Below are 57,671 nucleotides of genomic sequence, written 5' to 3' on the forward strand. Positions count from 1 at the left end.
CGCATTTAAAATCCTCTTGCACCAAGGTATACCTATGCAACGAGGAAGGCATTCAGCTGTCCGCGAATTTCAGCAGGGGGGAAGACGGAGTCTGGAAGCGGGAAGAAGAGTACCGGTATGCCAATTGGAGTTGGAGGCCGTATTTTGTCCCGAATCTGGTTCAACTGGGGGAGAGCCGGAGGGCGATCGTATCCCGCTCGTATACGGATCTGGATTCCAGAGCGTGGATTCGTTCGGTCTCGGTGCTCGTCCGTCCCGGTCTGATCCTGTTTGCCGACAGCAAGGATGAGGTTAGTCCGTGGGAAGCCTCTTCATGAGGTGGCCGTCAGATCTTGGATGCTGCAAACACGCGCCTAACGAGGCGCTTCGTACACCATGCAGTGGAACCACTCAGGCTCGCCGCCGCTGAAAGAAGGGCGAAGATAGGTGTCGGTAATGCTGAAGCCGGCTTTCTCATAGGCGCGGATGGCCCGGACATTCCACACAAGCACCTCGAGATCGATCTCGTTGCCCGGACATCGACGCAGAGCTTCTGCTGCCATGAGACCGACAACCGACGAGCCGAGCCCTTGGCCGCAAAGGTCGGGATACAGTCCGAGGCCTAGTCTGGTCACGCTGCCCATGGGAAAGAATTGGGCATAGCCAATCAACCTTTGCCGTTCGTCGAGAATGGCACCATATTGCTCTGCTCGCAGGACGGGATCACCGAATTCGATTCCGTCCTGTTTCATTTGATCCCAGGACGGCCAATTGAAGCGCTCGTATGGTTCTTCGTACCTCCACGTACATAGCTGTTCCGCATGGGAGACTTCCAGTGGTCCGATAGTCAGCGCCGATAGATTTGGTTTATAATAACTAAGGTTAGGTTCGTGCTCTGCAGAATTCATCATAATTTGATTATATCAGATAGGCGCCGCGGCGCGTGTATGTAGTAAGGAGAATCGGCAACGTGAAGAAGCTGCTATGGATCGGATGTTTATCTTATCTCGTTATTGGTATCGCCCACGTGGTGGGAGGCTCGGTATTAGAACAGTTGATTGCCTATTATGGCGTCTCTTACAAGGATGGCGGCCAGTGGATAATGAATCAATTTCTGGGGTTTATGGTCGGTGTTCTGCTAGCCCCTACTCTGACGGCGCGCATAGGGAAACGCGGCGCCGTATTGCTGGCCATGGGTTTGCTCACCCTTAGCGAAGCGGCGTACAGCTTGTTGCTGCCTTGGGGATGGATGCTCGCCATCGCTCCCATCGCGGGGGTCGGCTTCGGGATGACGGAGGCAATCGTAGGAGCGGTCATCATCGACCTGGTAAAGGGAAAGGCGTCGGCCATGAGCCGTCTCGAAACGTTCTTCGGAATCGGGGCGCTCATCATACCGGTGACTGTGGCCTTCCTTATTCAGGAGCATATCTGGCAGCTGTCATTCCCGATTCTGTCCGCCATGGCGGGGATTACCTTCGTTTTATGGTTGACGATGTCCTTCGGCGAGCTGGACAGTCGGCTTGGGCTGGCGGCAAGGCCGGCAACGTCGGGTGCAAGAGAGCGTGCAGGCTCGAGCCATGCTGATGCCAAGGCGGAAACAAGTGGGGGCGCCGACGGCGGGGGTTCGCCCGAAGACGCAACCATGTCCAAACCTTCGGGAGGCGTCTTGCTGGGTTATTCGGGTCGACTGTTGCCTTTCCTGATTCTCTGCGCGCTGTTCTTCCTGATGTACGTGGGGATGGAGATGAGTTTCTCCAACTACCTTCCGTCCATACTCATCACCCGTACGGAGATGGGGGAAGCCGGCGCGGCTGCTTCGCTTAGCTTATTCTGGGGAACGATCGTACTGGGCAGGCTGTTCGCGGGAGTGATTGCGGAGAAGGTCGGCTATGGAAGGTACCTGACGATTTCTACGCTGGGGGCCGCGATCGTATTCCTGCTAATGACGATTACGACCAGCTTGTACGGGATGCTGCTATTGATTGCGCTTGGCGGACTGTTTTTCTCCGGCGTGTTCGGCATCGCATTGGTGTACGCCAATAGCTTGCTGCCTGGTATGACGGAGCGGACGACAAGTCTAATGGTAGCGTTTGGAGGTATCGGCGGCGCCTTGTTTCCGAGAATGACGGGGTGGCTGATGGATCGCTTCGAAGTGGAATATACGATTGTTTATCTTGCCGTACTGGTTGTCATTATGCTAGTCCTGCTTGGAGTAATCCTTCATCAAGGGCGTAGATTGGCGGGTCACGTGGGGCGGCTGCGGTCGTAAGCGACGGATTGCACAATGAGAAAACCAAACGGCTGTCGAACAAAAAGAACAGCCTCCCCGTTGCCGGGGAGGCTGTTGCCTTGTCCATTATTTGGCTGCGACTGCGTAAGTCTCGAATTGCTCGGCATCCATGACGCTGCGCGCCGTTACAAAACGGGACTTATAATAGGAACTGTTAAGATCGTCAATGATAACTCCGCGGCTTGTAGAAGCATGGGCAAACTTGCCGCCGCCTACGTAGATGCCTGCGTGCGTGATTTCGCCGTTTACCTTGCCGCTTGTGTCGAAGAAGACAAGATCGCCTGGCTGCAGATCAGCTTTAGCGACTTTGGTTCCGACTGTTGCTTGGTCCACCGATCTACGGGGAAGATCAATACCCATCTTCTTGAATACGTAGCCGTTAAATCCGGAGCAGTCAAAACCTTTTGTGGTGGTCCCGCCGTAAGAATAAGGCGTGCCAATTACACCATCAATGATGCTGTCCATCTCTGAGCTTGCGAAAGCGCTTCCTGCTTGGAAAGCTAGCAGAAGCACAAGCCCTAGTAATACAGAGCTAATCTTCTTCTTCAACTTATGGTTCTCCTTCCGGTGCCGACGAGGTTAGCTGTGGGGTTCGGTTGAAGGTTCCCTATGACTTCTCAGGCGCTGTAGAACACCAGACGTCGAAGTCAATTCACCCAAAGTGGTTCCCCCGTTTCCCGATTGGGAATTAGGCAATGTCATCCAAAGTTATTTTCTAAGGATTATAATAATGGCAAAATGTAGATTCGTGTTGAATATGAGAAGATATTAATATTAGATTCATAAATAATCCGTTTCAAATTCAAAAACCATGGGTAGAAGGCGCTTCCAAAGCGTGTAATTTAGCTAAATTTTGTGTATCATAAGGAGATACAATGAATCGGCTGTCGTTATTGAAAGCGGCGAGGCGCGATAAGGCGAAGGGTGTTGTCCCGTGTCGGACAATCCTTTATAAAACAACGTTAGAATCGACGTGAAGGCCTGGGAAATGCCAGACATTCCCCGGATGGGCGCACGAGTGGAAAAGGGGTAGGTCGCAAGTGGAAAACACAGTGGAGAACAAGTCATCATCCTCCAATTTTATCAAAAATATTGTCATGGAAGATTTAAAGAGCGGCCGCGTGCAAGAAGTCGTTACGCGCTTCCCGCCGGAGCCGAACGGCTATCTGCATATCGGACATGCGAAGTCGATCTGTCTGAACTTCGAGCTCGCGGAAGAGTTCAAAGGAAAGACGAATCTGCGCTTCGATGATACGAATCCCGTCAAGGAGGACACGGAGTACGTTGAGGCCATCCAGGAGGACGTGCGCTGGCTGGGTTTCGATTGGGATGAGCTGCGGTTCGCCTCGGACTACTTCGAAGAGTTATATAATCGAGCGGTGCTTCTTATTAGGAAAGGAAAGGCCTACGTCTGCGACTTGACGGCGGACGAGATGCGCGAGATGAGAGGGACGCTTACGGAGCCGGGCAAGGAAAGTCCTGGCCGGAATCGCAGCGTGGAGGAAAATCTGGATCTGTTCGCGCGGATGCGCGCGGGAGAATTCAAGGATGGCGAGCGCGTTCTGCGGGCGAAGATCGACATGGGTTCGCCAAACATCACGATGCGCGATCCCGTTCTCTATCGGATCTCCCATTCGCATCATCACCGGACAGGCGACGCTTGGTGCATCTATCCCATGTACGATTACGCCCACCCGCTCAGCGACGCGATCGAAGGGATCTCCCATTCCGTTTGTACGCTGGAGTTCGAGGACCATCGTCCTCTTTACGACTGGGCGATCGCGGAATGCGAGATGGAGAGCACTCCTCGCCAGTACGAATTCGCGCGGCTCAACATCACCAACACGGTGATGAGTAAACGTTATTTGAAGCAACTCGTAGACGAGGGCGTTGTAGACGGCTGGGACGACCCGAGGATGCCGACGATCAGCGGCATGCGCCGGCGCGGCTACACGCCGGAGGCGATTCGCGCATTCTGCCGCGAGATCGGCGTTGCCAAAAGCAACAGCGTCGTGGACGAGCGGAATCTGGAGCACTTCATCCGCGAGGACCTGAAGCTGAAGGCGCTTCGGACGATGGCGGTCCTGCGGCCGCTTAAGGTCGTCATCACCAACTATCCGGAAGGACAGACGGAGCTGCTGGAAGCGGAGAACAATGCGGAGAACGAAGAAATGGGCATCCGCCAAATTCCGTTCTCGCGCGAAATTTATATCGAACGCGACGACTTTATGGAGAATCCGCCGAGCAAGTATTTCCGCTTGTTCCCTGGCAACGAGGTGAGGTTGAAGCATGCTTACTTCATTACTTGCCAAGAGGCCGTGAAGGACGAGAACGGCGAAGTCGTAGAGCTTCGCTGCACGTACGATCCGAAGACGAAAAGCGGGAGCGGATTTAGCGAGCGCAAGGTGAAGGGGACGATCCATTGGGTTGAAGCGTCGCAGGCGGTACCGGCGGACTTCCGTTTATACGAGCCGCTTATTTTGGACGAGGCGTCGCAAGGGTCCGATAAGTCGTTCCTGGAACGCATCAATCCGAATTCGCTGCAAGTCGAGCAAGGTTACGTAGAGCCGAACATGAAGGACGCTGTCGGAGGCGACAAGTTCCAGTTTTTCCGCCACGGCTACTTCAGCGTCGACTCCAAGGATTCGGGCGGCGGCAAGCTGGCCTTTAACCGAATCGTGTCGCTCAAGAGCTCGTTCGACCCGACCAAGGCTTAGGGAGCGGGAGGGCCTGAGATCGGCGAGAGCTGTAGGCCTAGAGATCAGCGGGAGCGCGTCGACCTCGTCAGATGCGCGACTGACGGGCGCGGACTCGTCCAGACTGATGAGTTCGCTCGATCTGGGGGATTAGCTCGATCTTACGATCTTACGGATGTGTTTGGCTCCGTGGAGCGCCGAGCCGGTCCAGCCTTACGGCTTGGCCGGCTTTTTTGGAATGGCGGCAGCATGCAGGTAGCGGGCTAAATGAATGGAGCAAGTGGGCAGGAGGTAGGGATTTAGCAGACAAGTGTGGGCTAACGGACATGCGAGACGTTATTCGAGCAAAAACGGGTATGGAGCGATTCTAAGGGACATAGAAGACGCTATATGGCCCCGAACGAGCCAGTTGGTTGTTATTGACCAGTTATAGCGTCGCTGGTGTCCGATAAAATTCGGAAATGCGCCGAAATGGGCAAATAGCGTCGCTGGTGTCTGTTAGAATTGGAGTAACCGTGGGTTATGTGTGAGAGTGTAACGGTTGGTGAAGGAGCGCAAAGAGGAACGCCGACAAAATGGGCAAAAAGCGTCGTAGATGTTCGTAAGATATTGAGTAACTAGGCGCGAGGGGGCGGGACAATGAAGGTAACCGAATTTGGGACTAACCCGCCAAACCCACCGGGCATACCGAACCTGTCGAACCCACCGGCCCCGCCGGACCTACTGAACCCACCAAACTCACCAGTCCTACCGGACCTGCCGAACCTTTCGAACCCACCGGACCTACTGAACCCACCAAACTCACCAGTCCTACCGGACCTGTCGAATCCGCTAAAAGCGCGGCTCATTCCGATCTGCCACGGGGTGATCTTGGCTGGAGGGCGAAGCTCGCGCATGGGGCGGGACAAGGCATTGCTGCCCGTGGGAGGACGACCGCTGCTGGCGCGACTCATTGGCGAGCTGCGAGAGGCGGTGACGGGCGAGATCGTTGTGGCGGTTAGCTCGCCGGAGCGGGAAGCCGCCTATCGGAGCTTGCTCGGCCCGTTGCCCGGCGGAGTCGCATTCGTCCTCGACCGGCAGCAGGACGCGGGGCCGGTTGCAGGTCTCGCGGCGGGACTGGCTGCGCTGCCGGATGGCTATGCGTATGCGACCGCCTGCGATACGCCGGAGCTGTCGCGACAATGGCTCGTGCGACTGCTGCACGAAGCGATGGCGAACGGCGCCCCGGCAGTCGCAGCCCAAGGCGAGCCGCTGCACGCGCTGTACCACACGGGGCTTGCGCAGCTCGCAGAGCGGGCGTTAGCCGACGGTGATTACCGTCTGATGTCTTTGCTGCGCCGCGCCGGAGCCGTCGAGCTGACACTGACCGAGCAGGAGAAGGCGGCATACGGACTCTATAATCTGAATACGCCGGAGCAATACGAGACGTATTTGGCGAACAAGCCTCATAAGATAGAAGGATGAGTGAGTACAATAAATAAGATAAGCGGGACGACGATGGCCGCAAACAAACAACAAGAGCAGCTGGAGCAATCGGCAGAGGATGACGGAAGGCAGGGACATCGGAGATGACTGACATCAATCAGACGTATGAAATAAGGGACGCAGCCGAGCAGGATTTGGATCGCATCGTGGAGATATACAATTCTACTATTGCGGGTCGGGTCGTGACCGCGGATCTCGAGCCGGTATCGGTAGAGAGCAAACGGGCCTGGTTCAATGCCCATTCGCCGGAGGAAAGACCCATCTGGGTTGTTCGCAGGCGGGAAGACGGCGAAATCGCGGCTTGGCTGAGCTTCCAATCGTTCTATGGCAGAGCCGCTTACCAGGCGACGGCGGAGATCAGCATCTATATTGCGGAGGAATATCGTTCGCAGGGACTGGGCTCCTTCCTGATCGAAAAGGCGATAGAGGCATGTCCGCGGCTGGGTCTGACGACGCTTGTCGGCTTCATCTTCGGTCATAATGGGCCGAGTCTGGCGTTGCTCGAGAAGTTTGGATTCCAGCGTTGGGGCTTGCTGCCGAGAGTGGCTGTGTTGGACGGCGTGGAGCGGGATTTGGTCATTGCGGGTCTTCGAGTAGAGTAACGTAACTTCACGCAATACTCAGCCCCCTTCCAGCAAGGGGCGGTTAGGGGGTGACGGTGGTCAAGCTGTTTCGGAACGCCTACAGTAAGAACATCTTTTTTAACGGCTTCTTGTTGATTTGCGCATTAGTCTATACCGCTATTATGTTATACTTGCTATTTTATCGGAATCGCTATTTCTACACCGGTTATGCGTACAATTTGGTGCCGTTCGATACGATAGAGCGATATATCGTGCACCGGGACCACTTCAACTTCGACACCTGGTTCAAAAATTTATTCGGAAACGTCGTCCTCTTCATCCCAATCGGTATGTTCCTGCCGTTGTTTAACAAGCGGTTCAGGTCCGGTTTCCGGATGGTGACGGCTTGCGTGACGATAATTACATGCGTGGAGCTGGCGCAGATGTTGCTTCGCGTTGGCAGCTTCGATATTGACGACATACTGCTGAACACGGCGGGCGCCTGGATCGGACTGATGCTGGCGCGGCCGTTCATGACAGAAGGGAGATTGAACAAGTGAGCAAGTTCTGGAGTCCGCTTGCAGCTTCGCTCGTGCCATACGTGCCCGGTGAGCAGCCCAAGGACAAGACCTATGTAAAGCTGAATACCAACGAAAATCCGTACCCGCCTTCCCCTGCCGCGCTGAAAGCGATGGAAGACGCGGTTAATGACGACCTGCGTTTATACCCCGATCCTACCTGCGACGAGCTCGTTCGGGCAGCAGCGAATTATTACGGTTTGTCGCCTGAGCAGACCTTCGTCGGCAATGGCTCGGACGAAGTGCTGGCGTTTGCGTTCGCGGCGTTCTTCGATCCCGCGAAGCCTCTGCTGTTCCCGGATATTACATACAGCTTCTACAAGGTGTACGCCAAGCTGTACGGACTGTCGCCCAAGCTGATTCCACTGGACGAGGAGTTCAACATCCCCATGGAGCAGTTCCAGGGCGAACACGGCGGCATCATCATGCCGAATCCCAACGCGCCGACGGCACAACTCATTCCGCTGTCCGAGATTCGCTCCTTGCTGGAGCGCAATCCTGACAACGTCGTCATCATCGACGAAGCATATATCGACTTCGGCGGAGTATCAGCGGTAACCCTGGTGCCGCAATTCCCGAATCTGCTCGTCGTGCAGACGTTGTCGAAGTCTCGTTCGCTAGCGGGACTTCGCGTCGGCTTTGCATTCGGCTCGGAGGAGTTGATCGACGGTCTTAATCGGATTAAAAACTCGTTCAACTCCTACACAATGGATCGAGTCGCTCTTCGCGGCGCGGTAGCCTCGCTTACGGACGAAGCTTACTTCCGCGAAACGACGGATAAGGTGGTTGCGACCCGTGAGCGCGTAGCTCGGCAAGTGAAGGAGCTTGGTTTCCGTTCGACGGACTCCAAGGCGAACTTCCTGTTCATCGAGCATCCTGCTATTCCGGCAAGCGAGCTGTTCGCGGAACTTCGGGAGCGGGGCGTGCTGGTGCGCTACTTCAATTCCCCGCGCATCGACAACTACTTGCGGGTCAGTATCGGCACCGACGAGGAGATGAATACGTTCGTCGGGGCTCTGAAGGAGATCGTGGAGTAGCGGAAAAACGGTCCGCGGCGATGGCGCGGTAGACTGTGCTGACTACCCATACCGAACCGAGCTGAGCTGCCATACCGAGTGGGCTGCCCATACCGAGTTGCGTTGCTCAGGTTGAGTTGTGCTGCCCATACCGAGTTGCGTTGCTCAGGTTGAGTTGTGCTGCCCATACCGAGTTGCATTGCTCAGGCTGAGTTGCACAAGCCCATGCCGATCTGCGTTCTCAGGCCGATCTACGCCGCCTAGCCCCGAGTTGCGTTGTCCAGACCGTTGGCCCTCGCCGCAAAAGAAAACCTCTGTCAGGGTTTCCTCAGGCCGAACGGATTTCGATGGCGCGGAACAGAGCCAATTCATAAATAATCGCCAAACAAAACAACAGCCATGACAGGCACCCGGATGGGACGGGACCTGGCATGGCTGTTGTTTTTGGTTAGTGGCGGGCGCCTGCGGCGCATGATCGCCGGAGAGTCGGAAGTCTCCGGCGAAGTCTGCCGCGCGCGAGGCGCCCGCATTGCGAGCCGGCTCTCCCGTGCTCCGACGGGCTTAATGGCGGGTGCTATCGGAAGCACGGAAGCGGTCGCGGTGAAGCCGTCTGAGGAGGACGGCCTCCGTCCGGCTCGCGGATGGATAATTGTGCAGATGTGCTCAAACAAACTGTTGTAACGTGCCCAAACTTACTCCTGTCACCTACTGAAAATTGTGCATATATGCTCAAATTAATGTCTGTAACCTGCTCAATCTGTTGGAATTGTTCAAATATACACAAATGTGGAGCCTGTTAAGGTTGAATCGGCTTTTCTGAGCATCGATTTGTACATATTTGATCAATTTGGTTTTCGGCGGCCATTTCTCGTCGAGTAATTATGTATATATGCACAATTACTCTCGAAGCATCCCTCCCCCCTCAAAGCACCCCCTGCAGCATCCCTCAATATACAACCGCCTCGCCTCGGAAACATACCGCCGGACAAACGGGCGGCCAGGTTCAGCCGCCGCTACTGAGCCATCGTCGAATCCTCGACGCGGGCACGGCCGCCCTGGGCAATCCATGTCCGCTTCCAGCTGCCTTGCACCAGGGCGATAAGTCCGATGCAAGCCAAGGCGATAACGCTGAGGATAAGGAAGCCGGATGTGTAGGAGCCCGTCGTCAGCTTCAGGTTGCCCAGAATCTTTGGCAGGAAGAATCCGCCTACGCCGCCTGCCGCGCCGACGATGCCCGTCACGATGCCGATCTCCTTCTGGAATCGCTGCGGCACCAGCTGGAATACGGCGCCATTGCCCATGCCGAGCGCCATCATCGCTATGAACAGCAGGATGATCATCGCGGTAAGAGGAGGCAGCGACGAGACGCTGGCCAGCATGATGCCGACGATGCCGTAGAGAACGAACAGCATGCGCACGCCGCCGAAGCGGTCGGACAACCATCCGCCGATGGGGCGGAAGAAGCTGCCCGCGATGACGCACACGGTCGTGAAGTCTGCTGCGCGGATCGGGTCCAGGCCGTATTGCGTGTTGAAGAAGATCGTCAAGTAATTCGACAAGCCGACGAATCCGCCGAAAGTAACGCTGTACATGATGCAGAACATCCAAGCATCGCGCTGCTTCAGAATCGCGCCGTAGTCGCGGAGCTTTTTGGGAGCAGGCTGATCGGGGCTGTCCTTGGCGATCATGCTGAACACGATGAACACGATCACGATCGGGATCAGCGCCAGGCCGAATACCGCCTGCCAGCTGCCGTAATGCTCCGCGATCCGGTTGGCGAACAAGGTGGCGAATACCGTGCCGCTGTTGCCTGCGCCGGCGATACCCATTGCCAGTCCCTGATATTGCGGCGGGTACCACCGGCTGGCCAGCGGCAGAGCTACGGCGAAGGATGCGCCCGCGACGCCGAGCAGCATAGCGACGACGTACAGCTCGGATAACGAGCTTACGAATTGCCAGCCGTAGACGAGAGGGATCATCGTGATGATCATGCCGAGCTGTCCCGAACGCTTCTGCCCGATGCGATCAGCCAGGTAGCCGAAAACAAGCCTGAGGATGGAGCCGCCGAGAATCGGCAGGGCGACCAGATTGGCTTTTTGCGCCGCGTTCATCTCGTAGTCGCCCATGATAATGACGGACAACGGCCCAAGGAGGACCCAGATCATAAAGCTGACATCGAAATACAGAAACGAGCTGAACAAGGAAGGGCTGTGACCGCTCTTAAGAAATCCGTTACGTTGAATCATCGTGAAACATCTCCTCTCCGATATAAAACGATCTGCAAACATCAAAAGCCGCACACAATCCCGAAGGACTGTTGTGCGGCTTCATTGCCATGGCGGCACGACATTGTGCTCGCTCGATATGAATAAAGGGAGTTCCCTTCCGTGACGGGACCTCATCATTGAAGTTCGTCATGAAGGCTCGCTTGCATACCTGCATTATAGAGTGAGGGTTACATTTATGTCAATATACCTTACATAAAAAATTATCCATGGATGAGTTGATATACTTTTACGATATTGGCGGCAACTTCACCGATCCTCTTCCGTTCATTCATAGCTTGCTTGCGCAGGAAATCGTAGGCCTCGTTCTCCGAGATGCCTTTGATCTCGCTAAGAACCGCCTTGGCTTGATCGATCCACTTGCGTTCCTCCAAGCGGAGCGACAGGCTCTCTTTCTCTTCTGCCCAGCGCTTGCGCTGCTTCCAGCCGTGGATGCCGAAGCTCAGCGCATAACCCATCTCGGTAGGGCACATGGTGGGGAATAGCAGGCCGTCAAGCGCAAATCCCCAGTCTTCCTGCTCCGGCTTCGCGTCTTTGTCCAGGAAGCTGTTCAGCCAAAAAATCGGCAGTTTCCTGGTTCCGGTCAACGCGTGCTGCAGCTTCAGCATCTCCGGAGCATGCGCGTGGATGACGGCAACGTCGGCGATCATGACAAGTCCAAGCGCGTCGGCCTCGCTTTTGACGCAATGCAGCTTTTTGCAGTTCCGGCGGAGATTGTCCGTCGCCGTGTCTGCCCCGGTTGTTCTTGGCTCGATGAACAGAATGATTTTCAGCATGTTTGACTCCACCTCTTATCGTCCGATTCGTCGATCTTGGGAAATTTGTAAGTAAATATAACACAGCACTTGATCTCTGTCGATGCCTTATGTTAGCTTATGTTTCTCGGATGCTAAAATCAACACTTTAGCCTAAAATGTGTTAGGTATATTGACATAAACATTGAAAGGCAGGTATACTTGCAATAATTATTCCAAGTCGGCACAACGGCGTGTCGCATCCTGGTTGGCAAAGAGGCCTACTTCCTTCATGCATGGCGCATGTCGGGGGTAGGCTCTTCATGTTTTACGAACGCAGGAGGGGACCACGATGAAGAAACTGGTGATGGTTGGCAATGGCATGGCGGGCGTATCCTTTATCGAACAACTGCTTAAACTTAATCCCAACAGATACGAGATTACGATTATCGGCGCCGAGCCGCATCCGAACTACAATCGGATCATGTTATCATCCGTGCTTGCCGGCGATGCCGACATGAAAGATATTGTATTAAACGACTGGAGCTGGTACGAGGACAACGGCATTAAGCTTCATACCGGACACACGGTGACGAACATGGATGCGGAAGCTCGCAAGGTCGAGACCGACGGAGGTCTCGTCATCCCTTACGACGAGCTGGTGCTGGCGACGGGATCGCTGCCGTTTATGCTGCCGCTCCCGGGAGCGGATAAGGAAGGCGTCATCGCCTTCCGGGACATGAAGGACTGCGAGACGATGATCGAGACGGCCAAAGCTTACCGCAAAGCGGTCGTGATCGGCGGCGGCTTGCTGGGGTTGGAAGCCGCGCGGGGCTTGCTGAATCTGAACATGGAGGTTAGCGTCGTTCACGTCACGCCTTACCTGATGAACCGGCAGCTGGATGCGACCGCGTCTGTCATGCTCCGAGAGGAGCTGGAACGCCAGGGTATGCATTTCCTTCTGAACAAGCAGTCGGAGCGGATTACCGGGGGCGATCGCGTATCCGGGCTGAAGTTCAAGGACGGTATGGAGGCGGAAGCCGACCTGATCGTCATGGCGGTAGGCATCGTGCCGAACGCGGAGCTTGCGAAGCGCAGCGGAATCGGCGTGGGCCGAGGCATTCTGGTCGATGACTATATGGGCACGAACGTGCCGAACATTTATGCCGTAGGCGAATGCGCCGAGCATCGTGGCATCTCCTATGGGTTGGTGGCTCCGCTCTACGAGCAGGGAGCCGTGCTGGCCAAGCGGCTGGCGGGCGTCGATAGCGACGGCTACCACGGAACGGTGCTATCCGCGAAGTTGAAGGTTTCGGGCGTCAACGTATTCTCCGCCGGCATCTTCCTGGACGAACCGGGTACGAAGGCTCTTCGGGTTCAGGACGATCTGGACGGCATCTATAAGAAGGTCGTTTTCAAGGACGGCAAAATCATCGGTACCGTGCTCTTCGGCGACACGACGGACAGCTCGCGCATTTTCTCCTACATTAGAAGCGGCGAAGATTTCTCCGGCAGGGAGAGGGAAGTTCTGTTCGGCGCGGCGGGAGGCGGGAAAGGAACAAGCAATACGGATCTGGTGTCGGCCATGAGCGGCGACGAGATCGTCTGCGGCTGCAACGGCGTAGCGAAGGATACCGTCGTGGAGGCGATAACGGAGAAGGGCTGCGTCAGTATCGGCGAGATTAAGGCGTGTACCAAGGCATCCGGCTCCTGCGGTGGCTGCAAGCCTTTAATCGAGGCGATTCTGGAAGCGACGGTCGGGGCGGACAATGTCACCGAGGCCAAGGAAGGCATATGCGGCTGCACGACCCGCTCGCGGGAAGAGGTAGTGGAAGCCATTAAGAGCATGCGGATGACGACGACCAAGGAAGTCATGCATGTGCTGGGCTGGCATAACCCGGAAGGCTGCACGAAGTGCCGCCCCGCAATCAATTATTATCTCGGCATGATCTGGCCGGAGGATCACGAGGATGAGCCGGAATCGCGGTTCGTCAACGAACGGAACCATGCCAACATTCAGAAGGACGGCACGTTCTCCGTCGTGCCCCGCATCTATGGCGGCGTAACGACGCCGAAGGATCTGAAGCGCATTGCGGACGTGGCGCAGAAGTATGACGTGCCTCTGGTGAAAATCACGGGCGGTCAACGGATCGACTTGCTGGGCGTGAAAAAAGAAGACCTGCCGAGTATGTGGAAGGATCTCGACATGCCATCGGGTTATGCCTACGGCAAGGCGCTGCGTACGGTAAAAACCTGCGTGGGCAATACGTTTTGCCGATTCGGCACGCAGGATGCCATCCAGATGGGCATCGACCTCGAGAAGAAGTTCGAGAGGCTGAGCACGCCGCATAAGGTAAAGCTTGCCGTGTCGGGATGCCCGCGGAACTGCGCGGAAGCGACGATCAAGGATCTTGGCGTCGTTGCCATCGACGGCGGATGGGAGCTCTACGTAGCCGGCAACGGCGGCACGAGAGTGCGCGCGGCGGATCTGCTCGTAAAGGTGAAGACGGAGCAAGAGGTCATGGATTGGACGGCTGCGTATCTTCAATATTACCGCGAGACGGCGGACTGGGGAGAGCGGACGAGCGAATGGTCGATCCGGATCGGCCTGGATACGATCAAGGCGGCGCTGGCGACCAAGGAAGACCGGGATGCTCTTATTTCGCGGATCGACAAGGCTCTCAGCCTGATGCAGGAAGATCCATGGAAACAAATTATCGAGAATGACGGTTTGCGCAAAGCGTTCGACGCGCTTACCGGACCGACTAGCCCCGAAACTGCTGCGGCCGGCGAGTCCAAATGAGAGAATAGGCAGGGGGAGTGTAACGATGACGGAACTGATTGTCGCCCATGTGTCGGAATTTCAGGAACGAAGAAGCCGCGTGTTGAAGCTGGAAGGAATCGAGATTGCCGTATTCAAGCTGTCGGACGGCAGCCTGAAGGCCATCGAGAATAGCTGCCCGCACAAGCAGGGGAAGCTGTCGGAAGGAATGGTATGCGATCATCACGTTTACTGTCCGCTGCATGATTGGAAGATCGATCTGAACGACGGCAAGGTACAGGCGCCGGATAACGGCTGCGTGATGGCATTCCCGATCCGCATCGACGAGCTTGGCAACGTGTATCTGTCCGTTAACCTGTCTAATATGCAAGCTTCATAAGAACGCGGATGGAATGGAGGGCTGGAAATGGGAACAGCTCGGATGGCAGGCGTCACGGTTGCGGTCACAGGACCTCGCAAGGCGGAGGAGATCGGGCGCATGATCGCCAAGTTCGGAGGAGAGACGGTCGTGCGACCGGCGCAAGGAACGGTATTTCTGGACGACAGCATGATCGAGAAGCAGCTGAGGGATTTGATACGGCAGCCCGCGGATTGGCTGCTTCTGACAACGGGGGTCGGGACGGAGGCGCTTCTGCAGACGGCGGAGCGGCTCGGGCTGACGGACCCCTTTCTGGCAGCGCTCGGCAAAATGAAAGTAGGGGCACGCGGCTACAAAACGGTCAACGTGCTGCGGAAGCTCGGCATAACGCCCGTCATCCGCGATAACGACGGAACGACGGCCGGCATGCTGGCGGAAATGGGCGATGCCGATCTGCGTGGCAAACGCGTCGTTCTCCAACTGTACGGCGATCCCGCTCCCAAGATTACGGGTAAGCTGCGCGAACTCGGAGCCGTCTGCGAGGAGCTGCTGCCGTATCGGCATGTCCCGCCGGAAGGCGACTCCGTCGAGGTACTCATCGACGAGGTGCTTCGGGGGGCCGTGCAGGCGGTTGCTTTTACAAGCACGGTGCAGGTTCGTTGCGTAATGAACGTCGCTGCGGCCCTTGGCAAGCGGGAAGCACTGCTTCGGGCATTCGGCGATGGCATGCTGGCGGTAGCCGTAGGTAAGGTGACGGCCGAGGCGCTGACGGAAGAAGGCGTGGAGCGGGTGCTCTATCCGGAGGAGGAGCGGATGGGCAGCATGGTCGTGGCGATCTCCAAGTATTACGGCAGCCGATCGGCGATAAGCGGCGAGAAACGTAGGGACGGCAAGCAGGGCAAGCAGAGCGAGGAAAGCAAGGAAGGCAAGGAGGGCAAGCAGAGCGAGGCGGATGAGTTTGCCGCCGTTGCCGGTATTGCCGGCGAATGCGCGGCCTCGGATATGGAAGTGTGAGGGGCGATGGGAATGACGGTGGGTTGCTAAGGTTCGTCAATTTGCCGGGCGGGTTCGGGAGTTGACTAGCCCAGTCGCCATCGTCAACGGCCCGGTTGTGAACCTGCGCGAGAGCCTCGCATGGCGGGAAGCCGTCGCGGCGATGAGCGTGTAGGTGAGCTATTCGCTGCGCGACTTGACGGCATTGATGCCACGCGAATTTTAGGTGCGGGCGCAGGGGGCTTAGTGCTCGAGTAGTTGAAGTGCATAATGCGGCGCGGCTAGCAAAAGCCCGATTAAATCAGGTTGCAGAGTTAATCGGAGTAACATTGGGAGCTGTAGCCCGAGAAATCGGGTTACAGAGCTAGTTGGAGTAACTTTCGGAGCTGTAGCCCGAGAAAATCGGGTTACAGGGATAGTCGGAGTAACTTTAGGAGCTGTAGTCCGAGAAAAAGGCGGTGCCAGGATTCCTCCCAGGCACCGCCTTTGTTATTGGCAAGTCCCATCAAACTTCACCAATGTCTGCGAATAATGCCGTGTCGCGGCGGCGGCGTCTAACCCGCAACGGTCCGCTTCCCGGCAGGAACGGAAGCCTTTGCTCCGCTCCGCTGAAGCTTCTGTGCCGCAGGCACTTTGCCGAATAAAATCCAGGCGAAAGGCACGAAGCGGGAGATTAGCGACACGGTCAGCCAAGATGCGGTCAACATGATGACCCAGCTTGCCAGATAGTAGAGATGAAGGGCGCTGGCCGAGGTCGGAGCCGGCAATAGTCTCTCGAACCAGGCTTGGTAAAGCAGATGCACCAGATAAATGCCGAATGACAGCTGCCCGAGCCGATAGAGCATGGCAGATAGCCCTGCAGGCAGATGGCGATAGATAAAAAATGCCGCATGCAAGAGGACGAGCGCCGCCAGGACGGCTTGCGCATTCCACAAGATTTCATAGAGCTCGGCGGGATAGATCGTGCCATACAGCCGCGCGTTGTACCAGACGGTCACGTGCACGGCGGATGCCGCAATCCAAGCACCCCAGACAAGAAGCCACATAACAGCGCGGCCAACATTCAGATTGTCGCGAGTCATGGCCAGCCAGCCTTTTATCTTCGGATAGTAGATGCCAAGCGTCGCACCCAGGAAGAAAAGCGAGAAGTAGGTCGGCGCCCAGCTTCCTTTGTTGGGCAGCTGCCAATAATGCAAATTCAATAGCACGAATGTCCACTGAAGAACAAAGCCAAGCGGCACGAACCAGAGCGCAAGGTTCTTCCATCGCTTCGCGGCCCATAACACAATCGGGAACAGCAGATAGAACTGGATGCTAATGAAGACGAAATACAGATGAGCGTACACCTCGCCCATTAACAGCTTGCTCATAAATTCGCCAAGCGATTCCAGACTCCAGATCGGAACGCCGGTTAAGTCCTTTACATAAGCGAAGTAGATCGCCGAGAAGACGACATAGGGAATGAGAATGTACAATAGCCGCTTCTTGTAGAAGCCTGCAATAAGCTTGCCGTTCAAAGGTCTGGAGTAATAGCTGTAAAATAGGACAAAGCTGCTGAGCAGAATGAAGGTCGGGGTGCCGAAGCGCATGACGGTATTAATTAAGTTGTAGAAATAGTAATAAGCGGATTCCTTCATGGTGATGGTGGCGGTTGCGCTGGCATGCACGGTCAGCACGCCAAGGATGGCAAGCGCGCGTACGAGTTGCAGCTCCGGGATATGCGTCCGTTCCGGTTGTGCGGGTTGGGTCATGTTCCTGGGTCCTCCATTTATAATTAATTTTTTATTTCTGCATGATACATATACAATTCATGTTAACACTATAATCAATGCCAATTCAAGGCAGTTCGTTGCGGTTTACAATATCAATAAATGGAACATTAAAATATTTTAATTTAACTTTTGTTATTCATTTACAAGATATTCACAATAGGTCATGAATCGTCATGTAAATACAAAGTATGACAAAATAACGAGGGCCATCCCACATCGTCGATCATGAGACGCGGGATAGCCCTGACTTCTTTTATGGCGGTATAGCTCGTTCAAGAAGGCCGATCCCGCAGCGGCAACCGGATCGACACGACGGTGCCCAGCCCCTCCTTGCTCCAAAGCCGAAGCTCGTAGCCGGCATCGTACATGAGGCGGAGTCTTCGGTGCGTGTTAATCAGTCCGATATGGCGAGAGGGCTCCCCTTCGTCGGACAAGGCCTGGCGGAGATAGGCAAGACGTTCTCCCGAAATGCCGATGCCGTTGTCGACAACCCTCAGGCGAAGCTCCTCGCCGGCGCGCGTAATCCGAATCCGGATCAGCCCGCGGCCGTTCTTCTCCTTGATGCCGTGGTACAGGCTGTTCTCCACCAGCGGCTGCAACAGCAGCTTCAGCGTGTAGTAGGGCAGCACATCTTCCCCGTATTGAAATTCGACATCGAACTGCTCTTTGTAGCGCTGTTTTTGAATGTGGATGTAGCTGGACGTGTTCGCAATCTCTTCCTCCCACGTCACCTCGTTGGCCGGATTGCTGAACGAATAAGACAACATGTCGGAAAGGTGCTCGATCATGGTGCTTGCCTTGTTCGGTTTGCCTGTCAGCCCGACGGTCTCCCAGTAGATCGAATTCAGCGTATTGTACAGAAAATGCGGGTTGATTTGCGATTGCAGCGCCAGCAGTTCCATGAATTGAAGCTTGTACTTCTTCTCCGACAGCTGCGTCTGGACGTACCGGTGCTCGATGAAGTGCTGCACCATGTTCTGCATGATATACGTGTATTCGTCCTTTACCCGCTTGGGCGATTGAAGCTGCGACTTATTGTTCTCCGCGGATCGGATCAGCGAGGTAATGGCGAGCAGCTGCCGGTAATTGCGGCGGGTCAGGTACAAGGTTAACAGCAGGCCGAGCGCGAAGGAGACGCAAGCGAACAAAACGGTGTAGTTCAGAATGCGGGAGGGCGTCTCGTACAGCGAAGCATGCGGAATGACCGAGACGTACTTCCAGCCGTAACGCCCCGATTCGATCTTCGTGACGCCGGCTTCGCCGCCGGGCAAATCCATATCGAAGGACGCTTCTTCGCGTGAGGCGATGGCCGCGAGTTCGGCTTCGCCGATGTCGTATTGCGGACGGTTCGCGAACAATACGCGGTTACCTTCGTCCAGCACGAGAAAGAGCTGGCCTTCGTAGTTCGTTATATCCCGCAGCAGCCGTTCGATATATGCGGTACGGATGTTGAGGAAGATGCCGATTTTCTCTTCCGCAAGCACATGGTAGATGGTGACGACGTCGGTCGTCTGCTGCAAATCGTAGGCGGCTACCTTGCGACGCTCCGTCCATTCGGCGGGCGGTCCCTTATAGTCCATGAAGTTGATGAACCAGCTCGTGTCCCGGAAGTGATCCAGCGAGGATATGCCGTCCGCGGACGAAACAAAGCGCCGGTATGGATTGTCGCTATAGAAGTAAAAGGAGTCGATATAAGGTTTGGAGCTTGTCATCGCATTAATAAAGCTGAAGGCGAGCTGGTACGACTTGGAGCTCTCGTAAGAGAACTCGGGCTGCTGCAGAATGGCCGACAGCTCGTTGAAAACCCGGGAGTTCTGGAAGAGAGCCAGCTTTAACGTATCGATCTCGCGTAGAATAAGCTCCAGCTGATTCTGCGACTGCGTCAGTAGAAAGTGGCTGTTCCGGTTAATGTCCTTCTTCATATCATGCTGGGTCGTAAAAAACGAAAGCGAGCCCAGAATGAGCAGCGGGAAGAGGAGCGGTATGAGGAACGTCGCCAGATGTTTGGCAAAATACCGTCGTTTCATGGCGTCGCATGCAGCCCGTTCCGGTATTCGCTGGGCGTCTTGCCGTAGAACGATTTGAAGGTCCGCGTGAAGTTTTTGGCGTTGGCGTAGCCGACCATCTCGCTAATTTCATACGTCTTGTAGCGCATGTCGCGAAGCAGCTTAAGGGCGACCTCCATCTTTACCCGAATCAGATAGTCGGAGAAATTTTGGCCGGTCTTCTGCTTGAACAGGAAGCTGAGATAATTCGCGTTCAGATGGACCTGCTGGGCGGCATGATCCAGCGTGGCGTCCCTGTATTCGCTGCGGACATACGCTTTGATGCGCGCGATCAGCAGCCCTTCTTCGCTTGCGCCTTCGTCATCGCGAGCCGGGCGCTCCCTGCGCTGCTCCTCCAGCTCTACCCGCAGATGGCCGAACACGTCGAGCAGCATCTGATACTTCGCAGGTTTGACGATATAATTTTTGACCCTGTATTTGAGCGCCTTCTGCGCATACTCGAACTCTCTGTAGCTGCTCAGGAAGATGACCTGGGCGTCGTGCTTGCGCTCGTAGACCGCCTCCGCCAGCTCGATGCCGGACATGACGGGCATCTTGATGTCGGTCAGGATGACGTCGATGGGAGGATCGTTCTTAAGAAGAAACTCGAGCGCTTCCTTGCCGTTGCCGGCTTGTCCGGCGATTCGGAATCCCACTTCGTTCCATGGGAAATAATTAGACAGCGCTTCTCTGGCGTCAGCCTCGTCGTCGACCAGGAGCAGGTTATACATAAGCTCACCTCTTGCGTTCTGAAGTCGTTGGAGCCTTGGGTTCTTTCTCTCTCCATTGTATATGATTTAGAATGAAAGTGCTTTCGAAAGCGCATTCTCGGGAAAAATGACACCTTATCCAAGATGATGATACTAAGATGCCATTCTGCTGAAAAAGTGATACTGAAATCCAAGATTGGATGCCTTAAAGACGTTGCCCGATAGGTTTATACTTCGGGTAAGCGATTTCAAATACACACAAGAAGGGGAGAATACACGATGAACAAAAGAAACAAATGGAAATCCGGCATACTCGCCGCTACGGCCATGGTCGTTTTGCTGGCAGGCTGCTCGTCAGGAACGAACGGCAACAATAGCGGTAATGGAGGCGGCGGCGACAAAGCCGTGACGCTGCGATTTAGCTGGTGGGGCGGCCAGGAGCGCCACGAGGCTACGCTTGCCGCGATCGAAGCCTACAAGGCCGTCGCGCCAAACGTCACGATCGAAGCGGAGTATCAAGGCTTCGACGGCTACGAGCAGAAGGTGAAGACGCAGCTCGCTGGCGGCACTTCGGCCGACATCATGCAGCTGGACGTGCCTTGGATGAACGAGCTCTCCCGCAGTGACAGCTTCTTGGAGCTGAAGGATCTGCCTGGCCTGCCGCTCGATGGCTTCGATTCCGCGTTCCTCGACAACTTCGGCACCTATAACGATAAGCTGGTGGCGCTGCCGACGGGCGTCAATGCATACGCCTTGGTCATCAACAAGACGGCGGCCGACAGCTTGGGCGTCCCGACCGACATCCGGTGGGATTGGGAGCGCCTCTACGAAGAAGGCAAGAAGCTTCATGAGAAGGACAGCTCCAAGTTCTTGCTGCTGGCGGATCATGGTCATCTTATGGGTGACTTCACCAACATGCTCAAGCAGAGAATCGGCGATCAATGGATCAAAGACGATTATACGCTGGGCTTCGCCAAAGAAGATGCTGTTGCCGTACTTACTTGGATGGACAAGGCGATAAAAGCGGGTGTCTACCAGCCGCTGGGCGAGGCGGATTTGTTCTACGGCAAGACGGAGCAAAACCCGAAGTGGATCAACGGCGATATCGTGATGATCTCCTCGATGAGCAGCACGCTTCTGTCGCTGCGCAATGTCCTGTCCGAGGGGACGGAAGTGACGACATCGCTGCCGGCTACGGCTCTCGACGCCAAAGCTTCGTCGGTCGTAGTTCGCCCTTCCCAACTGATCGCGATCAGCAAGAAGAGCAAGCATCCCGAAGAGGCAACCGCCTTCCTGAACTGGTTCATGAATGATCCGGAAGCCGCAGCAATCCTGGGCGACGTTCGTTCGGTCCCGTCATCGTCGAAGGCGCAGCAAGCGGCGGTAGAAGCAGGCAAGATCGATCCCGCCATCACGAAGGCGGTGGAGGAAGGCCTCGCGAACGCGGGCATCGTCGAAAATTCCATCTCGACCAATTCCGAGATTTCCGCTATCCTGCAGGACACGATCGAGAAGGTCGCATACGGACGGAATACGCCGGAGCAAGGCGCGGACGAGCTGATCGAAGGTCTGGAGAAGAAGCTGAGCGAGCTGCAAGGAAGAAAGTAGAAGGAAAGGAGCCGATGACACCGTGTCCCTGAAGAAAAGAAACTACCAATATGTCGGCTTGCTTTACGTGCTCCCTTGGGTCGTCGGCCTGCTCGTCTTTCAGTTCTATCCGTTTCTCTCTTCGTTCTATTATTCGTTTACCGATTTCAATATGGTCAGCGCTCCGACGTTCGTGGGATTAGACAACTATAAGAAGATATTGACGGACGATCCCGGATTTCTCCAGGCCCTAAAGGTGACGACGATCTACGTGCTGATGGCGGTACCGGTCAAGCTTGCGTTCGCCTTGTTCATCGCCCTGATCCTAAGCGCCAAGCTGCGCGGCATCAACTTCTTCCGGACGATGTATTACTTGCCGTCCATCCTTGGGGGTTCCGTGGCAATATCCGTCCTCTGGAGGTTCCTGTTCATGAAGGACGGAGTCGTCAACGGCATGACGGGCGCGCTTGGCCTCCCGGCGGTAGACTGGCTTGGCGATCCCGATATTGCGTTGTACACGCTGGGCATGCTGTCGGTTTGGCAATTCGGCTCGTCCATGGTTCTGTTCCTGGCGGGATTGAAGCAGATTCCCGGCGACTTATATGAAGCGGGAGCCATCGATGGAGCGTCGAAGACGCGCTTGTTCTTCACCATTACGGTGCCCCTGCTGACGCCGATCGTTTTGTTCAACTTGATCATGCAGATGGTCAACGCGTTCCAGGAATTCACCGGCGCCTTCGTCATTACGAACGGGGGACCGATGAAATCGACTTATCTGTACGCGCTAAAGCTGTATGAAGAAGCGTTTACCTTCTTCAAGATGGGCTACGCATCGGCCTTGTCCTGGGTGCTGTTCGTCATTATCATGATCGTGACCGCGATTATATTCAAGAGCTCAACGTACTGGGTGCACTACGAGGATGGGGGGAAAGGCAAATGACGGATGCCCGAAGCGGGAACAAGCTGCTGTCATACGTATTACTCGTCGTGCTGGGCTTCGCCATGGTCTATCCGCTCATCTGGCTGGTCGTATCGTCGTTTAAGACGAATGCGGACATCTTCGGCTCCAGCAGCCTGTTCGCGGGAAGCTACGTGACGGATTCGTACGCGAAGGGATGGGCAGGCACGGGCCAGTACGGCTTCAAGGATTTCTTTCTTAATACGTTCGTGCTGGTCGTTCCGACCGTAATCTTCACCATTGTCTCCAGCGTTGTCGTCGCTTACGGCTTCGCCCGATTTCGATTCCCGCTGCAGACGATTCTGTTCTCGCTCATGATGGCGACGCTGATGCTGCCGGATTCGACGATTATGATTCCGCGCTACATTTTGTTCAACAAGATGGGCTGGCTGGACACGTACCTGCCGTTTATCGTGCCGGCGGCATTTGCGACATCGGCGTTTTTCGTCTACATGCTGATCCAGTTCTTCCGCGGCTTGCCGCGGGAGCTGGACGAATCGGCGAAGATCGACGGCTGCAACTCGTTCACGATATTAATACGGATTCTGCTGCCGCTTTGCAAGCCCGCAATCTTCTCCGTCGGCATCTTCCAGTTCATCTGGACGTGGAACGACTTTTTCAATTCCATCATCTATATCAGCAGCGTGAAGAAGTTTACGGTATCGCTCGGTCTTCGCATGACGCTGGACGCATCTTCGGCGGTGTCGTGGAACCAGGTGCTGGCCATGTCCGTCGTCAGCATCGTGCCGTGCATCATTTTGTTCTTCATGGCTCAGAAGTATTTCGTGGAAGGCATCTCGACTACAGGGTTAAAAGGATAAGGGAGGAAGACTGGAAGAGCTTCGAAGGGGAAACAAGGAGCGATCTGACGATTGCCTACGGGAGCTTTCCCATTAATAAACGAATGGACCTCAAATGCCACTTCGAAGTGGCATTTGAGGTCCATTTTCTTGAAGAAATTCGATTCCCGAAACCTTATTTTCGGTTTATTCCACTTGAACGGGCTTGAAGTACATTCCATCAAATTTCCTGTTCAAAAACGTCGATCAGCTCCTTCGCGCGTTCAACATCTTTGGTTGTGACTTGAATTTTTTTCAGATGGCTGCCTTCCATCAAAATCTTCGACTTCAACCCGTTGCTCTTGAACACGGCTTGCAGTCTGTCGATGTCGTCCGCCTTGGAGCCGCTCTCCGTTCGGACCGTCACCCATCGCCTTCCAAACAATCCCATCATCACCACCTCCTCAAGGCTCGCCGCCGAGCGCATGGATTGGAGACTCGCCGCTCCTTCGACTCGGAGCAGGTACTTCATTGTATTCGGGAACCTGTTGCCATCATGACTGCTGAACGCAAAAAAAATGTCTCGAGCTCGAATGACCCCTGCATAACCAGCGGTCATGCTTCGCATGCTATCTAGCATGGTGAAAAAGATGTGCTGCCTCTTGACAAGACTAACTGTAACGGATATTATTACAGTAACAAGCAAGGAGGCTCGCTTACCGTGAACAGTGAATTTACAATTGCCGTGCACAGTCTGGTATACTTGGCTTACTTGCCGGAGAAGATGGCGAGCAGCGACATGATTGCCGAGAACGTAGGCACGCATTCCGCCCGCGTTCGCAAGGTAATGAGCGCTTTGCGCAAAAGCGGCTATGTCGAGACGCGCGAGGGCTCGGGAGGCGGCTACCGCTTAACGATTGATCCCGAATCGGTTACGCTGGCCGATATTTACCGGGTGATGGCCCAAGGCTCGCTGATCCCAAGCTGGTGCTCCGGCGATCCGGACATGGATTGCAAGGTAGGCTCCAACATGACGCAGGTCATGTACGGCATCTTCTGCAAGGCGGAGAAGCAGCTGGAGGAGCACTTCCTCGGCATTACGATCGGCAATGTGCTAAAGCAGATTCACGCATGCGATTAGCGGGTAAAGAAGTGATGGTGATACGGGTTATTCCCCTTGATCATATAGAATTGGATAAGAGAGGATGATTAACAATGGCAGTAGCACTGACTAAAGACAACTTCACGCAAAGCGTGGAAAGCGGCGTATCCCTGGTTGACTTCTGGGCACCATGGTGCGGACCTTGCAAGATGCAGCTTCCAATCGTAGAGGAGCTGGCTACAGAACTGGAAGGCCAAGCGACGATCGCGAAGATCAACGTGGACGAACAGCCCGAGCTCGCTTCCCAATTCGGAGTAATGAGCATCCCGACGCTGATCCTGTTCAAGGACGGTCAACCGGTTGACAAGATGGTCGGCCTGCAGAGCAAAGACGCCCTGAAAGCCAAGATCGCTAACCAAATGTAAAAGGTCATTGTCGCGATCCGCGACAATCGCATGACCGCCGGCGCAGCCCATGGCTGCAGCCGGCGGTTTTCTGTTTAAATAGGCCTTCCGATGTTGACCTTGGAGGATCGGGAGGAGGAATTTCCCAGTTCATTAGCGAATACAGCAATTGAAACATGACTATTCGACTAGGAAACTGGAGGCAGAGAAGATTGAATCGTAGGGCTGGAAGCATGGCAAGAGTCAAATTATTACTCATTTTCGCAACGGTAATTTCGTTGTTTATGATGGAGGTTAAGCCGGTTGCGGCGGCCAATGTGTGGCAGTTGTACAAGCAGGCGGAAGAGGACAGGGCGGCGGGCAGGCACGAGTCCGCTATCGAGGGTTATAAAGCCAGCATCAGGCTGTTTGCGGAGAGCGGAGAAGTTACGAACGCGGCGTTAATGTACAACAAGATGGCGGAATCCCAGATTGCGCTGGCCAAGTACGACGATGCGGTCAAAAGCTGGGAGAGCGAGGCGGCTTATTGGGCCAAAGGCGGCAAGACGCAAGAATCCATCGCCGCCAATCGGAAGGCGGATTGGGTGCGCAGCCGCATAGAGCTGTTCGTTACGCAGGAGGCGGGCGAGACGCCGAATACGATCTACCACGGCGCGCCGTTTGAGCCAAAGACGGGAGCCTACATAGGCGCTTATGCCGAAGCGGACAAGAAGGTGCATGATTCTACGGACGGCAATCCTCATTATATTAGCGCCTTTCCGGAGCTGACGGGCAAAAAACATGCCATGTATCTGCTGTACACGAGCTGGGGGAAACCGTTTTTCAGCCAATACAGCGGGCATATCGAGCGCGCCAAAGCTGCTGGCGTCGGTCTTCAGGTTGCGTTGCAGCCCATAAATGGATTGGACGAGGTACAGGACGGAGATTATTTGCGTTCGCTGGCCCGCTCCGCCAAGGATGTCGGCATCCCCATCTTTCTCCGATTCGCGAACGAGATGAACGGCAGCTGGATCGAGTGGTACGAGACGAATCCGCAGGACTATATCGACAAGTTCAGAATCGTGGCCAAGGTGTTCCGCGAGGAAGCGCCAAATGTCGCGATGGTCTGGGCGCCGGCTTATTTCCCAATCGACAACATCGAAGATTATTACCCTGGAGACGAATACGTCGACTGGGTCGGTGTCAGTATGTACCAGGCACACAACGGAACGCTTGATCCGCTTAAGAAAGGCGTAGACCGGTCCAGCTTTATCGAGAAATTCGATAATATCTACAAGCTGTACGGCAAAAAGAAGCCGGTATTTATTTCCGAGGGCGGCATCTCCTACTCGGACCCCGTTCATCATACCGACAAGACGGATTGGGCGGTCTATCAGATCGAGCAGTTTTACGCCAATCTTCCCATGCTTTATCCCGGGGTCAAGGGCGTCTTCTGGTTCGATACGACGAGGACGGCAGACGGGAGACTGAATTCGTATAGCTTATCGGATAACGCGAAGGTGCTGGCCGCATACAAGGCTGCGGTCGCCAATCCATTTTATCTGTCGACGATAGGCGGGGAGTCGAAGGTTTCGTACAAGCCGCTGGGTACAACCGTTGCGCCGAAGCCTGTCGAGCTCAGCGCGTTTATCCGAACGGTTGAGCCGATTTTGTCCAAAGTGGTCTACTCCATCGGAGGCAAGACGATCGCGACGGCAACGAAGGCGCCCTGGTCGTTCAAGTACGACTTTGCTCCGCACAACAATAAGACGGTAGGGCTTAAGGTAACCGCCTATGCCGCAAACGGCAAGCCGGTTTCGGAGAAGACCATATCCATCGCAGTGAAGCAGCCGACGGCGGTGGCGACGCCAAGCGCGTCGGATGTACTTGTTAATGGCAGCAAGGTGTCGTTTGACGCGTACAAAATCGCAGGCAGCAATTACTTCAAGCTGCGGGATCTCGCCATGGCGCTGGACGGCACGGAGGGTGCGTTCCAGGTAGGCTGGGACAATGCAAAGAAAGCCATCAGCCTGGCGGTCGGCGAGGCCTATACCCCTGTCGGGGGAGAGCTTGCCGCTGGAAACATGGCCGCGAAGAACAAGACGGCGCTGCAGACGGGCTCCAAGCTGTACGTGGACGGCCTCGAGGTGCCGTTGATCGCTTACAACATCGACGGCTATAACTATTTTAAGCTGCGCGACATTGCAAAGCTGATTGACTTCGGCGTCACCTGGGACCCGCAGCGCAGCTTGGTCGGTATCGATACTTCGATTGCTTATAGCGAAAATTAAAAGCAGAAATAAACTAATAAAAGAGAACCCGATGCGTTTCCGCATCAGGTTCTCTTATCGCCATAAAATGAGCTATTCGGCAGCCCAAACTTCAACGCCATTGTCATACTTTACATACTCGTGAGTAATGGAAGCCTCCATAACATCCTCATATGCCCAATAAGAAGTTGGCACATCCGACCATCTAGGTGTTCCGCTCACTTCCTCAGGATTGCGATCAAGCAGGTTGTTGAACAACGTTACCGCTTCCGCGCGCGTTACCGCATCGTTAGGACGGAATTTGCCGTTTGCGTCGCCCGTGAACAAACCTTGATTTGTAGCTGCAGCGATCGCTTTCGCTCCCCAATGTCCGGCAATATCGTTGAATTTGGAATCAAGACTTACGTCTTTCCATTCGGCAGCCTTCATATTGTAAATGACTTGAGCAAGCTCTGCGCGAGTGACGAATCTTGCCGCTTGGAATGTTCCGTCTGTGTAGCCTTTCAACCAGCCCTGCTTAAGCGACGTTTCGATGGATTCCGATGCCCAGAAGCGTGTTTTCAGGTCGCTAAGCTGCGGAACGTTAACGGATACGGCAGGGTTCACCGGAATAATGCGGGATAGTACAGCCGCGAGTTCCGCGCGGGAAATCCCTCTCTCCGGCTTAAATTTGCCGTCCGGATATCCGTTCATGTACGGCTCATGTGTTCCGGACGATGTCTCGGCGCCTTCCGGCTTCATCGAGAAATCGTAAGTGACAATAGATTGGCCGATATGAATGATTCCGCCTGCGATTTGGCTGTCCTTGCCGAACTGGCCGCTGCGAGCGTTGTCGCGGCTGTCGAACGTGTGGTAACCCTCTTTTGTTGCAATAAAGTAGTAGTCGCTATCTACGAACGGCACCCAACCGAACAGACCGTCGGCCGAGGTTGTTTGAACAGCGTTGTTCTGATGTGGTGCGAAATTACGCAATTCCGGGAGTTTTACTGCTTCGCCAGGCGTACGTCCTTTGGAGCGATTAAGCTCCGTGTCTGCCCAATACAGCGTAATTTCAACACCAGCCAGCGCATCGCCCGTCGCAATATCCGTTACCTTGCTGCGTGGATCGATCAGCTTGCCGTCAGCTTGGCCGCGGCCGTCCTGTCCAACTACTAGCTCGGCCACATGGCCGGCCAACTTCTCGCCTGCAGGACCGTTTACGGTCAGCACCATGTCGTACGAATCGGCTGGAATGTTAGCAAGCGTGTAGCTGCCGTTCGAGCCAATCGTAAACGATGGACGATCCAGAGCCTTGCCGTCAGACTTCAGGAGAGATGCCGACAATGTTAGCTCTTTGCCGATAATATCGGTTACCAGAACGCGTTGGCCCTTCTCGTCTACGCCGGCGTCAAGCTGAGATACCGGAAGGATTGGTCCAACGTATGGCGGGTAGTCTTTGCGAACAACGACGCGGTAGACGGTCGAATATTCTTCCTCGTCGATCGGATTGATCGATGTCGCCCGAACTTCAATCGTATTGTCGCCGCTTATTACCGGAAGCTCCGCGCTCTCATCTCCGCTGTTAATCGCAACATAATCTCCGCCGTTAACGCGGATTTCCAGTTTGACAGGCGCATCCGTTGTCGTAGGCGTTACCGTAACGGAGGACTGCGTGTATGGGAGCGAACCCACAGTTGCATATCCCAGTTCGGCTGCGTCAAATGCCTCTGTCAGATCCTCGTCATGAACGATCAGATCAGTCAGGAACGGGCTGCGAATAACGGTAAACGTATATGTTTTGACCAGATCGGCCTTATCGGCCGGGTCGACGCCTGCAAGCGCAGTGTCGTAATCTGGCGATTTCACGCGAACCTCAATGATATTGGTTCCGGCAATCAAATCGAGCTCATCGCTCTCGATTCCGCTGCCTACAGGTACAAAGTCTGCTTCATCGGCGCTATTTACGCGAATTTCGATCGTTTCTCCGCCATTTACTTCAGGCGTCAGAGTAATCGGCGTTTCTGTATGGCCAACTACGGTCACGTAGTCGTACACGTCGCTGCTGAACTCAGGAGACAGGTCGTCCCCGCCTGCGCTCAGTCCAGGGGCGGCAAGCGCCGGCTCACGGTCGACAACGATTGGATAGTCTGTGGAAACTAGTCCATCAGGCGATGTGACACGAACGGTAATTGTATTGCGACCGACATTTAGAGGCAAATCGTCCGTATCCGGACCTCCATCAGGCAATACTTCGAAATCTCCGCCGTTCAGGCTCACGGTAATCGTCGTATCTTCATGCGCATCCGTCGGGAGAACCGGCGTCAGCACGATGCTGTCTTGCGGATTGCCGACTGTCGTATGGTAGCCGGGGCTTGGGTTCGGCGTATCGCCGTCGAATTCGGGATCAAGCTCGGCCGCCGGAACCAGGATCAAATCGTCCAGCTTCGGCGCACGATCGATCGTGATCGTATAGATCTGGCCGTCCGGAGCCTCCGGTGTGTAAACTTTGTATTGAATGACGTTCCGGCCCACACGAAGCGGAATATCAGCAGGGTTTGCCGGATCGGCGACCGGAATAAAGCCGCCGCCGTTTACTTGTAAGGCCAATTGACCGCTCGGCAGGGACAGCACCGGTGCGGGGCTTAACGTATCGACACCGTAAGGTACGCTAGCATTGTATTGCGTTGTGAACGGGCTAAAAGGAGACGGTGCCAATGCAAGGGGGTCCGCGCCGTCGTTTGGAACGAAGCTAAGTCCATTTAAGGTAACGGCCGTATCGATCGTAGCCGTACGGAGATGTTGGACCGCTCCAATTTTATTGCTTTCGACTGTCTCGTTGTCATTGTATTCGTATAAAATGGCATTCGTCGTATATCTGCCCGGGGATAAGCCGGACACATCGAATGAATGCTCGAACACATCGCCAGTGTCCGCTCCTTTATAGATTTGTGTGCTGATCCCGCGGTTATAGCCTTGCTCGTCAATCAAATTGACTTCCAGGTAGTAGTCGCCAGCCAGGATCGCTCTTGTGTCGACCGCGACCGTTACCGTATCGGGAGCGGTTGCCGTCGGCTGCAGTTTGGTAATTTCTGCTTCGTCGGCCGGGCCGCCGTCGATAACGAGTTGGATCCAATGCAAGTTCAGCAGCCAGTCGTTCGTACTGCCGAGTCCTTGCGTAACTCGTACTTGAAACCCGTTGTTTTCCAAAACATCGGTAGGAGAAAGCGTAAAGACGGTCGTGCTGTCGCTTTCGTTCTGACCTGACAAAATCCCTTCGCCAGGACCTGCGCCCAAGTCCGTTCCATTCCAACGAACTTTATCCCACTCTCCGTCCGCTTCATCCACATCGTTGGCATAAACCAACAAATGTACGCTGTCATCTAGAGCAGGCAAGTCTACGCTATCAACGTTAACTGTCGCGTTAATAGGAGAATTACTGCTAAATTCTGTAGACTGATTGACAAGCACCAGATAACTTTTTCCAGCCGCACTCACGCGATCCGCGCCGAATACGCCAACGGATGTTATGACCAGACACATGACAAGAAACCTGGCCACCCAAGATCGTACTTTCATTGCTTGCATGATTTCAACTCATCTCCTTGGTTTAACTACATTGCAAATTTTTCAGATAAAACGCCAATGTTCCACAAATTCACCCCTGTTTTTTCTTATTTATCGCCCTCCTGTCGATATTTGTAAGTGCATATCAAAAACATTTTAAGACAAACCTCTCACCAAACGCTTACCCGATACTGACCAACTGCTGACCATCTCGCGGCTGGTTTGCGGATGCAATAAGAAGTGCAGTTTGTTCCATAATCCCGTTCCGCTGCTTCAGCGCTTCTGCTGCCAATTTTGATACCATTCCATCGTCTCCGCACTCGGCTCCACATCCGCTTCCCGTTTCAGGATCGTGGTCATCAACGCATACTGCTGCTCGACAGAGTTTCGATCATTAAGCCGATCGTAGATGCGCATTAACGCTACATGGCCTTCCTCCAGAGTAGGATCAAGCCGCAAGATGCGATGGTATACGGTTAGAGCTTCAAGCTCCCTTCCTTGTTCAAGATAATAGGCTGCCAGATTATGCGCATGCTGGAGCCACATCGTCCTGAGACGAAGACGTTCGGTCTCCGCCCAAAAATATTGGTCTTCCCCCATGTAATCTCCGTTGTATGCTTCGAACAACTGTTGATGCTCGGTCAAATGATTCGGCGAGATCGGCATCAATTGTCGAAATTTAACGTCCAACTCCTCCGCATCGATTATCAACTGATTGGTTTCCAGTATGTAACCGAATTCGAGGTAACGAATGTTAATCCATTGCTCCAATCCCTGATCTTCGATCAATCTTCGAATTCGATATATGCTGGTTTGAAGGTTGGAGGTACCCTTTTGTTCGTCAACATCCGGCCACAATAGCTCAATCAGCTTGTCTTTGCTAATGATCTGATTGCGGCTATGCAGCAAATACGCAAACAATTCCTTCACCTTGGTTGTCCGCCATTTCAACGCTCGGGGCTCCTGTCCGGTCACGTGCACAAGCATTCTGCCCATGCATCTCAAATAAATGTAAGGTTGCCGCGGCTTGGCCGGCTCCAGGTATCCCCTTTTGCGCAGGCGTACGAGAGTCTTCGATAAACGCTCTTTTTTAACGGGTTTTAATAGGTAATCGAACGCTTCTAGATTGAATGCATCAGTTGCATATTGACGGTGAGCGGTTACAAAAATTATTTCGGTGCGCGGGGAGATGGAACGAATGACGGTTGCCGCAGCCAATCCGCTCATTTCGGACATTTCGATATCCATAAACACCGTTTCGGGCTGGTTTTGCAAAATTAGTTCGATCGCAGGCCCGATCTGCGTAAATGCGCCAATCACCTCGACATCATTGCTTGCACTCAACAGTTTATTTAAACTGATCAACGCCGAGTTTTCGTTATCCACCAGCACAACTTTCATAGTTGACTCTGCCCTTCTCTAAAGTTTGGCGTAAGATCGACTTCCTGTTTTTTCACTCATGAGCCCAAAGACATGCAATTCTAACGACTATTAATGTAGTTGGTCTTACTGAACATTTTCTGAACATATTTTGCTGCATCTACCATTCGATGGATTAAATAGTGTTTCGACAGAGCGTGGTCGGCTTCGAAAATTGCTGTGAATATTTATATCGCAAACGCAACCATTCCCATTAAAAGATCGTCTTTAATATGAATAAATTTACAAGTGGAAAGGGGAATGACTTTGAGTAACTGGAAGGGAAATGGAAAAAGAAAGGCGGCTGCGGCGATTGCGCTGGCCATGCTGACGACGGCTTGGGCTGTGCCGGTATCGGCAGACACTTCGGCCGCGGGCGGAAGCTTGCCGGCGAAGGTCGAGTCGGGAGAAGGCGCGGCTAATCCAGGTACAGGGGCAGCCTCGGGTGCCAATGTCAAGACAGCGATCAGCAAGTCCAAGGCGGAGAGCCTGCTACGGCAATATGTCAGCATCCCGGAGGAATACACGCTGCAGGGAGCCAGCAGCGGCACGTCGAAGCTGGCGGATGGATCGCGGAGTTATTGGACGCTCAACTTCATCAAACGCGTCAACGGCAAGCAACGGGGCAGCATCTACGCCTCGCTTGACGCCAATACCGGTCAATTGTTGAACTTCCGTGTCTACTCGGACGAGCCGAGCGCGCCGCCGGTCTATCCGCTGAAGGTAGATCGGGAGGATGCCAAGGCGCTTGCCAAAACTTTTATCGGCCAGGTTGCGGGCACTTACTTGGGGGAGCTGAGGCTCAATGAGTCGTTCGGCGTGAGCCTGCTGCCGCCGCTGACGGGAGCCGTTATTCATACGCTTAGATATGAGCGTGTTGTAAACGGAATTTTCTTCCCTGCCAATTACATACAAGTGGAGCTGGACAGCGACGGTCACGTGCAGTCGTTCGAAATGAATTGGGATGAGACAATCGTCTTCCCCAAGGAGAGCGACATACTGTCCGATGCGGAGGCGGAGGACGCGATTCGTAAGGCGGCTGCTCCGCAGCTGCGATACATCGTTCCTTACAATGCGGGCGGCAAGCTGGAGCCTGCGCTCAGCTACGCCCTGCCTGCTTTCGCTGTCGATGCGGTGACGGGGGAGCGGAGCGAAGTGTTCCAATACTATGGGGGCTTGCGGGGAGGCAAGGTGTCCGAGAAGCCGCTCAGCGACAAACCGTTCGGAACGAAGCCGCGTGCGGGCAAGCAGAGTGAAGACGCCGCGCGGGAAGCCGTCGAGAAGGCGTTCTCCTTGCCTGGCGGCGCTGTGTTCCAGCAAGCGACGTACAACGAATATGTGGACGAAACGACGGGCAAGACGCGTTCCTATTGGGATCTTAACTGGACGATCGAGAAGGACGGCCGCGAGAACGGCGGCGCTTGGGCCAGCGTAGACAGCCAGAGCGGGGTGATCCGCAGCTTCTATCAATATGGTCCAAACGAAGCTGGCAGTGCCGCATCCTCGCCATCCATCACGTTGGAGTCTGCGGTGAAGAAGGCGGAGGATACCGTACGAAAGCAACTGCCATGGCTGACGCATGAGCTGCATGTCGTCGTACCGGAAGCCGAGCAATACAAGGATCGCAAGCCCGAGGAGATCGGGAGCTACTCCATTTCCTTCGAGCATCGGGTACATGGAGCTGTCGTGGAATACGATCGGGTGTACGTCTCGATCGACGCCCGCAGCGGAAATATCCAATCCTTCGAAGCGTCTATCGCCGATTATGTCTATCCGGCCCAAAAGCCGGCCGTGTTGTCGGCCGACGAGGCGATCGATCGCTGGATGGGCTTCTACGACACGAAGCTGCAGTATCGGATGAACACGCAATATTGGTGGGACGGCGAACCGATGCCGATCGAGAAAGTGAACGTCATGATTGCGGCAGGGGAAATCAGTGAGGATCTGAAGCAGAAGACGACTGTGGAATTGGTCTACCAGCTGACATCGAAGCAGGTGCACGAGAGCGTTTATCTGGACGCGGTTACCGGTGACTGGAGAAGCATGGAGACGGGCGAGAAGACGGCGCTTGAGCTCCCGCGGGCGACGGATGCGGAAGGCCATTGGGCCGAGCAATCGCTGCAGTTGATGGTTGCCTACAAGGCGCTGGATCTGGATGACGGCAAGGTGCGTCCAAACGAAGCGATCACCAGAGGCGAGCTGATCAAGATGCTTGTGCTGGCGAGCAGCGGCGGACGATACGTCGCTTACGAAGGAATGTCTTCCGGCAATCAAGCAAAAGCAATGTTCAACGACGTCGCGGCCGACTCCGCCTATTTCTCCTATGTGCAGGCAGCCGCCGCAAGCAACCTGATCGACGTAGGGGACGGCTCCTTCAATCCCGACGGGAAGGTAAGCCGCGACGAGATGGCCGAGCTGATCGTCCGGGCGCTGGGATACAATTCTCTTGCGAACAACGACCATCTGTTCAAAGTATCCTTTAAGGACGAAGCCGACATCGATAACAAGGGGCAGTCTGCAATCGTAGTGGGACTCGGCATTATGAGCTTGTCGGACGGCCGGTTCCAGCCAGATAAGCAAGTGACAAGAGCGGAGGCGTCCATCGCGTTCTACCGTTACTTGCAGAAGCGGGCCGAGCTGCAGGAAAATTCGCTTAGAATGTAGGGAGCAGAAGTAGGTAGGACCAGAAGCAGGAACCAGAAGCAGGAACCAGAAGAAAGAAGCGCGATACGCGAAAGGGAGGGCAGTCCGCCATGGCGGACTGCCCTTTTGGTGCGCATGGCAGCGCTACGACTAACGGGTGAAAGGTGAAAGTCCCAAGCATACCACAGGCAGCGAATTTATAAGTTTCCGAGCCTATCGGAAATCTGAAATTCGATTGGCGATAAAACTTCTTTACTTGAACTATCATTCTCGGCATTGTTACGAGCCATGCCGCCAAAGGGTGGAGACAGTCGTCTCGCCTTCCTCGGAATGCTGGGAGCAGTTCTAGCGGGTAGAGACCAAGTCGGCGTCACCGCTCTAAAGCTCGCCAATCGGCTGCTTTTCAAGCTGCTAGCCGCCAAACGAAGCTGCCCGCTCCTGCAACTCAAAGGCGGCGACTTACTCTCTTTCTTCGCTGTGTAGCTGCGGACTGAGAAAGTTTGGGCTCATATATCGGAAAGCCGGATGATGGAAAATTGAGCTAAAAGTAGGCGGACGAGCCGCTATGGGCGTTAAAAACGCCGATGGATGGGAAAGTAACTGTGATTAGTCTCCATAGGCGTTAGAAACGCCTATGGCTGCAAAAAGTAGGCGAACGAGCCGCTATGGGCGTTAAAAACGCCGATGGATGGGAAAGTAACTGTGATTAGCCTCCATAGGCGTTAGAAACGCCTATGGCTGATTGGGGAGAAATGCACAAATGTGCAGAGAGGCCGCTGTTCCGGACATGCCAGGTGCAAGCACGGTCGGCAATAGAAATGTCCCCCTGATCTCGCGATAAATGTCCCCCCGCCCATCAGATGAATGTCACCCTTCGCGCCGTAGAAAGTATCCCTCGACTTGCCCTAACATGAGGTTGTAAGGCAATCGCGTTTCGGTCGTCCTGACCGGACAGCGGTGGGGCCTAATAATCTTGAGGGGGATTTTCAGGTGAAAAAATCGGCATTGTCCATCCTTAGCGTATTGCTCGTTATGACGATGTTCATAGCGGCTTGCGGCAATAACGGCGGCGGCGGCAACAAGGTGAATACCAATACAGGCGGCAACGCCTCTCCGACTGATGCGGCCGTGGAGACCGAGAAGCCGGCCGAGAAAGTGGAGCTTCGCGTATTCTCCACATTCGGCGGAACGGATGCCGCGAAGGAAGCCTTCCAAGCCGTCATCGACGAATTTACGACAGCCAACCCGAACGTGAAAGTCGTTAACGACGTGATGTCCGCGAACGACGACGGCTTCCGCACGAAAGTCAACACCGACATGACAAGCGGCAACGAGCCGGATCTGCTGTTCTACTTTGTAGGCGCTGATGCCAACGAGATCATCAAAGCCGGCAAAGTGGTGGCGATGGACGATATCCTGGCCGGCGACGCGGCTTGGAAGGACGGATTCGCGCCTGCGGCTCTAGACTTCGTAAAGAACGCTTCCCCTGACGGGAAGACGTACGCGATTCCTCTGACGGGCTTCTTCGAAGGTCTGATGGTAAACAAAAAGCTGTTCGAAGAGAACGGCGTGGAGCTTCCGACCGACTGGGATAAAATGAAAGCCGCAGTTAGCGCGTTCGCGAAGAAAGGCATCATTCCTTTGTCCGGACCGTTCGACCAATCCCACTACCTGATCGAGCACTTCGTACTGGCCGCTGCCGGTTCCGAGGGTCAGAACAAAGGTTTGAAAGACGGCATCGATCCGAACTGGGAAAAAGGTTTCGCGGCTATGAAAGAACTGTATGACCTTGGCGCATTCCCGCAGGACGCGGCGACGATTGACCTCGGCATGGCGGGGAACTACTACTCCGAAGGTCTGGCCGCTATGATTCTGGAAGGCTCGTGGGCGATCGGCGGCTTCTCCGACGACGTGAAGGCGAATACGACGGTTCTTCCTTTCCCTGCGATTCCAGGCGGAGTGGGAACGGGCAAAGATGTAGTAGGCGGCTTCGGTACCGGTTTCTACATGTCGCAAGCGGCTTACGACAACGCGGCTAAAAAAGACGCAACCATCGCACTCTTGAAACACCTGACATCCGCGGCAAGCATCAAAACGATCGCAACGGCGAACGGCGGCACTCCGGCGGCAGCCGGCGTACAGCCGGAAGGTGTGGCGCAAGCCGTGCTCGACGGTTTCGCGATGGTATCCGAAGCCACTTCCGTTAACGGACCGATCGACTCCAAGGTGAAGCCGGAGACTTTTACCGAGCTTCGCAAAGTACAACCGATGCTGAAAGGCGAGAAAACGCCAGCTCAGCTTCTGGAAGCGGCGAAAGCCATCGAGGTGCAGTAATCGCAATCAGCGAGAACCATTCGAACGCATGAACGCATAGCCGCCGCCGCTCTACATGACAGGGAGCGGCGGCGTTATTCTACGGCCATCATGCGCCAGAAAATAAACATCAAAGGTGATAAGGATGAAGGGCGATCGAAAGTATATCTTCTTATTTCTGCTGCCGGCAGCAGTCTTTATGTCGATATTCCTGTACTACCCGTTCTTTAAGAGCATGTACTTAAGCTTCTTCCGGACGAGTGGTTTCTTTAGCAAGACGTTTGTCGGATTCGACAACTATGCTCGGATGTTTTCCGACGAGCTATTAGGGGCTGCCACGCTGCACACGCTGGAATTGATGTTATACGTTATCGTATTCCAAGTCGGCATCGCCCTTGTTCTGGCCGTATTGGTCGACAATGTAACCTGGGGCAAAGGCTTCTTCCGGATGGTATTTTTCTTCCCGGTCGTAATCTCCGGAACGGCCATCGCTCTGCTGTTCGTCCTGTTCTACAATTTTCAGTTCGGCCTGCTTAACAACATTCTTCAGAATCTCGGTTTCGATAAAATATTGTGGCTTAGCGAAAGCAACGCGCTCAAGGCGGTTGCGGTTCCAACCGTGTGGCATTATGTAGGATTCTACTTCGTGCTGTTCCTGACGGCGATGTCCAAGATTCCCGCGGACTTTTACGAGGCGGCCAAGCTCGAGGGTATTACCGGCGTCAAAAAGACGTTCCTGCTTACGATTCCTCTTATTATGAGCGATATCAAAGTCGTGATTACGCTGGCGATCACGGGTACGCTGAAAGTATTCGAATTCATATTCGTTCTCACCCGCGGCCAAAGCGGCACTGAGGTGCTCGGAACTTATATGTACAAGAAAGCGCTCGTGGATCAGAACTTCGGCTACGGCTCGACGATCGCGATCTATATCGTGGTATTCGGCGTCTTGCTGTCGCTGCTCGCCAACCGTCTGCTGAAGAGAGACGAAATCACATACTAAGCTGGCAATAGGGGTGTACGACGATGCAACAATCTATCAAAAGAGAGCTTGGGCCTAGAAGCGTCACGATGAAGAGGCGCAGTTTCCCGCTGGGTACGATTCTAATGTACGCCGTCTTATTCGGCTGGTCGCTCACAACCATCTACGCGTTGTTCTGGATCGTGAACAATTCGTTCAAAGTATCCCGGGAAGTCATGAACAATTCGTTTAAACTCGCATTGGATCCAGTCATGGTTAACTATACAAACGCGTTCGACCGCATCAATATCGGCAAGGGTTATCTAAACAGCCTCATTATGTCCGGCAGCACCGTGCTGCTGGTGCTTCTGTTCGGCGGCTTGGCCGCATACGTGTTGTCCCGGTTCCAATTCCGCGGCAGGAAGGTCATCTTCTCGATCTTGTACGCCAGTCTGCTCATTCCCGCTTTCGCGACGGTCGTTCCCGTCTACGAGCTGCTCATTCATTGGAAGCTGGCCAACACGTACGGCGGTCTTATCTTCCCGCAGACGGCTGGCAACCTGACGTTCGCCATTCTCGTTCTTGCGGGTTATCTGTCCACCATTCCGAAGGAGTTGGAGGAAGCGGCGTTCATCGACGGCTGCAACCGCTGGACGATGTTCATAAAGATCTTCCTGCCGATCGGCCGGCCGGCATTTGCCTCCGCGAGCATCTTCGTTTTCCTGTGGTCGTACAACGACCTGTTCTCCGCCCTGATCTTCGTTAGCAAGGAGAACGTCCGTCCGATCGTGCTGCTCCTTAGCGAGATCAGCTCACAATACGGCACGGACTTTGGCCTCATGGCAACCGCCGTATCCTTAACGGTTGTGCCGGTCCTCATCATCTATCTGTTCATTCAGAAGTATATCGAGAAGGGACTGACGGAGGGCGCGGTTAAGGGGTGAGGGCTTGATGCGGGCCAGAAAGCGCAGATACTTCGCAAAATGTTCAAGAGCCACGCACCAGCCGATCGCGATCGGCAAGTGCGTGGCTAGTTGGCGTTGATCGGGAGACGCAGCCGCGATTAATTGCCTAGTCGGTTTTCTTTTTCTTGGACGAGAAGTTGGTCACAGACTTGGCGTCTTCGATCGTGTCATTGACGAAGGCCATATCCTGGTTCTTGGCTTTCATATGCGTAGTGCCTTTGTAATTGCCCTTGCGTGATTGATTTTCCATGCGGAGTCACCTCCTCCTGACGGTAGTATTGCCGGGATGCGGCTGGCGTCATTCGGATGGGGAGCGGAAGAAGTGACAGCCTTCTGGCTGGCGCGTGCGCCACATGGCGGCTTTGGAAGCTAAAATCCGAATTTCACGGGCTACAGCTTCCAAGGTCGCGCCGCCAGGGCCTGTAGACCGAATTTCTCAGGTTACAGCCTACAACCGTTTTGGATTGGCTCGGCGATTGGCCGTAGTACGTTCAATGTAGGGAGAGCTAGGGAATAATGACGGGAGTTGTCAATGTAATACAGACAGCAAACATTCTTCGGTATGAGTACGCCATTAAAAGGGGCGTAGATTATGAAGAGGTGCGAAAATCCGCTCTTGATTCAACATTGCTCGTACTATTGGGGAACAAGGTAATTACTGAAATTCCTTTAAAAAAGAATGGATAGACTGGACTAGTTATAGGCAGTTGATAGTGAAAACATTAACGGAGAACTTTAGATCGACGATCGAGCAGATTGCCACCGCGGCAGCTGCTTTTTGTGTCGTTAAGCTGTGGGGTAGTTAAGCATTTAATAATCTTTATGGAATAGGGACGAGGCGAGCATGTAAATGGAAACGTAATAAGGCTATGTAACAATAACGGTGAAAGTTGTCGAGTCACTCTCCATGTCTAAGAAAGAACAAGCGGTTCTCCATAATGAAATTAGCAAAGCACAAAACAGCCGCTCACATTCGAGCGGCTGTTTTTATTATTCAAACGAACCAAACAACTCACGAAGATAGTCTCTTTGACCATGCACAATACGGTGATTACTACTGTATCATATAGATTCTTATTAGGAAAATTCGTTAAGCTGCGAAAACATTATCCTGTGAAAGATAAGAAAAAATCTCATCCATAACAAACCGTTTCTTTTTGTTTACTTAGAGTTAAATTATACTCTTACTTGACGATCAGCCTGATCTCGCCGCTGAGATAATGAAGCGCTTCGAACGATTGCGAAGCGGATCGGATAGCATCAGCCGCCCAGTGGGAGGATGGTACGTCGGACCAGTCCAGCCTGTCCTCCGTAAGTGATGGACGTCCAAGCACGCGGTTCAGCACTGTGACCGCCTCAGCACGCGTCACGCCGGCATCAGGACGGAAGCTGCCGTCTGTGTAACCAACCAGCCAGCCTTCCCGCTCGGCGGAGGCAATTGCCGTGGAAGCCCAGTGGGAATCCGCATCGGCAAAATCAGTATGCCCGATTGCCTGCACCTCGCGCCACCGCACAAGCACGGCAGCCAGCTCCGCTCGCGTCAGCGGATCACCAGGACGGAACAAGCCGTTCGATCCCCCGCCCATCCAACCGGCAGCAGTTACATAGTCGATAGCCTCAGCCGCCCAGTGCGTATGCGGCACATCGCCGTAATCAGCAGCAGCTGCCTCGCCGCTCTTAGTATCGGCTTCTAACGTAGATAACTTCATGAGAAGAGCCGCTAACTCCGCCCGCATTATAGTATGCGAAGGAGCGAAGCTGCCGTCAGGATAACCGTTAATGTAGCGATCATACTTGACAGCTAGAGGCTCAGCTTGCAGCACCATCACGCGGCCTGAAGCATTGGCGTCAACCACAATATCTGATGCGTGTCCTTGCGAATCGTAGCGGACTGTGCCGGCTGAGATTGTTTTGTAATCGTCGTCGATTTCCGAGTAGACAGCAAGCTTGCGCAGCGCTGTGGCGTCAAGTCCTTCCGGCAACGGCATTACCAATCGACCACTGTCAGCTGTGCTTGCTGCATTTGTTGTCCAAGCAACAGGAACGCCCACAGGCTTCAGTTGCCACTCTTTAGTGAGGGCGGCAGTCGCGCCGTTGAGCAGTTGGTTAGCGTCCTTTGACTGGCGCAGCGACTTTAGTTGCACAATCAGCTCGCCGCCCCCGTTAGCCGCAAATCCGGCTGGCAGTTCATATATAGCGTCGCCACTATCCAAAGTAAGCCTAATGCCTTTTTCCTTCAGTTGTGACTGCACCTTTGCCGACAGCGTAAGTGTAACCGCATCAATCTGTGGAGCGGCTTCGCCATTTGGTTCAATACGCAGCTCATTCTCGCCGTTTGTCCCCGCAAGAGCGGCGATTGCTGTCGCATCGTCAAGCTTCAGGCCATACATAATCATGCCATCGGGACCTCTGGTAATTGTTTCATTCAGCCCCGTTGTAAGCTTGCCGTTCAGTTCAGCAACAAACACACTTTTTTGCACGCTTCCGGAGGACACCCTCTTTTCGCGGGTAGCTTCAATGGTGTATGTCCGTGTTACGGAAGCAAGCTGAGCGGTCACCACAATACGAATCGTATTTGCGCCGGGAAGAAGCGTAACCGAAGCCGAATCGCCGGCGGCAATGGGATTGCCGTCAACGGTAACAGAGGCCGATTCGTCAGCAGCCTCGGCTGTCAACATGATCGATTGTACATCACTGCCGACTTGCAGCGCATAATGCAGCTGTTCGGAATCGAAAGTCGGAGAAATCAACAGCTCCTCTTCGACGTTTAACGCGATGAGCTCCGCAAGTGCTGCATTCGTACTCCGAATATTGTCAACTTGTATCTTCTCTAAAGCTTCGTTGCCGGCAATATCCCGAACGTAGACGGTGTATATTCCGTTCGTCGTCACCTCGAACTGCATCTCTTCCGTAATATCGTCGCTTATCCCTTCACGGAAAAAGCCGGTTGGCAAATCGCCCGGTGCCCACAACATAACGTCAATCGCATTGCCCGCGCCTACGGCAGCGGCTTCCACTGCTACGGAAACTTTATTGCCAACAGGCGCGGTCGTCCCGGGACGCAGCAGCACCGTAGGAACGTCGTTCATGATGTTCGTCACGCTAATCTGACGAAGCGTTTTATTACCCGCATTGTCGTAAGCAATAACCGTGTATGTTCCATTCGATTCGACGGTAAATTCGTCGTCCTCGACCTCGCTGGAAGGCCACGGACTATCAAAATTCGGTTCCGTTGCAGACCATCTCACATAACGGAGGCCGCTGTCAGAATCCTCCGCAGTCACCGTGATCGTAACGTGATGGTTAGTCGGAGCGGTAACGTCCGGCGTCAGCGTCAGCGTAGGTGCTGTAAGGTCAATATTGGTTATATCTATAACCGTTATTTTCTCGTTGCCAACCGTATCTCGTGCATAAACCGTATAGGGTCCATTGTCGCTCGCTTCGAATGCCTGATCGGCAAGAACGTCCTGACCGCCACCGTCAGTAAAATACGCGATCTCCTGGTTGCCTTCGGCCCAGAGGAGCGCAACAAGAGCGTTGCCTTCATCCTCCCCATCGGCTTGTGCTTCAATCTCTACCATTACCGTATCATTCGTCGGCGTCTCCGGGTAAGCCGTCAGCGTTAGTTCAGGCCCCGTCTTGAATAGATTTGACACGGTAATGGTCGTTATCGCATAATTGCCGGCCGTATCTTCGACATATACTGAATACGTACCGTTTGCGGTTGCATCAAATTGATCGGTAAACGAGGTTCCGTTCCCCGATTGAAAAAACGACGCACTCTGCAAGCCGGCAGCCCATAGCTGCTTGTTTATGGCAACATCATCGGCAACCGTCGCCGTCACTTCAATATCGGCATTCGTCGGCGCGGTCGTACTCGCCGCAAGCGATACGGTCGGATTTGTACGGTCAATGTTCGAGACGGTTATGAAAAACATAGTAGGGTTGCCGAGCAGATCCTGCGCAAATACCGTATAGGATCCGTTAGCTGCCGCCGTAAAGCTTCCCGTAAACGTCGTTCCTTGGGTGAGGAGATAATTTCCCGATTGCACGCCTGGCGCCCACTTCATCAGTCCAACACCGATTCCTGCCTCGTTCGCCGTAACCTGTACCGTCACATCCTCATTTGTCGCGCCTGCGGGAGACAGCGAATAGGAAAGGACTGGCGCCGTTTGGTCTACGATGAAGGATGAACCGTCCGTCGTGCTGTCCTGTACCTGTCCCGGCACCCCTTCCAGCGAATAGAACGCAGCGGATACTGACAAATTTCCATCAGGAACTTGTGATGTGGTTATTGTAAGGACGGCGTTCCAACTTGTGCCGCTTCCCGCTACCGGCATATTATTGCCGGCCATCTCCAGAACAGGTCTCGCAATCGGAATATCCGTATGCAGCGTAAGAATGACCGCATTGCCGTTTTTCACATAACCGTCTTGACCGTTAAAGGAGGTGAGCTCCAACGAAATAACGGACGGAATGGCACGCGCAAGCGTGTATGTCGTATACGTCTCGTTGGTAATTTGATTCCAACCATCGTTAAATGAAACGATCGTCGCCCATAAAGCGTTGGACGGAATGTCCAGCGCATTCGTGGCGGTCAGAACATCGGTTCCGTTAACGGAATAATGATAAACCGGACTTTCAATGGGTACCCACGAAAGTTGAAATGAAGAAATCGTGACCCAAGCCGCCGTTGGCGGAATACTCATCGGGTCGGTTGTATCATCAATTTCACCAAAGTTGCTATAAGTATACACTTCGTTCGAGCTATTGCCCCAGCCGGTATCATTAATGTTGGAAGGCGTAATCCAATCGGCATCGGACGGAGGAGACGCGCTTTGCTGCACAACGCCGCCCGAGCTGAACGTGTATTCCGTGATGTAGCCGTCATAAACATTGTTGTACACATTCTGAAAGCCGGTCATGACTTTTCCTGTAACAACAGCTGCGGCGCTAACAGGAATAACCATAATGGCTGTTGCCAGCGATCCAATTAGCGGCAGCAGCAGCGTAACGGCTGCCAGCGTAGAGAGTAAGCTTCTTTTTTGCATTCGGATATTCCTTTCGTTTGTGAAATATTGCACTTTAAATTGCTTCTAACTTCAACAAGATTAATGCACCGCGCTGTAGAAAACGATTACCCATTTGGGGTATTTTTTCGTTTAATCCGTATTTCTAGCGCAAATATACCTCAAAGGAGGTATGGAATAGCCTGTATCTCTTCTTTAATATAGAAAAACAAAGACATGGACAAGGAAGGAAATGGCGATCGGATGGAAAATGCATTAATTGCTTTGGTCTTCATGATTATTTTTACCTTTGTTGTTTACGCAGGGTCATGGCTGCAAGGAACTACCTTCACACGAAAGTTTTCAAAATGGTATTTTATTGTCATGCTAAGCGCGACCGTAGTTGTTACGATCGTCACCTTCGTCTTAAGCATCGGCGAGTAGACCCATCGAAAGCAATAAAAAGCCAGCGCCGGGAATTTGGCGCTGGCTTTTTATTGCTTCCTCCATGACTAGAAGGTATTCTCATCCCGTAAATCGACAATTTACATCGTTAACCACTGGCGATAAACTAGTTTATGAGGAATATTCAGTCATATCCCACAAACAACAAACCCTCATTTTTCGAATATATGCCCAGATTGCTCGAAGGATGGTTTTATAGATGTCGAATGTCCCTAGTTCCCACAACAGGCCAGAACCGCCCATTCACCTGCCCTTTATTACGTTAAGCGAACGGTTAAACACACGGCCCAAGATGCCTTCGGACCAATTTCTGCCGCTCGCCCGCGCAATGGCTGCCGCGCTTGCCGCAAGCAGCGAGCAAGGCTGTCCGCTGCCCGATTTGCGGCCGGATACCATTGCAATTACCGCAAGCGGCGAAGTCCGGCTTATGCAGCCTGAACGCAGCGGACCGCCGAGCGAAGCCGACTGGCCTTTTTGCTCCCCTGAGCGTACCGGCCGCATGAGGCGGCAGGAGGATGAGCGCAGCTCCCTGTATTCATTAGGCGTTATTTTCTATGAAATGCTTGCAGGTGAGCGGCCTTTTACGGCGGATGATCCGCTGGAGTGGACGTATATGCACCTGGCGCAAAGCCCTCTTTCCCTTTGCGCGTGTCTTCCAGAGCTGCCGGCGTCACTGGATCAGCTCGTGCTGAAGCTGCTGGATAAAAATCCGGACAACCGGTTTGCTTCTTCGGAAAGCCTGCTGGCGGCGCTTGAAGGCTGTGGACAAGCAAATCCGGCTCAGCACGGAGCGCCCGGATTTTACGGTCGGGAATCCGAAGCCGTTCAGCTCGAGCAAGCGTTTCGTTCCGTTTGTCTTGGTTCGTCCGAGGCGGTGTACGTATACGGAGAGGCCGGCATTGGAAAAACGCGGCTAATTGAGGAAACGTTCCGTGACGGCAAGCTGGCCGACTCCTATTATTTTATTTCCGGCAAATTCGAGCAGCTTGCCGCAGGCGTTCCTTATGAGCCAATCGTCAAAGCGTTTAGCGGTCTAATACGCCGACTGCTTGGCGAATCGGAAGCCTTCGTTGAAGCTTTGCGCGTTAAGCTGACACGGACAATCGGCAGTGTTGCCGGCGTCATTACCGCCCTTATTCCCGAAGCCCGCCTGCTGCTTGGAACCGCCGACGGAAGCGAAGAGGAACTGCCTACGGCAGAAGCGCGCAAACGATTTCTTTATGCGTTCCGCCGCTTTGCGCAGGCGCTTGCGGCCAAGGAGCATCCCCTTGTGCTGTTTATTGACGATTTGCAGTGGGCGGATGCCTCCTCCCTGCAGCTGCTTGATGCGTTAATTCGCGATCCGGAATGCCAATACTTGTTGCTCGTCGGCTCCTATCGCCCCGATCTCGACCCTTCGATCAAGCTCCCAGGCTTAAGCAATCAAGGAAGCGCATCGGAACAAACCGCCGTCATACAAATTCAGCTTTCTCCGCTGCCTATGACGACATTGAACCGGCTGGCGGCAGATATGCTCGGCGCGGATGAGCAACAGACGCAACCGCTGAGTACAGCTATTGCCACGCGTACCGGCGGCAATCTGTTCCACTTTAAGCAACTGCTGCTCCGATTGCGCGACGAACGTCGGTTGCAGTTTCAGCTGGACAAAAATATGTGGCAATGGCAGCTAGACTCTATCCCTGTTGATGAAGCGGAATACGAGATCGGCGGTCTTCTGGAGTATCGTTTGGGCCTGCTTCCGCAAGCTGCCTTATTACTGGTGGAGGCCGCATCCTGCATTGGCTTCCTGTTCAATACCTATCTTGCTGCGCAAGTATGCGGGCGATCAGCGGAAGACCACATGACAGTGTGGCATTCGATGGAAGTCGAAGGACTGGTTGTGACACAGCCCGATGGGAGCGCCCGCTTCGCCCATGACAGTATTCAAAAGCTAATTTACAGCCGTATCGGCGAAGCAAAGCGTCGGCAGCTCCATCTAGCGATTGGACGAGCTCTCTCCGCTGGCAGCGAAGACGCAGGCTACGGCAATGAGCGTCTGTTCGAGCAGGCGCTGCATATGAATCGAGGGGCGGAACTGCTTCGCGGCGACGAAGAAAGGCTATCGCTCGCGGTACTGAATTTGAAAGCCGGCAATCACGCCTTGTCTTCTTCGGCCTATGACGCCGCGCTCGGATATTTCCGCAACGGCAGCTCGCTGCTGGAGGAGCAGCACTGGAACAACCGCTTTGAATTATGCTTTGCGCTGCACGCCCGTTTGGCGGAAAGCGCCTATCTGTGCGGCCAGGCGGAAGATTCGCTGGAGCGAATCGAAAGTTTGCTTGCACGGGCGCGCAACCCGATTGAACGCAGCCGCATTCGAATGATCCGTATTATGCAACTCATTAATCAAGGCAAATATGCCGAAGGAACGGCGCTAGGACTGCAAAGCTTGGCTGAATTGGGTATTCGTCTATCTTCTAACCCGGGACCGATGCGGCTTCTAACCGAGAAATGGAAAACAAACTGGATGCTGTTGCGCTCGCGGAAACAATTGCACATGCTGCCGGAGATGACCGATCCTCGGCTATCCGCTTCATTAGACCAAATTGCGGCGATTGTGCCATCCAGCTTCTTTACGGATAAAAAAATCTTCTTTCTGCTAACGAGCCGCGCGCTGAGGGTGTCGCTGCGTGGCGGCCAATCGCCGCTTACAGCGGTCGTCTTCTCCGCTTACGGTATGCTTGCGGAAACCGCTTGGCGCAATCACGAACAAGCCCAGAGACTCGGGGGGCTGGGCATCCAACTCGCCGAAAGCGGCGGCATGGCATCGGCCAGCAGCATGGCATTCACGATGTACAGCGCAGTCAGCAGCATCTTTGCCGGGGATGCACGCGAAACCGACCGATACTTGCCGCAGGCGATGCGCCACGGCATGAATGCCGGGAATTATATTTTTGCCAGCTACGCAATGGGCGGTCACGTCAATTCTCTGTATACACGCAGCTCGCTTAGCGAAATGGCGCGCGTGATCGCCGAATACATGACCGTGCTGGAGACGACAAAGGACGAATTCGTGCAGCAAAACTTCTATTTGTATGAGCAATGGATCGCTGCGCTGCAGGGAAGAACGGAATCGCCGATTTCCTTCAACGATGGTTATTTTTCGGAAGAGACGTTTCTCGCCCGTATCGGACAAGAAGAAACAGCTGCAACGACGCTTTACCAATACAGCACGTACAAAGCGCAATTGTTCTGCCTAGAGGGACGCTACAAGGAAGCCGAGGGATGGAGTGCCAAAGCGAGGCCGCACGAGCCGTATGCAACCCATCTTCCGCATTTGCCGGAATGCTGCTTCTACGAAGCGCTCTCCATGATCGGCTCCTGCACAGCCGAGGGACGGGCGCCGCAGCGCGGCAAAGCTGTCCGCATTCAAAAGCTGCTGCGCCGTTTCCGCCGATTCGCGGAAGGCAGCGAGACTAACTTCCGAGCGCGCTGCACGCTGTTGCATGCCGCCTACGCCGAGTCGCGAGGACGAATCAAAGACGCTGAACGGCTGTATGATATGGCCCTTCGGGAAGCCTACGAATACGGCGACCTGCGCGTTAAGGCTCTCGGCGGCGAGCTCGCCGGACGATTCTATGAGCGCAGCGGACGGGATGCGGCCGCTTATCATTATAATCGGATAGCGCTTGAAGGCTATACGGAATGGGAGCTGCCTGGGAAGATTGCGCAGCTCAACAATAAACAGAGCGGAAATCGGAACGAGCAGAAGCGGCAAGCCGGCCAAGACAGTCTGCACGACACACAATTAACGCCCATCAAAGCTGCAGCGGCTACCGATAAGCAGAAACGCTCCGCCTCCGATCTCGAGGCCGAACTGGCTGCCATCCTGCGGGCAACTCGCGTCATTACCGGACGCGACAGCGCGGATGCTATGCTTGCCGAGCTGTTGACGGTCATTATGACGTATGCCGGCGCCGGCACAGGTGCTTTGCTGTCGGCGAACGACGGCGATTTGCGGATCCATGTGTACGCTGAGCCGAATGAAGCTCCTGTCGCCGCCGAGCGAAAGCTGCAAGGCAGCCCGCTGCTGCCTGAGGGCATTGTCCGCTACGTTTACCGGACGCAAGAGACTGTTGTGTATAACGGAGAGCCGGACAGCTGGGTCACTCGCAACCCATACATGGCGCAGCATTGCCCTCAGTCCATGCTTTGCATGCCCGTCAAGATCCACGGCACGCTGCTCGGCGTACTCTTTCTGGAGAATCGCCTTGCGACCGGCGTACTCGATGCGGCACAAACCGGCGTGCTGTTAGCAATGGCCTCGCAAGCGCTAATGATGTGTGTGTTGCGCCAGTCTTCCGCGAATGAAGCTTCCGCCGTGAATAGCAATGCAGAAGCAATGCCAGAGCAAACTGATGCGATAGAAGAGCCATTGACCGAGCGCGAGTTAGAAGTGCTGGCGTTGCTTGCAGCAGGGCTCTCCAACAAAGAAATAGCGGAACGTCTGGTCATTGCGGCAGGCACAGTCAAAGTGCATGTGAAGCATATATTCGCCAAGCTTAAGGTGAACCGCCGAACAAAAGCCATCATGCAAGCGAAAGAGCTGAAGCTGCTTGATTAGCACTTGAACAAGACCAGACCCGTAATCCGACGCAAAAAACAAGGAGATTATTATTGCAGTATTTTCAGTTCATACTACTTGTTACGATAGGTTGCTGCCTTTTTCAATACAGGCGGGTGCCCTATCGTATCTGGAGAGTGGGCGAACTGCTTTCGTAATTCATTCAATCATATTTATGCCCCAAGTTATTAATCCTAACGCAAAGAAAATATCATAAGCAAACGATTGCCATTAGACAGGTAAACAAACATTTGTGAAAGCCGAGGTTATTACTTGGCTTAAGAAATTGGATGGAATACTAACTAATACTCTGTATCACGAATGGGAGGAAAGGAACAAGGAGTTAAAAAGGAAGAGTAAGTAACGCGGTACCCCTCAACACCAGTTTAGTACAGATTCAAGCAATAACATATTAAGCTATCGGGAGTTGTTAGTTCAATGTAAGAGCGGCAGCCCAGGACTTTGCTCGTCCTGGGCTGTCGCTTTTTTTATACAAAAGGTTGCTCGTGGAACGATAATTTGAAAAGCCGCTTAACCCTTTATGATCTTATGTAAGTAAGAAGGTTCTTAATGAACGGTGACTTGGCTTTAATAATGTACACTCATAAGTTATAATGACCAAAGATGAAAAGACTAGGAGATGATATAAATGCCACTCTCTTGTGGTATCGTCGGTTTGCCGAACGTCGGCAAGTCGACTCTGTTTAACGCGATTACGCAGGCGGGCGCGGAGTCCGCGAACTACCCGTTCTGTACGATCGATCCGAACGTCGGCGTTGTTGAAGTGCCGGACGAGCGTCTGAACAAGCTGGTAGAGCTGGTTGTGCCAAAGAGCATCGTACCGACTGCGTTCGAGTTCGTTGATATTGCGGGTCTGGTTGCCGGCGCGAGCAAAGGCGAAGGACTTGGCAACAAGTTCCTGGCTCATATTCGCGAGGTGGATGCGATTGTTCACGTCGTTCGCTGCTTCCAGGATGAGAATATTACGCACGTAGCTGGCAAAGTAGATCCCATCAGCGACATTACAACGATCAACCTGGAGCTTATCCTCGCGGATCTGGATTCCGTCGAGAAGAAGATCGAGCGTTCCCGCAAAAACCTCAAATCCGGCGACAAGAAGGTCGCTCAAGAGGTTGAGTTATTGGAGCGTATAAAGGAAACTCTTTATAACGACAAGCCGGTTCGCAGCATGGAGTTGACGGACGACGAGAAGCTGCTTGTCCGCGATCTTCACTTGCTTACGATGAAGCCGGTGCTTTACGCGACGAACGTCAGCGAAGAAGAGGCGGCCGACACGGACGGCAACGAATACGTTCAGATCGTCCGCAAATTCGCTGCAGAAGAAGGCGCGGAAGTCGTGCCGATCAGCGCAAAGGTTGAATCCGAGATCGCCGAGCTGGAAGGCGACGACAAAGCGATGTTCCTGGAAGAGCTCGGCATGGCGGAATCCGGTCTGAATCGTCTTATCAGCGCGGCATACAAGCTGCTGGGTCTCTACACTTACTTCACTGCCGGCGTGCAGGAAGTGCGCGCATGGACAATCCGTCAAGGAACCAAAGCTCCGCAGGCAGCGGGTGTTATCCATACCGACTTCGAACGCGGATTCATCCGGGCGGAAGTTGTGTCCTTCGAGGATCTCGCCGCGGCGGGTTCCATGGGAGCGGTTCGCGAGAAAGGCCAGCTTCGCCTGGAGGGCAAGGAATACGTTGTGCGCGACGGCGATGTCATGCATTTCCGTTTCAACGTGTAAGGAAGCGGGGATGAACGGATCCCTACGGCTCTAATCACAGCAAACATTTAGTATGAAACATGATTAATCAGTTTATGAGTGCGGATAATGCCTTGCATGCTATGTGGGAAACCATTCCATTAACGTCCAAATCGGCCAGAACGGTGCGATTTGGGCGTTTTTTGCTTGTTTTGAGCATGATGTGGACAAGATGTGCACATACTGTGCACACGCTGTGGATAAAACGGCAGTTAAATGTGGATAAAACAGGTAGTTTTGTGGACAAGCTGTGATTAACTAAATGAGGATAGAGATTGAATGGATGTAAAAGTAAACCATATCGATCGAGACGCACGATATGTTATACTAAAGAATAATCTAAAGGAAATTAAACCGAGGTGACGAACGTGTTTGACCGTTTACAAGCACTGGCCGACCGATATGAGAAGCTGAGCGAGCTGCTGTGCGATCCGGATGTATCCAGCGATCCCAAGCGGCTGAGAGAGCTGTCAAAGGAACAGTCGGATTTACAAGAAGCGTATGAAACTTATACGGAATATAGGCAGGTCTCGGAACATTTGGAGGACGCCAAGCAGATGCTGGGCGAAAAGCTCGATGACGAGATGCGCGAGATGGTAAAAATGGAGATCGAGGAATTGACTCCGCTCAAAGAGGAGCTGGAGGAGAAAATGCGTATCGTCCTGCTGCCGAAGGATCCCAACGATGACAAAAACGTTATCGTCGAGATTCGCGGCGCGGCCGGCGGCGACGAAGCTGCGTTGTTCGCGTATGATCTCTATCGCATGTACACGAAGTTTGCGGATACCCAGGGCTGGCGTACGGAACTGATGGATTTCAGCGAAAACGATTTGGGCGGATTCAAAGAGGTTATCTTCATGATCAATGGCAAAGGCGCGTACAGCAAGATGAAGTACGAAAGCGGCGCGCATCGCGTTCAGCGCATTCCGGTAACGGAATCCGGCGGACGCATCCATACATCGACGTCGACGGTTGCGGTTATGCCGGAAGTAGAGGATGTCGAGATCGAGATCCTCGACAAGGACATTCGAATCGACACCTTCTGCTCCAGCGGCGCCGGCGGGCAGTCCGTCAACACGACGAAGTCGGCTGTGCGAGTGCTTCACGTGCCGACAGGCATTATGGCGACATGTCAGGACGGCAAGTCCCAGAACGACAACAAGGCGAAGGCGCTTCAAGTTTTGCGCGCGCGGATTTATGATATTAAGCGCCAAGAGGAAGAAGCAAAGTATGCCGGCGAGCGCAAGAGCAAGGTCGGCACTGGCGACCGGAGCGAACGGATTCGCACGTACAACTTCCCGCAAAGCCGCGTAACGGACCACCGCATCAACTTGACGCTTCACAAGCTGGATTCCGTCATGAACGGCGACATGAACGAAATTATTTCGTCGCTGACGATCGCGGAGCAAGCCGAGCTGTTGGAGCGCGAGACGATGGGCATCTAATTGCCCAAGACAATACGAGGCAACGACAAGCCGGATGAACGCCGCCAGAAGCAAGTAGCTGTCGCGGCGGTTCATCCTTTTTTGTGCTGGTAGTCTGCGCGCTAACGGACTTGAGCGATGCTGTAATTGTGCAAAGTTGAAATTGCGGGCAAGTGTCCGTCAAGAAATGAACGGAAGCAACTGTAACGGAAATCAATGGCGTTATTTCAGCAAAAAGCAGCATTTCGCAAATCTAATGGAACTGACAGCCTTTATAGTGGGCAATAGTCCGCGGTTTGCCTGGATTTCTCGCCAATAACGTCGCAGGGTTCCGTTAGATTTTAAAATCACGCCAAAAGATCCATATAAGGGCCCCCATTTCCTTAACAGGTTGGCGATGATTGATTGCAGCAGCTTCATTTCCAGTTCTGCGCACAATGAATCGATGGCCTCCTGAGAGACGTTATTGAGACAAAATTCTCGGGTTTGGACGAAGTGCGGAATGCGGCGGTACGAGATAAATGGAAGGGGAGTGGCGGCAATGGGGCAAGAGACGCATGCGGACGAACGGTGGTATGAGCTGCCGATGACGCTCAGGCAAGCTTGCGTGAAGGCGGGAGCTTGGCTTAAAGCGAACGGAGTCGAGGATGGGCGCAGCCATGCGGAGCGACTGCTCCTGCATGTACTGGAGATGGACCGCGCGGCGCTACTGCTCGCCTGGAACGAACTCCTACCCTCGGACAAGGGGGAGGAGTGGCAGGCGCTGGTATGCCGCCGCGCGACGGGCGAGCCGCTCCAGTACGTGATCGGCGAAGAGTGGTTCTACAGCCGGCCGTTCGCGGTGACGCCGGCCGTGCTGATTCCGCGCCCCGAGACGGAGCTGCTCGTCGAGGGCGTGCTGGCGGCCGCCGAGCGGCTGTGGCCGGCGGAGCTGGCCGGCGCCCTGCCCGAGTCTGCGGGCAGCGGCGGAGTGCAGGGGCTGCCCGAGTCTGTTGGCGGCGGCAGGGCACAGGGACTGCCCGAGTCTGCGGGCAGCGGCAAAGCGCAGGAGCTGCCCAAGTCTGCGGGCAGCGGAAGAGCGCAAGGGCTGCCCGAGTCTGCGGGCAGCCCAGAGGCTGACGAGTTGCCGGGTCCCATCGGCAACTCCGGGGCGCGCGCTGCGGCGCCGACGGTCGTCGACGTCGGCACCGGCAGCGGAGCCATCGCCGTGACGCTGGCTGCGCAGCGGCACGACTGGCATGTGAGCGCGTCCGACCTGTCGCCGGACGCGCTGGAAGTCGCCCGCGCAAACGCGGCCCGCCATGGAACGGCGGACCGCGTTACGTTCGTGCAGGGCGACCTGCTGGCTCCCTTTATCGCGTCGGGGAGCCGCATCGACGTGCTCGTGTCCAATCCGCCGTATATTCCGGCGGCGGATATGGACGGGCTGCAGCGCGAAGTGCGGGATTATGAGCCGCATCTCGCGCTGGTCGGCGGTACGGATGGGCTGGATCCATACCGCCGCATGCTGGAGCAGCTGGCGCTGCTCCCGGCGATGCCTCGTATCGTCGCGTTCGAGCTCGGCATCCATCAGCCGCGCATTGTAGCGGAACTCATGCGAAAGATGGGTGCATGGGACGAAGTTTCCATCATCACCGATTACAACGGCATCGAGCGTCATATCGTGGCTGTAAACACAGGCGGATAAGGCAATCACATGTGTGACAGAGACGCGATCTTAGGGCGTGATTTGGCTATTGTAATCATGATGTGAAGTCACTCGATTGGCTCGACCATCCGTATCACTTTGAACACTATCCCATCCTCTCAGTGAACAAGTGACCTCGATTTCTGGGAGTGCTTGCACGAATATATAACTGATATCATCCGCCTGCGAACGTTTTCCCTTCCGCTCAGAAAGTGGAAGCAGGTGAGAACGGACGCATGAGAGTCCCCATAACAATAGCAGAAGCGTCCCGCCAAACCAGCCCATTTGGAGTTGTTGGCAGGGGCGTTTTTTCTCTGTGCTTATCCCCATTTCTCGGAAAGAAAAATAACTGCGTCGCCAAAGATCGATGGCAGGCCGGATCACCTTGTTGGACTTGAAGCCCTCCACTGAACACTTGTTTGAAAAAAATGCATCCTCTGAACGGCCTGGCGAACGCTATCCCATCTACTCAGGAGATTCCCCCTAACAAAGCTTGTACATAGCTCGGAGCGTTCCTTCCACTTTCCCCTCCGAACGTTATCCCGCCAACTCAGGAAATCCCCTCAAACGTTATGTACCAGGCTCGAAGCAACCGTCCCACTCCCCTCAGAACATTATCCCATCTCCTCAAGAATAGTATTGGTAACTAACGTGTGACCAAAATCGGGAAATAAGGCAAGGTGCTATTTTATTCTGAGAAGTGGGGATAGTGAAAAAAGCATCCACAAAACGTGTGAAGCGGCAGAAGCCACTAATGCTCTGATTGCAAATTTTCTCGTCCTGAACAGAGGGGATACCCATCAAAAGCGGATTATTGTTTGGTTAATTCTGAATCCAACCTCCTGAGTAGTGGGGATATTGATCCAAACATGTTAAGCGGCGCGAGATTGTCGGCGGAACGCAACGGGGCTTATGGCGGATAATCCTCTATATTTGAAGGAATAGGCACGTTGAACCATACCATAGATGAGGGCAAGTTTTTTTATAGGAGTGTTCCCCCTTTCAACTTGATACAACGAATGAGATTATATTCAAAAAGTACAAGGTAGGGGAATGAAATGCTTATAAATAAACCGGCAATTATATTGATTACTGGGATTATGGCTAGTGGCAAATCGACAGTCGCACAATTACTTGCGCAACGATTTGATAAATCTGTTCACCTCAGGGGAGATATTTATCGGAAAATGATCGTGAATAACCGAAAGGAAGTGTCCCCTAAGGGCAATGACGACGAACTTGAGCAACTGCGGCTTCGGTATCGGCTCGCTGCCAACGCTGCTGACACCTATTTTAAGGAAGGATTTACTGTCGTTGTACAGGATGTTGTTGTTGGCCGCATGTTGAACGATTTTGTTTCGTTTATTCAAAATCGCCCCTTCTATGTGGTGGTACTCTGTCCCAATTCTGAGGTTGTGGCGGAGCGGGAGGCCATTCGCATTAAAAAAGGTTATGGAATATGGACAGTCTCCGATCTAGACAAAGTATTGCGACAGGAAACTCCCCGAATCGGCATGTGGTTAGATTCATCGGATTTAACCCCGGAAGAAACGGTAACAGAAATATTGAAACGAGCAGGGCATGAGGCGCTCATTACCCCCTAAAATAACTTGCCGTTACAGACAGCGCGGTGAATCGTACCACAAGCAACGGCAAGTTTTTTTCGGGAAATCCCGTTGCGGGCTTGGAAAGGCGCTTTTCCGGGCGTGGGGTTGGGATTGCTCGCTCTTGGCGGGTAAGACAACGCGAACAACCCTCTGGGAGCGTTTTGGGGTTAGAGAATGATTCTGTAGGGGGACTTTTTGATGGTTTTATGATAAAGGATTTTTGTGGAAAAAATTGAATAAGGATAACAGGATCTCGACAGCGTGGTTAATCATGAATCATATGGAAAAGGAGAGGGTACTTTGCAGGAAACAATAGCGATTGATTTGGTAGAAGTGGCGCCTTTCAAGGCATTGGCAGTAAGAACGGGAATGACACCCGACAAGAGCGGGACGCGGGCGGCGTGGAGCAAGCTTACAGCGCAGGTTCCGCTTGACGATGTTCGACTAGCGGATGGGCCGTCAGCATATGTGTTCATTCCACAGGACCAATGGAGCAAAAACGTCGATACGCTTTGGGTCGGACTGGCGGTTCGCGAGTTTGGGGATGTACCGGATGGCATCGAGACTTTGAAGGTAAGCGGAGGGCTTTGTGCGAGCGCCCGTGTCTACGGGGATGAGGCCCATATGTGGCGAGTATATGATGCGATATTTGCATGGCTCGAGCAGTCAACTGATTATGAAATGGATCGGCGCGAAGGCGTGCTCGGGATGGAGACCGTTCCGTTTGAACCGTTGAACGCTCTCACAATCCCTTATTCTGAAATCGAAACATTTAACTTTACAATGTTGTACCCGATTCGCAAGAAGTCGTCGTAAATTTCGACGAAGAACTTGAGTTCAGTAAATTCATGTTAGCTGCAAAGAGAGGCCATCCCAAAAGGATGGCCTTAAAACTTGCCGTTACAGCAGCGCGGCGTGGCTCGTTATAGCGGATTTTTCCACTACAATGGCGGCCCGGATGCTGATTGGCTTGTTCTGAACAGAGGGGATATTCATCAAAGGCGGATCATCGCACCCGCAAGGGGTTGTTCGATGGGACACTTCAGGTTTATCCGCTCGCCACGTTTCCGATTACGCCGGAGCCGTCATGCCTGTCGTAATGGCGATGCGGTTCCAGGCATTGATCGTAACGATCGCCATGAGCAGCTCGCTAAGCTGCTTTTGGTCGAAGTGTTCCGCGGCGTCCGCGTAGACGTCGTCCGGTACATGGTTGCCGGCTACGAGGGTGACGGCTTCCGTCAGCGCCAACGCCGCGCGCTCGGCAGGCGTGAAGTAAGGCGTCTCGCGCCATGCGTTAAGCGTATAGATCCGAATTTCCGTTTCGCCGTTGCGGCGGGCGTCGGTTGCGTGCATATGGAGACAGAAGGCGCAGCCGTTGATTTGCGAAGCGCGTATTTTGACGAGTTCCTTCAGCGTTTTATCCAGACTGGAGCCGGCCAAAAACTTTTCAAGACCGGTCATCGCTGCATAAGCCGCCGGGTTAACCTCGTTTAATACCATTCTTTGTTCCATGCCAATCACTCCTTAGATGGTGTGGCCGACCTGCTTGCATCGGCTTCTGCTATCTAAGACAAGGCAGCATTCCCGTTTGTGACAAAAGACAGCTTATCCGGATTCAAAATAATAAAAATCTTCGAAATCCTGCTCTCTCCATCCCATCCGAAAACCATGACTTTGACCGGAATCCCCTCCCGAATAAGGACGACGCCCGGCTGTCCGCTGACATCCACCGGCAACAGTTCCCCCTCGAGCGCTTGCTTGCGGGCAATGCCCAAAAAGAAGGATGCGACGCGTTCGGCGCCCTCGATAGGATTGATGGCCGCCCGGACTTTGCCCCCGCCGTCGGACAACAGTACGGCGTCATGCGCAAGCATGTTTACAAGCGTGGACGAATTGCCC

42 protein-coding genes and 1 riboswitch (2 of these 43 cut by a window edge) are annotated in these 57,671 nt (G+C 54.0%); of the genes, 28 read left to right on the forward strand and 14 right to left on the reverse strand.

What is annotated here, in order from left to right:
- On the forward strand, window positions 1-317 hold the 3' end of the coding sequence (locus KJW29_RS28830) for an EAL domain-containing protein (RefSeq protein WP_214631361.1). It extends 910 nt beyond the left edge of the window; only the last 317 of its 1,227 coding nucleotides appear in the window; its start codon lies off the left edge, out of view; the stop codon is at window positions 315-317.
- 36 nt (window positions 318-353) lie between these two features.
- On the opposite strand, the gene KJW29_RS28835 is transcribed toward KJW29_RS28830, so the two are convergent.
- A complete protein-coding gene (locus tag KJW29_RS28835) occupies window positions 354-890 on the reverse strand; it encodes a GNAT family N-acetyltransferase (RefSeq protein ID WP_343222699.1) in 537 nt (178 codons plus the stop codon).
- A gap of 59 nt (window positions 891-949) precedes the next feature.
- On the opposite strand from KJW29_RS28835, the gene KJW29_RS28840 reads away from it, so the two are divergent.
- Window positions 950-2,248 carry an MFS transporter gene (locus KJW29_RS28840; RefSeq protein WP_214627230.1) on the forward strand — a complete coding sequence of 433 codons (1,299 nt, stop codon included), beginning with the start codon at window positions 950-952 and terminating at the stop codon, window positions 2,246-2,248.
- 87 nt (window positions 2,249-2,335) lie between these two features.
- On the opposite strand, the gene KJW29_RS28845 is transcribed toward KJW29_RS28840, so the two are convergent.
- Window positions 2,336-2,818, reverse strand: coding sequence for a C40 family peptidase (locus KJW29_RS28845; protein WP_108991375.1), 483 nt, complete (start codon window positions 2,816-2,818; stop codon window positions 2,336-2,338).
- A 4-nt stretch (window positions 2,819-2,822) separates the two neighbouring features.
- Window positions 2,823-2,974: riboswitch (cyclic di-AMP (ydaO/yuaA leader) on the reverse strand.
- 347 nt (window positions 2,975-3,321) lie between these two features.
- Here KJW29_RS28845 and KJW29_RS28850 point away from each other — a divergent pair.
- The 6 genes from KJW29_RS28850 to KJW29_RS28875 all read left to right on the forward strand — a co-directional run bounded on the left by KJW29_RS28850 (window position 3,322) and on the right by KJW29_RS28875 (window position 9,288).
- A complete protein-coding gene (locus tag KJW29_RS28850; protein WP_214631363.1) occupies window positions 3,322-4,986 on the forward strand; it encodes a glutamine--tRNA ligase/YqeY domain fusion protein in 1,665 nt (554 codons plus the stop codon).
- A gap of 618 nt (window positions 4,987-5,604) precedes the next feature.
- On the forward strand, window positions 5,605-6,429 hold the full coding sequence (gene mobA, locus KJW29_RS28855; protein ID WP_281426298.1) for a molybdenum cofactor guanylyltransferase: 825 nt from the start codon (window positions 5,605-5,607) through the stop codon (window positions 6,427-6,429).
- 104 nt (window positions 6,430-6,533) lie between these two features.
- The gene (locus KJW29_RS28860; protein WP_214627232.1) at window positions 6,534-7,052 is read left to right on the forward strand and encodes a GNAT family N-acetyltransferase; all 519 of its coding nucleotides are present in this window, start codon (window positions 6,534-6,536) and stop codon (window positions 7,050-7,052) included.
- A 50-nt stretch (window positions 7,053-7,102) separates the two neighbouring features.
- Window positions 7,103-7,573 (forward strand): VanZ family protein, encoded by a 471-nt coding sequence (locus KJW29_RS28865; protein WP_214627233.1) that lies wholly within the window; start codon window positions 7,103-7,105, stop codon window positions 7,571-7,573.
- Window positions 7,570-8,628 (forward strand): histidinol-phosphate transaminase, encoded by a 1,059-nt coding sequence (gene hisC / locus KJW29_RS28870; protein ID WP_214627234.1) that lies wholly within the window; start codon window positions 7,570-7,572, stop codon window positions 8,626-8,628. Before KJW29_RS28865 ends, hisC begins: the two co-directional genes overlap by 4 nt.
- A 393-nt stretch (window positions 8,629-9,021) precedes the next feature.
- Window positions 9,022-9,288 (forward strand): hypothetical protein, encoded by a 267-nt coding sequence (locus tag KJW29_RS28875; protein WP_214627235.1) that lies wholly within the window; start codon window positions 9,022-9,024, stop codon window positions 9,286-9,288.
- Window positions 9,289-9,620: 332 nt separating this feature from the next.
- Here the strand turns inward: KJW29_RS28875 and KJW29_RS28880 are convergent, their stop codons facing one another.
- Both KJW29_RS28880 and KJW29_RS28885 read right to left on the reverse strand, forming a co-directional pair.
- A complete protein-coding gene (locus tag KJW29_RS28880) occupies window positions 9,621-10,853 on the reverse strand; it encodes a nitrate/nitrite transporter (RefSeq protein ID WP_214627236.1) in 1,233 nt (410 codons plus the stop codon).
- 242 nt (window positions 10,854-11,095) lie between these two features.
- Entirely contained in the window at window positions 11,096-11,668 is a 573-nt protein-coding gene (locus KJW29_RS28885) for an ANTAR domain-containing response regulator (protein ID WP_246608424.1), read from the reverse strand.
- Window positions 11,669-11,978: 310 nt separating this feature from the next.
- Here KJW29_RS28885 and nirB point away from each other — a divergent pair, with 310 nt between their 5' ends.
- From nirB to KJW29_RS28900, 3 genes are read left to right on the forward strand one after another with little or no spacing between them, the layout of a single operon-like run.
- A complete protein-coding gene (gene nirB / locus KJW29_RS28890; protein WP_214627237.1) occupies window positions 11,979-14,429 on the forward strand; it encodes a nitrite reductase large subunit NirB in 2,451 nt (816 codons plus the stop codon).
- 25 nt (window positions 14,430-14,454) lie between these two features.
- Complete coding sequence (gene nirD / locus KJW29_RS28895) at window positions 14,455-14,787, forward strand: nitrite reductase small subunit NirD (protein ID WP_214627238.1); 333 nt, start codon at window positions 14,455-14,457, stop codon at window positions 14,785-14,787.
- Window positions 14,788-14,814: 27 nt separating this feature from the next.
- The gene (locus KJW29_RS28900) at window positions 14,815-15,780 is read left to right on the forward strand and encodes a uroporphyrinogen-III synthase (protein WP_214627239.1); all 966 of its coding nucleotides are present in this window, start codon (window positions 14,815-14,817) and stop codon (window positions 15,778-15,780) included.
- A 533-nt stretch (window positions 15,781-16,313) separates the two neighbouring features.
- Here KJW29_RS28900 and KJW29_RS28905 read toward each other — a convergent pair.
- The 3 genes from KJW29_RS28905 to KJW29_RS28915 all read right to left on the reverse strand — a co-directional run bounded on the left by KJW29_RS28905 (window position 16,314) and on the right by KJW29_RS28915 (window position 20,307).
- Entirely contained in the window at window positions 16,314-17,510 is a 1,197-nt protein-coding gene (locus tag KJW29_RS28905; protein ID WP_214627240.1) for an acyltransferase, read from the reverse strand.
- Window positions 17,511-17,803: 293 nt separating this feature from the next.
- Entirely contained in the window at window positions 17,804-19,558 is a 1,755-nt protein-coding gene (locus KJW29_RS28910; protein WP_214627241.1) for a sensor histidine kinase, read from the reverse strand.
- A complete protein-coding gene (locus KJW29_RS28915) occupies window positions 19,555-20,307 on the reverse strand; it encodes a response regulator transcription factor (protein WP_214627242.1) in 753 nt (250 codons plus the stop codon). The genes KJW29_RS28910 and KJW29_RS28915 overlap by 4 nt, the downstream gene beginning before the upstream one ends.
- 258 nt (window positions 20,308-20,565) lie before the next feature.
- Between KJW29_RS28915 and KJW29_RS28920 the strand changes: the two genes are divergently transcribed.
- From KJW29_RS28920 to KJW29_RS28930, 3 genes are read left to right on the forward strand one after another with little or no spacing between them, the layout of a single operon-like run.
- Complete coding sequence (locus KJW29_RS28920) at window positions 20,566-21,894, forward strand: ABC transporter substrate-binding protein (RefSeq protein ID WP_246608425.1); 1,329 nt, start codon at window positions 20,566-20,568, stop codon at window positions 21,892-21,894.
- Between the two features lie 22 nt (window positions 21,895-21,916).
- Window positions 21,917-22,813, forward strand: a complete 897-nt coding sequence (locus KJW29_RS28925; protein WP_187103240.1) for a carbohydrate ABC transporter permease — start codon at window positions 21,917-21,919, stop codon at window positions 22,811-22,813.
- On the forward strand, window positions 22,810-23,652 hold the full coding sequence (locus tag KJW29_RS28930) for a carbohydrate ABC transporter permease (RefSeq protein ID WP_187103241.1): 843 nt from the start codon (window positions 22,810-22,812) through the stop codon (window positions 23,650-23,652). The genes KJW29_RS28925 and KJW29_RS28930 overlap by 4 nt, the downstream gene beginning before the upstream one ends.
- 199 nt (window positions 23,653-23,851) lie before the next feature.
- Here the strand turns inward: KJW29_RS28930 and KJW29_RS36330 are convergent, their stop codons facing one another.
- The gene (locus tag KJW29_RS36330) at window positions 23,852-24,229 is read right to left on the reverse strand and encodes a hypothetical protein (RefSeq protein WP_246608426.1); all 378 of its coding nucleotides are present in this window, start codon (window positions 24,227-24,229) and stop codon (window positions 23,852-23,854) included.
- 102 nt (window positions 24,230-24,331) lie between these two features.
- On the opposite strand from KJW29_RS36330, the gene KJW29_RS28940 reads away from it, so the two are divergent.
- From KJW29_RS28940 to KJW29_RS28950, 3 genes are all read left to right on the forward strand, one after another.
- A complete protein-coding gene (locus KJW29_RS28940) occupies window positions 24,332-24,751 on the forward strand; it encodes an RrF2 family transcriptional regulator (RefSeq protein WP_087569953.1) in 420 nt (139 codons plus the stop codon).
- A gap of 74 nt (window positions 24,752-24,825) precedes the next feature.
- Complete coding sequence (trxA, locus tag KJW29_RS28945) at window positions 24,826-25,137, forward strand: thioredoxin (protein ID WP_087569952.1); 312 nt, start codon at window positions 24,826-24,828, stop codon at window positions 25,135-25,137.
- A gap of 191 nt (window positions 25,138-25,328) precedes the next feature.
- Complete coding sequence (locus KJW29_RS28950) at window positions 25,329-27,386, forward strand: glycosyl hydrolase (protein ID WP_214627243.1); 2,058 nt, start codon at window positions 25,329-25,331, stop codon at window positions 27,384-27,386.
- A gap of 72 nt (window positions 27,387-27,458) precedes the next feature.
- Here the strand turns inward: KJW29_RS28950 and KJW29_RS28955 are convergent, their stop codons facing one another.
- Window positions 27,459-30,929 carry a cadherin-like beta sandwich domain-containing protein gene (locus tag KJW29_RS28955; protein WP_214627244.1) on the reverse strand — a complete coding sequence of 1,157 codons (3,471 nt, stop codon included), beginning with the start codon at window positions 30,927-30,929 and terminating at the stop codon, window positions 27,459-27,461.
- Between the two features lie 252 nt (window positions 30,930-31,181).
- Window positions 31,182-32,309 carry a response regulator gene (locus KJW29_RS28960; RefSeq protein WP_214627245.1) on the reverse strand — a complete coding sequence of 376 codons (1,128 nt, stop codon included), beginning with the start codon at window positions 32,307-32,309 and terminating at the stop codon, window positions 31,182-31,184.
- Between the two features lie 285 nt (window positions 32,310-32,594).
- On the opposite strand from KJW29_RS28960, the gene KJW29_RS28965 reads away from it, so the two are divergent.
- The 4 genes from KJW29_RS28965 to KJW29_RS28980 all read left to right on the forward strand — a co-directional run bounded on the left by KJW29_RS28965 (window position 32,595) and on the right by KJW29_RS28980 (window position 39,188).
- Window positions 32,595-34,991, forward strand: a complete 2,397-nt coding sequence (locus KJW29_RS28965) for an S-layer homology domain-containing protein (RefSeq protein WP_214627246.1) — start codon at window positions 32,595-32,597, stop codon at window positions 34,989-34,991.
- 969 nt (window positions 34,992-35,960) lie between these two features.
- A complete protein-coding gene (locus KJW29_RS28970) occupies window positions 35,961-37,304 on the forward strand; it encodes an ABC transporter substrate-binding protein (protein WP_214627247.1) in 1,344 nt (447 codons plus the stop codon).
- A gap of 124 nt (window positions 37,305-37,428) precedes the next feature.
- Window positions 37,429-38,286 (forward strand): carbohydrate ABC transporter permease, encoded by an 858-nt coding sequence (locus KJW29_RS28975; protein WP_214627248.1) that lies wholly within the window; start codon window positions 37,429-37,431, stop codon window positions 38,284-38,286.
- A gap of 23 nt (window positions 38,287-38,309) precedes the next feature.
- Entirely contained in the window at window positions 38,310-39,188 is an 879-nt protein-coding gene (locus KJW29_RS28980; RefSeq protein WP_187103247.1) for a carbohydrate ABC transporter permease, read from the forward strand.
- Between the two features lie 127 nt (window positions 39,189-39,315).
- Here KJW29_RS28980 and KJW29_RS28985 read toward each other — a convergent pair whose 3' ends face one another.
- Both KJW29_RS28985 and KJW29_RS28990 read right to left on the reverse strand, forming a co-directional pair.
- Window positions 39,316-39,459, reverse strand: coding sequence for a hypothetical protein (locus KJW29_RS28985; RefSeq protein ID WP_179215721.1), 144 nt, complete (start codon window positions 39,457-39,459; stop codon window positions 39,316-39,318).
- Between the two features lie 934 nt (window positions 39,460-40,393).
- Window positions 40,394-44,260 carry a cadherin-like beta sandwich domain-containing protein gene (locus KJW29_RS28990; RefSeq protein ID WP_214627249.1) on the reverse strand — a complete coding sequence of 1,289 codons (3,867 nt, stop codon included), beginning with the start codon at window positions 44,258-44,260 and terminating at the stop codon, window positions 40,394-40,396.
- Between the two features lie 195 nt (window positions 44,261-44,455).
- On the opposite strand from KJW29_RS28990, the gene KJW29_RS28995 reads away from it, so the two are divergent.
- From KJW29_RS28995 to KJW29_RS29025, 7 genes are all read left to right on the forward strand, one after another.
- Complete coding sequence (locus KJW29_RS28995; protein WP_214627250.1) at window positions 44,456-44,662, forward strand: hypothetical protein; 207 nt, start codon at window positions 44,456-44,458, stop codon at window positions 44,660-44,662.
- Between the two features lie 220 nt (window positions 44,663-44,882).
- Window positions 44,883-49,286, forward strand: a complete 4,404-nt coding sequence (locus KJW29_RS29000) for a helix-turn-helix transcriptional regulator (RefSeq protein WP_214627251.1) — start codon at window positions 44,883-44,885, stop codon at window positions 49,284-49,286.
- Window positions 49,287-49,935: 649 nt separating this feature from the next.
- The gene (gene ychF, locus KJW29_RS29005) at window positions 49,936-51,036 is read left to right on the forward strand and encodes a redox-regulated ATPase YchF (RefSeq protein ID WP_214627252.1); all 1,101 of its coding nucleotides are present in this window, start codon (window positions 49,936-49,938) and stop codon (window positions 51,034-51,036) included.
- A 386-nt stretch (window positions 51,037-51,422) separates the two neighbouring features.
- Window positions 51,423-52,499 carry a peptide chain release factor 1 gene (prfA, locus tag KJW29_RS29010; RefSeq protein ID WP_214631366.1) on the forward strand — a complete coding sequence of 359 codons (1,077 nt, stop codon included), beginning with the start codon at window positions 51,423-51,425 and terminating at the stop codon, window positions 52,497-52,499.
- A 481-nt stretch (window positions 52,500-52,980) separates the two neighbouring features.
- Window positions 52,981-54,165, forward strand: a complete 1,185-nt coding sequence (locus KJW29_RS29015) for a N5-glutamine methyltransferase family protein (RefSeq protein WP_343222700.1) — start codon at window positions 52,981-52,983, stop codon at window positions 54,163-54,165.
- Window positions 54,166-55,223: 1,058 nt separating this feature from the next.
- Entirely contained in the window at window positions 55,224-55,769 is a 546-nt protein-coding gene (locus KJW29_RS29020; RefSeq protein ID WP_214627253.1) for an AAA family ATPase, read from the forward strand.
- Window positions 55,770-56,072: 303 nt separating this feature from the next.
- Window positions 56,073-56,588 (forward strand): GyrI-like domain-containing protein, encoded by a 516-nt coding sequence (locus KJW29_RS29025; RefSeq protein WP_214627254.1) that lies wholly within the window; start codon window positions 56,073-56,075, stop codon window positions 56,586-56,588.
- A 255-nt stretch (window positions 56,589-56,843) separates the two neighbouring features.
- On the opposite strand, the gene KJW29_RS29030 is transcribed toward KJW29_RS29025, so the two are convergent.
- A complete protein-coding gene (locus KJW29_RS29030; protein WP_214627255.1) occupies window positions 56,844-57,284 on the reverse strand; it encodes a carboxymuconolactone decarboxylase family protein in 441 nt (146 codons plus the stop codon).
- 53 nt (window positions 57,285-57,337) lie between these two features.
- Window positions 57,338-57,671 carry the 3' end of a sigma-70 family RNA polymerase sigma factor gene (locus KJW29_RS29035; protein ID WP_214627256.1) on the reverse strand. 629 nt of this gene lie beyond the right edge of the window, so the window shows 334 of its 963 coding nt (coding positions 630-963); its start codon lies off the right edge, out of view; its stop codon occupies window positions 57,338-57,340.

Source organism: Paenibacillus agaridevorans, assembly GCF_018604145.1.
Taxonomy (GTDB): Bacteria; Bacillota; Bacilli; order Paenibacillales; family Paenibacillaceae; genus Pristimantibacillus; species Pristimantibacillus agaridevorans.

Bases quoted from the DNA above. Each gene is read 5' to 3' on its own strand.
- nirD (WP_214627238.1), top strand. From the start codon at position 14,455: ATGACGGAACTGATTGTCGCCCATGTGTCGGAATTTCAGGAACGAAGA.
- KJW29_RS28995 (WP_214627250.1), top strand. From the start codon at position 44,456: ATGGACAAGGAAGGAAATGGCGATCGGATGGAAAATGCATTAATTGCT.
- KJW29_RS28860 (WP_214627232.1), top strand. From the start codon at position 6,534: ATGACTGACATCAATCAGACGTATGAAATAAGGGACGCAGCCGAGCAG.
- KJW29_RS28920 (WP_246608425.1), top strand. From the start codon at position 20,566: ATGAACAAAAGAAACAAATGGAAATCCGGCATACTCGCCGCTACGGCC.
- KJW29_RS36330 (WP_246608426.1), bottom strand. From the start codon at position 24,229: ATGACCGCTGGTTATGCAGGGGTCATTCGAGCTCGAGACATTTTTTTT.
- KJW29_RS28900 (WP_214627239.1), top strand. From the start codon at position 14,815: ATGGGAACAGCTCGGATGGCAGGCGTCACGGTTGCGGTCACAGGACCT.
- KJW29_RS29000 (WP_214627251.1), top strand. From the start codon at position 44,883: ATGTCGAATGTCCCTAGTTCCCACAACAGGCCAGAACCGCCCATTCAC.
- KJW29_RS28905 (WP_214627240.1), bottom strand. From the start codon at position 17,510: ATGACCCAACCCGCACAACCGGAACGGACGCATATCCCGGAGCTGCAA.
- KJW29_RS28930 (WP_187103241.1), top strand. From the start codon at position 22,810: ATGACGGATGCCCGAAGCGGGAACAAGCTGCTGTCATACGTATTACTC.
- KJW29_RS29015 (WP_343222700.1), top strand. From the start codon at position 52,981: ATGCGGCGGTACGAGATAAATGGAAGGGGAGTGGCGGCAATGGGGCAA.
- nirB (WP_214627237.1), top strand. From the start codon at position 11,979: ATGAAGAAACTGGTGATGGTTGGCAATGGCATGGCGGGCGTATCCTTT.
- KJW29_RS28885 (WP_246608424.1), bottom strand. From the start codon at position 11,668: ATGCTGAAAATCATTCTGTTCATCGAGCCAAGAACAACCGGGGCAGAC.
- KJW29_RS28875 (WP_214627235.1), top strand. From the start codon at position 9,022: ATGGGACGGGACCTGGCATGGCTGTTGTTTTTGGTTAGTGGCGGGCGC.
- KJW29_RS28835 (WP_343222699.1), bottom strand. From the start codon at position 890: ATGATGAATTCTGCAGAGCACGAACCTAACCTTAGTTATTATAAACCA.
- KJW29_RS29020 (WP_214627253.1), top strand. From the start codon at position 55,224: ATGCTTATAAATAAACCGGCAATTATATTGATTACTGGGATTATGGCT.
- KJW29_RS29030 (WP_214627255.1), bottom strand. From the start codon at position 57,284: ATGGAACAAAGAATGGTATTAAACGAGGTTAACCCGGCGGCTTATGCA.
- KJW29_RS28975 (WP_214627248.1), top strand. From the start codon at position 37,429: ATGAAGGGCGATCGAAAGTATATCTTCTTATTTCTGCTGCCGGCAGCA.
- KJW29_RS28985 (WP_179215721.1), bottom strand. From the start codon at position 39,459: ATGGAAAATCAATCACGCAAGGGCAATTACAAAGGCACTACGCATATG.
- KJW29_RS28910 (WP_214627241.1), bottom strand. From the start codon at position 19,558: ATGAAACGACGGTATTTTGCCAAACATCTGGCGACGTTCCTCATACCG.
- trxA (WP_087569952.1), top strand. From the start codon at position 24,826: ATGGCAGTAGCACTGACTAAAGACAACTTCACGCAAAGCGTGGAAAGC.
- KJW29_RS28880 (WP_214627236.1), bottom strand. From the start codon at position 10,853: ATGATTCAACGTAACGGATTTCTTAAGAGCGGTCACAGCCCTTCCTTG.
- ychF (WP_214627252.1), top strand. From the start codon at position 49,936: ATGCCACTCTCTTGTGGTATCGTCGGTTTGCCGAACGTCGGCAAGTCG.
- KJW29_RS28960 (WP_214627245.1), bottom strand. From the start codon at position 32,309: ATGAAAGTTGTGCTGGTGGATAACGAAAACTCGGCGTTGATCAGTTTA.
- KJW29_RS28915 (WP_214627242.1), bottom strand. From the start codon at position 20,307: ATGTATAACCTGCTCCTGGTCGACGACGAGGCTGACGCCAGAGAAGCG.
- KJW29_RS28990 (WP_214627249.1), bottom strand. From the start codon at position 44,260: ATGCAAAAAAGAAGCTTACTCTCTACGCTGGCAGCCGTTACGCTGCTG.
- mobA (WP_281426298.1), top strand. From the start codon at position 5,605: ATGAAGGTAACCGAATTTGGGACTAACCCGCCAAACCCACCGGGCATA.
- KJW29_RS28955 (WP_214627244.1), bottom strand. From the start codon at position 30,929: ATGCAAGCAATGAAAGTACGATCTTGGGTGGCCAGGTTTCTTGTCATG.
- KJW29_RS28980 (WP_187103247.1), top strand. From the start codon at position 38,310: ATGCAACAATCTATCAAAAGAGAGCTTGGGCCTAGAAGCGTCACGATG.